General features: G+C 39.1%; 46 protein-coding genes, 3 tRNA genes, 1 pseudogene and 1 riboswitch. Of the genes and pseudogenes, 37 read left to right on the top strand and 13 right to left on the bottom strand.

Going from position 1 to position 57,671, the window contains the following annotated elements:
- Positions 1 to 21: 21 nt before the first annotated feature.
- Positions 22 to 885, bottom strand: coding sequence for an NADH-quinone oxidoreductase subunit H (locus QME45_04720; GenBank protein ID MDI6617965.1), 864 nt, complete (start codon positions 883 to 885; stop codon positions 22 to 24).
- The gene (locus QME45_04715; GenBank protein ID MDI6617964.1) at positions 882 to 2,798 is read right to left on the bottom strand and encodes a proton-conducting transporter membrane subunit; all 1,917 of its coding nucleotides are present in this window, start codon (positions 2,796 to 2,798) and stop codon (positions 882 to 884) included. The genes QME45_04720 and QME45_04715 overlap by 4 nt, the downstream gene beginning before the upstream one ends.
- A 303-nt stretch (positions 2,799 to 3,101) precedes the next feature.
- Here QME45_04715 and tsaB point away from each other — a divergent pair, with 303 nt between their 5' ends.
- The 12 genes from tsaB (at position 3,102) to QME45_04655 (ending at position 13,990) form a co-directional block, all read left to right on the top strand.
- Complete coding sequence (gene tsaB / locus QME45_04710) at positions 3,102 to 3,836, top strand: tRNA (adenosine(37)-N6)-threonylcarbamoyltransferase complex dimerization subunit type 1 TsaB (GenBank protein ID MDI6617963.1); 735 nt, start codon at positions 3,102 to 3,104, stop codon at positions 3,834 to 3,836.
- Positions 3,814 to 4,263: a ribosomal protein S18-alanine N-acetyltransferase gene (rimI, locus tag QME45_04705; GenBank protein MDI6617962.1), complete on the top strand. Its 450-nt coding sequence runs from the start codon at positions 3,814 to 3,816 to the stop codon at positions 4,261 to 4,263. The genes tsaB and rimI overlap by 23 nt, the downstream gene beginning before the upstream one ends.
- A 189-nt stretch (positions 4,264 to 4,452) precedes the next feature.
- Positions 4,453 to 5,028: a sigma-70 family RNA polymerase sigma factor gene (locus QME45_04700; GenBank protein MDI6617961.1), complete on the top strand. Its 576-nt coding sequence runs from the start codon at positions 4,453 to 4,455 to the stop codon at positions 5,026 to 5,028.
- Complete coding sequence (locus QME45_04695; GenBank protein MDI6617960.1) at positions 5,006 to 5,584, top strand: zf-HC2 domain-containing protein; 579 nt, start codon at positions 5,006 to 5,008, stop codon at positions 5,582 to 5,584. The genes QME45_04700 and QME45_04695 overlap by 23 nt, the downstream gene beginning before the upstream one ends.
- 4 nt (positions 5,585 to 5,588) lie before the next feature.
- Positions 5,589 to 6,641 (top strand): hypothetical protein, encoded by a 1,053-nt coding sequence (locus QME45_04690; protein MDI6617959.1) that lies wholly within the window; start codon positions 5,589 to 5,591, stop codon positions 6,639 to 6,641.
- A 103-nt stretch (positions 6,642 to 6,744) separates the two neighbouring features.
- A tRNA-Trp gene (locus QME45_04685) sits at positions 6,745 to 6,820 on the top strand.
- 305 nt (positions 6,821 to 7,125) lie between these two features.
- Complete coding sequence (locus QME45_04680; protein ID MDI6617958.1) at positions 7,126 to 7,947, top strand: peptidase MA family metallohydrolase; 822 nt, start codon at positions 7,126 to 7,128, stop codon at positions 7,945 to 7,947.
- 449 nt (positions 7,948 to 8,396) lie between these two features.
- Positions 8,397 to 8,498, top strand: a riboswitch (purine riboswitch).
- Positions 8,499 to 8,573: 75 nt separating this feature from the next.
- Positions 8,574 to 9,143, top strand: coding sequence for a xanthine phosphoribosyltransferase (locus tag QME45_04675; GenBank protein ID MDI6617957.1), 570 nt, complete (start codon positions 8,574 to 8,576; stop codon positions 9,141 to 9,143).
- Between the two features lie 92 nt (positions 9,144 to 9,235).
- Positions 9,236 to 10,342: a BMP family ABC transporter substrate-binding protein gene (locus QME45_04670; GenBank protein ID MDI6617956.1), complete on the top strand. Its 1,107-nt coding sequence runs from the start codon at positions 9,236 to 9,238 to the stop codon at positions 10,340 to 10,342.
- Positions 10,343 to 10,423: 81 nt separating this feature from the next.
- Complete coding sequence (locus QME45_04665) at positions 10,424 to 11,947, top strand: ABC transporter ATP-binding protein (protein ID MDI6617955.1); 1,524 nt, start codon at positions 10,424 to 10,426, stop codon at positions 11,945 to 11,947.
- Positions 11,934 to 13,061: an ABC transporter permease gene (locus tag QME45_04660; GenBank protein ID MDI6617954.1), complete on the top strand. Its 1,128-nt coding sequence runs from the start codon at positions 11,934 to 11,936 to the stop codon at positions 13,059 to 13,061. The genes QME45_04665 and QME45_04660 overlap by 14 nt, the downstream gene beginning before the upstream one ends.
- Entirely contained in the window at positions 13,061 to 13,990 is a 930-nt protein-coding gene (locus QME45_04655) for an ABC transporter permease (GenBank protein ID MDI6617953.1), read from the top strand. Before QME45_04660 ends, QME45_04655 begins: the two co-directional genes overlap by 1 nt.
- Here QME45_04655 and QME45_04650 read toward each other — a convergent pair.
- The 3 genes from QME45_04650 to QME45_04640 are packed head-to-tail and all read right to left on the bottom strand — an operon-like array spanning position 13,974 to position 18,109.
- Positions 13,974 to 15,977, bottom strand: coding sequence for an FAD-binding protein (locus QME45_04650; GenBank protein ID MDI6617952.1), 2,004 nt, complete (start codon positions 15,975 to 15,977; stop codon positions 13,974 to 13,976). The two genes, QME45_04655 and QME45_04650, sit on opposite strands and share 17 nt — an antisense overlap.
- A 3-nt stretch (positions 15,978 to 15,980) precedes the next feature.
- Positions 15,981 to 16,757 carry a 3-ketoacyl-ACP reductase gene (locus tag QME45_04645; GenBank protein ID MDI6617951.1) on the bottom strand — a complete coding sequence of 259 codons (777 nt, stop codon included), beginning with the start codon at positions 16,755 to 16,757 and terminating at the stop codon, positions 15,981 to 15,983.
- 20 nt (positions 16,758 to 16,777) lie between these two features.
- Complete coding sequence (locus QME45_04640; protein MDI6617950.1) at positions 16,778 to 18,109, bottom strand: flavin oxidoreductase/NADH oxidase; 1,332 nt, start codon at positions 18,107 to 18,109, stop codon at positions 16,778 to 16,780.
- A gap of 122 nt (positions 18,110 to 18,231) precedes the next feature.
- Between QME45_04640 and QME45_04635 the strand changes: the two genes are divergently transcribed.
- Positions 18,232 to 19,062 carry an AraC family transcriptional regulator gene (locus tag QME45_04635; GenBank protein MDI6617949.1) on the top strand — a complete coding sequence of 277 codons (831 nt, stop codon included), beginning with the start codon at positions 18,232 to 18,234 and terminating at the stop codon, positions 19,060 to 19,062.
- 74 nt (positions 19,063 to 19,136) lie between these two features.
- Here QME45_04635 and QME45_04630 read toward each other — a convergent pair whose 3' ends face one another.
- Positions 19,137 to 20,579 carry a carbon starvation protein A gene (locus QME45_04630; GenBank protein MDI6617948.1) on the bottom strand — a complete coding sequence of 481 codons (1,443 nt, stop codon included), beginning with the start codon at positions 20,577 to 20,579 and terminating at the stop codon, positions 19,137 to 19,139.
- Positions 20,580 to 20,989: 410 nt separating this feature from the next.
- Between QME45_04630 and tsaD the strand changes: the two genes are divergently transcribed.
- On the top strand, positions 20,990 to 22,015 hold the full coding sequence (gene tsaD / locus QME45_04625; GenBank protein MDI6617947.1) for a tRNA (adenosine(37)-N6)-threonylcarbamoyltransferase complex transferase subunit TsaD: 1,026 nt from the start codon (positions 20,990 to 20,992) through the stop codon (positions 22,013 to 22,015).
- A gap of 367 nt (positions 22,016 to 22,382) precedes the next feature.
- Here tsaD and QME45_04620 read toward each other — a convergent pair whose 3' ends face one another.
- Positions 22,383 to 24,305 carry an ABC-F family ATP-binding cassette domain-containing protein gene (locus QME45_04620; GenBank protein MDI6617946.1) on the bottom strand — a complete coding sequence of 641 codons (1,923 nt, stop codon included), beginning with the start codon at positions 24,303 to 24,305 and terminating at the stop codon, positions 22,383 to 22,385.
- A 360-nt stretch (positions 24,306 to 24,665) separates the two neighbouring features.
- Here QME45_04620 and QME45_04615 point away from each other — a divergent pair, with 360 nt between their 5' ends.
- The 3 genes from QME45_04615 (at position 24,666) to QME45_04605 (ending at position 27,306) form a co-directional block, all read left to right on the top strand.
- On the top strand, positions 24,666 to 25,337 hold the full coding sequence (locus tag QME45_04615; protein ID MDI6617945.1) for a redox-sensing transcriptional repressor Rex: 672 nt from the start codon (positions 24,666 to 24,668) through the stop codon (positions 25,335 to 25,337).
- Positions 25,338 to 25,364: 27 nt separating this feature from the next.
- On the top strand, positions 25,365 to 26,192 hold the full coding sequence (locus QME45_04610; GenBank protein MDI6617944.1) for an Asp23/Gls24 family envelope stress response protein: 828 nt from the start codon (positions 25,365 to 25,367) through the stop codon (positions 26,190 to 26,192).
- Positions 26,193 to 26,337: 145 nt separating this feature from the next.
- Positions 26,338 to 27,306 carry a hypothetical protein gene (locus QME45_04605; GenBank protein MDI6617943.1) on the top strand — a complete coding sequence of 323 codons (969 nt, stop codon included), beginning with the start codon at positions 26,338 to 26,340 and terminating at the stop codon, positions 27,304 to 27,306.
- A gap of 52 nt (positions 27,307 to 27,358) precedes the next feature.
- Here the strand turns inward: QME45_04605 and QME45_04600 are convergent, their stop codons facing one another.
- The gene (locus QME45_04600; protein ID MDI6617942.1) at positions 27,359 to 28,447 is read right to left on the bottom strand and encodes a lactonase family protein; all 1,089 of its coding nucleotides are present in this window, start codon (positions 28,445 to 28,447) and stop codon (positions 27,359 to 27,361) included.
- 167 nt (positions 28,448 to 28,614) lie between these two features.
- Here QME45_04600 and QME45_04595 point away from each other — a divergent pair, with 167 nt between their 5' ends.
- Genes QME45_04595 through QME45_04585 form a run of 3 tightly spaced genes read left to right on the top strand, consistent with a single transcriptional unit; the run spans position 28,615 to position 31,607 of the window.
- On the top strand, positions 28,615 to 29,634 hold the full coding sequence (locus tag QME45_04595) for a zinc-dependent alcohol dehydrogenase family protein (GenBank protein MDI6617941.1): 1,020 nt from the start codon (positions 28,615 to 28,617) through the stop codon (positions 29,632 to 29,634).
- A gap of 37 nt (positions 29,635 to 29,671) precedes the next feature.
- Positions 29,672 to 30,640, top strand: a complete 969-nt coding sequence (locus tag QME45_04590; GenBank protein ID MDI6617940.1) for a PfkB family carbohydrate kinase — start codon at positions 29,672 to 29,674, stop codon at positions 30,638 to 30,640.
- Between the two features lie 43 nt (positions 30,641 to 30,683).
- Positions 30,684 to 31,607: an AEC family transporter gene (locus QME45_04585; GenBank protein MDI6617939.1), complete on the top strand. Its 924-nt coding sequence runs from the start codon at positions 30,684 to 30,686 to the stop codon at positions 31,605 to 31,607.
- A gap of 128 nt (positions 31,608 to 31,735) precedes the next feature.
- Here the strand turns inward: QME45_04585 and QME45_04580 are convergent, their stop codons facing one another.
- A complete protein-coding gene (locus QME45_04580) occupies positions 31,736 to 32,875 on the bottom strand; it encodes a glycosyltransferase (protein MDI6617938.1) in 1,140 nt (379 codons plus the stop codon).
- Between the two features lie 224 nt (positions 32,876 to 33,099).
- On the opposite strand from QME45_04580, the gene QME45_04575 reads away from it, so the two are divergent.
- Entirely contained in the window at positions 33,100 to 33,768 is a 669-nt protein-coding gene (locus tag QME45_04575; protein ID MDI6617937.1) for a helix-turn-helix transcriptional regulator, read from the top strand.
- A 22-nt stretch (positions 33,769 to 33,790) separates the two neighbouring features.
- Here the strand turns inward: QME45_04575 and QME45_04570 are convergent, their stop codons facing one another.
- Positions 33,791 to 35,506 carry an FAD-dependent oxidoreductase gene (locus tag QME45_04570; GenBank protein ID MDI6617936.1) on the bottom strand — a complete coding sequence of 572 codons (1,716 nt, stop codon included), beginning with the start codon at positions 35,504 to 35,506 and terminating at the stop codon, positions 33,791 to 33,793.
- 209 nt (positions 35,507 to 35,715) lie between these two features.
- Between QME45_04570 and QME45_04565 the strand changes: the two genes are divergently transcribed.
- The 12 genes from QME45_04565 to nifJ all read left to right on the top strand — a co-directional run bounded on the left by QME45_04565 (position 35,716) and on the right by nifJ (position 53,961).
- Entirely contained in the window at positions 35,716 to 36,468 is a 753-nt protein-coding gene (locus QME45_04565; protein MDI6617935.1) for an IS630 family transposase, read from the top strand.
- A 345-nt stretch (positions 36,469 to 36,813) separates the two neighbouring features.
- The gene (locus tag QME45_04560) at positions 36,814 to 37,935 is read left to right on the top strand and encodes an ABC transporter substrate-binding protein (protein ID MDI6617934.1); all 1,122 of its coding nucleotides are present in this window, start codon (positions 36,814 to 36,816) and stop codon (positions 37,933 to 37,935) included.
- Positions 37,936 to 38,390: 455 nt separating this feature from the next.
- Complete coding sequence (locus QME45_04555) at positions 38,391 to 40,127, top strand: ABC transporter ATP-binding protein (GenBank protein MDI6617933.1); 1,737 nt, start codon at positions 38,391 to 38,393, stop codon at positions 40,125 to 40,127.
- Entirely contained in the window at positions 40,127 to 41,914 is a 1,788-nt protein-coding gene (locus QME45_04550) for an ABC transporter ATP-binding protein (GenBank protein ID MDI6617932.1), read from the top strand. The genes QME45_04555 and QME45_04550 overlap by 1 nt, the downstream gene beginning before the upstream one ends.
- A gap of 273 nt (positions 41,915 to 42,187) precedes the next feature.
- Positions 42,188 to 43,615, top strand: coding sequence for a TldD/PmbA family protein (locus QME45_04545; GenBank protein MDI6617931.1), 1,428 nt, complete (start codon positions 42,188 to 42,190; stop codon positions 43,613 to 43,615).
- Entirely contained in the window at positions 43,615 to 44,907 is a 1,293-nt protein-coding gene (locus QME45_04540; GenBank protein MDI6617930.1) for a metallopeptidase TldD-related protein, read from the top strand. Before QME45_04545 ends, QME45_04540 begins: the two co-directional genes overlap by 1 nt.
- An 87-nt stretch (positions 44,908 to 44,994) precedes the next feature.
- Positions 44,995 to 46,230 carry a pitrilysin family protein gene (locus QME45_04535; protein MDI6617929.1) on the top strand — a complete coding sequence of 412 codons (1,236 nt, stop codon included), beginning with the start codon at positions 44,995 to 44,997 and terminating at the stop codon, positions 46,228 to 46,230.
- Positions 46,231 to 46,269: 39 nt separating this feature from the next.
- The gene (locus QME45_04530) at positions 46,270 to 46,926 is read left to right on the top strand and encodes a PilZ domain-containing protein (GenBank protein ID MDI6617928.1); all 657 of its coding nucleotides are present in this window, start codon (positions 46,270 to 46,272) and stop codon (positions 46,924 to 46,926) included.
- A gap of 218 nt (positions 46,927 to 47,144) precedes the next feature.
- On the top strand, positions 47,145 to 47,786 hold the full coding sequence (locus tag QME45_04525; protein MDI6617927.1) for a TetR/AcrR family transcriptional regulator: 642 nt from the start codon (positions 47,145 to 47,147) through the stop codon (positions 47,784 to 47,786).
- 199 nt (positions 47,787 to 47,985) lie between these two features.
- Positions 47,986 to 49,374 carry a radical SAM protein gene (locus QME45_04520; GenBank protein MDI6617926.1) on the top strand — a complete coding sequence of 463 codons (1,389 nt, stop codon included), beginning with the start codon at positions 47,986 to 47,988 and terminating at the stop codon, positions 49,372 to 49,374.
- 298 nt (positions 49,375 to 49,672) lie between these two features.
- The gene (locus QME45_04515) at positions 49,673 to 50,299 is read left to right on the top strand and encodes a DUF624 domain-containing protein (GenBank protein ID MDI6617925.1); all 627 of its coding nucleotides are present in this window, start codon (positions 49,673 to 49,675) and stop codon (positions 50,297 to 50,299) included.
- A 137-nt stretch (positions 50,300 to 50,436) separates the two neighbouring features.
- Positions 50,437 to 53,961 carry a pyruvate:ferredoxin (flavodoxin) oxidoreductase gene (gene nifJ, locus QME45_04510; GenBank protein ID MDI6617924.1) on the top strand — a complete coding sequence of 1,175 codons (3,525 nt, stop codon included), beginning with the start codon at positions 50,437 to 50,439 and terminating at the stop codon, positions 53,959 to 53,961.
- A gap of 95 nt (positions 53,962 to 54,056) precedes the next feature.
- Here the strand turns inward: nifJ and QME45_04505 are convergent, their stop codons facing one another.
- Positions 54,057 to 54,221 (bottom strand): DUF3787 domain-containing protein, encoded by a 165-nt coding sequence (locus QME45_04505; protein MDI6617923.1) that lies wholly within the window; start codon positions 54,219 to 54,221, stop codon positions 54,057 to 54,059.
- Positions 54,222 to 54,523: 302 nt separating this feature from the next.
- Between QME45_04505 and QME45_04500 the strand changes: the two genes are divergently transcribed.
- The 4 genes and pseudogenes from QME45_04500 to QME45_04485 all read left to right on the top strand — a co-directional run bounded on the left by QME45_04500 (position 54,524) and on the right by QME45_04485 (position 56,299).
- Positions 54,524 to 54,599 (top strand) — tRNA-Val (locus tag QME45_04500).
- Positions 54,600 to 54,622: 23 nt separating this feature from the next.
- Positions 54,623 to 54,699: transfer RNA gene (locus QME45_04495), tRNA-Ala, on the top strand.
- Positions 54,700 to 55,153: 454 nt separating this feature from the next.
- Positions 55,154 to 55,978 (top strand): annotated as a pseudogene (gene vanW, locus QME45_04490) (glycopeptide resistance accessory protein VanW).
- Positions 55,979 to 55,984: 6 nt separating this feature from the next.
- Complete coding sequence (locus tag QME45_04485; protein MDI6617922.1) at positions 55,985 to 56,299, top strand: hypothetical protein; 315 nt, start codon at positions 55,985 to 55,987, stop codon at positions 56,297 to 56,299.
- 129 nt (positions 56,300 to 56,428) lie between these two features.
- On the opposite strand, the gene QME45_04480 is transcribed toward QME45_04485, so the two are convergent.
- Together QME45_04480 and QME45_04475 are read right to left on the bottom strand one after the other, a co-directional pair.
- On the bottom strand, positions 56,429 to 57,313 hold the full coding sequence (locus QME45_04480) for an IS3 family transposase (GenBank protein ID MDI6617921.1): 885 nt from the start codon (positions 57,311 to 57,313) through the stop codon (positions 56,429 to 56,431).
- Positions 57,314 to 57,324: 11 nt separating this feature from the next.
- Positions 57,325 to 57,603, bottom strand: a complete 279-nt coding sequence (locus tag QME45_04475) for a transposase (GenBank protein MDI6617920.1) — start codon at positions 57,601 to 57,603, stop codon at positions 57,325 to 57,327.
- Between the last annotated feature and the right edge of the window lie 68 nt (positions 57,604 to 57,671).

Raw genomic sequence — 57,671 nt, 5'->3', positions numbered from 1 at the left:
TAGCACCCCATTTAAAATGATTTATAATGCCTTTAAATTTAGAAAATATATCTCGAGCAAATTGACAATCGTCAGTTCTATAACGACTGTCCATGTGAATTTCAGCATCCACTGCCATGTCAACCTTGCGCTTATGTTATCGATTATGATCGCGAAAATATAGGTAAATGCTGCAATAGCAAGTCCGAGCAATGTATATTGCTTTGCAAAAATAAACATAAGCCCCAATAAAAATATTGCCTCATACCAGTGCGTAAGTTCAATAACTGCAAGCGCCGGCCCTGAAAACTCGGTCATTATGCCCTTTACAAGCTCCTGGTGTGCATGATGCGATGACGACAGGTCAAAGGGCGATTTTTTAAACTTAATCAGCATTATATAAAGCATCGATAAAAATGCCAGCGGCATATAAAAAATCAGTGGCTTATCAAGATGATCTATGGAGCTTATTCTGAATGATCCGGTAAGCATATACATCTCGACAATAAAGAATACAAGCACAGGTTCATAACATAGCATGGATATTATTTCCCTTTCGCTTCCTACTTTGCTGTACGGGGAACCCGTACTCATTCCAGCCGTAATAAGGGCAACATTCGATATCGTAAATACACATATGATCATAAGCAGGTCCATTTGAAAGAACATCATCAAAAGGCTGGCAGCCGCGAACATAAAATAAATCAATACAAATATATTCTGATACTTGCTTACAGCTATGTTTTCCTTAGAAATAAGCTTTAAAAAGTCGTAAAAGGGCTGCAAAATCGGAGGACCTTCCCTGTGCTGAAGCCTTGCGGTTATTTTTCTATCTAGACCTTTAAGCAGACAGCCTGCAACCGGGGATAATATCATGACCAGCAATATTTTTAAAATGTATATCATATTATTCCTCCCGTGACCATAAATGCGATTATCGCCAAAGATGCAGCAAAACCTGCTATTGTAAGGCCCTTTTCGCTCAATATATTATTAAAATATAAGTTCGATACTACAGGGTCCTGCAATGCGCCTCCACCTTCCCTGAATTTTAAATCAGCGTTATTTTTTGTATTGTTTTCACCGCACAGATAGACTTTCTTTATGTCAGGTGATAATATCAGCTTCTTTATAAAAAGATATATGATAAACATGGCTATTATTATAAGGAAAATAACCGTTACATTGAATGAACCCAAATAGGAATAAACTTTTCCGAAACTTCCTGAAAGCTGATTCCTTGACTTCAAGAGTTCTATTACCTCAGGTGAAACAAATTTATTGAATATAGGCGTAATCATTAAGCTTGTGCCAAGTATTATAAGCCCCAGTATTCCAAGAGGAAAATAGGTTGTAAAGTTAACAGGCAGTTTCGGCCTTAAATCGTTGACAGGGTACGAAAGTATCGTACCGAGCCATTTTATCCAGAACGCACTTGTAAAGGCGCTGCCCAGTATTAAAAATATCGTCACAAAAGGATTGCTTGCGGATGCTTCTATAGAAACCCATTTTGTAATCAGCACTCCAAACGGCGGAAGTATCATTGATAGCATCCCGAAGGCTGCAAGTATTGTAATCACCGGAGCCCTTCGTATGAGTCCTGACATATCCTCGATATCCCTGCTTCCTATAACCTGCTCGATCTGGCCTGTGCACAGGAATAACAGAGCCTTTGAAACAGAATGGAATATAATAAGCATGATTGCTGCCGAAACAGCGATGGAAGACCCGATTCCGGCGCTTGATATTATAAGTCCTAAATTTGAGATAGTGGAATATGCAAGAACCCTTTTTGCATTTCTCTGTGTAATCGCAATTGCCGAGCATATTAAAAATGTCAGTCCGCCATATATCGCTATCGCTTCTCCCAGGGGTGTTTTTGCATAAGCTGGAGATAGCTTTACGATTAGATATACGCCGGCTTTTACCATGGTGCTTGAATGCAGCAGCGCGGAAACCGGAGTAGGTGCGACCATGGCACCTAAAAGCCAGCTTTGAAACGGCAGCTGGGCTGATTTGGTAAAACCTGCTATGCAAAGTAATGCCACAGGCAGCATGAAGAGTGGACCTGCAGCTCTTGCATCGATTATCTGGGAAAGCGTTACTATATGCATTGTATTTTTAAATAATAGTATGCCTGTTAAAAAACATATGCCGCCTGCTAAATTAATAACAAGAGCCCTGAAACCGCTATTTATGGCGGCGCCGTTATTGTTATACGATATAAGCACAAAAGAGCAAACCGTAGTGACTTCCCAGAAGAAATATATCCAGAGGAGGGAATCGCTTAAAACCAGTCCGTTCATGGCGGATAAAAATATGCATATCATGAAATAGTAAAGCTTTTGCCTGCTTTTGATATTGTTGTGCTGTTCATAACGGGGCATGTATTCTATTGAGAACATCACTATCAATGTACCTACTATATTTATGATCAAAACCATGACGATGGATAATTTATCTATATTTAATATGGCATTTTCGGCTTTAGGCGTAAAAAATGACGTATAGATACTTAATAGTGCCATTATAACTGTAAGAAATAGGGCAAACCACTTTCTGCTTTTTATGCTTGAATAAAACAGGTAAATTACTATGGTAGCTTCAAATATAAATATCAGGCTTTCAGATAAATCAAACAGATTACCGGATATTGTAAGATGCTGCTCTCCGCTTATAGCAAGAGCGATGGAAAGAACAGCCGATACTGAACATAATAATATCGATAAAACTTTATAGTATTTTTTATCTGTTTTAATTAAGAACAGCAGTGAAAATATGATTGGTACAGCTATCAGTAAAGATATATTGGCTCCCATGTTAACCCACCCCTTATAATGTTTATAGTCGGCTTTATACCTTATATATCGATTAAATCATTATCAAATTATTTAGCTATTTTTTAACTGTATGTTAAATATATAACAGACGATAAAAAAATATAAACAGCTCTTTACTCTATAATTTTAGCATTTAATTTTATTTATTCAATATAATTTGTCGATAATTTAATGGATTTTTGTTATCATTAAAATTAGAATAAATATATTTGGATAGAATAAATATATAAATCAAGCGAACAGCTTTTATGGAAGTGGACTTTAAGGGAGGAGAATCAGTTAATGACGAAAATATTAGCATTGGAGACGTCTTCGATGGCAGCATCTGTGGCTGTTATAGATGACGATAAAATACTCGGGGAAATTATTTTAAACCACAAAAAACAGCATTCGATAATATTGATGCCCATGATCGATAAACTGCTTAAATCCCTTGAGATGGATATAAGCGAGATGGATTGCATGGCATGCTCGAGCGGGCCCGGATCTTTTACAGGGCTCAGGATAGGAGCTTCAACATGCAAGGGACTGTGCCACGGGGCAGGGAAACCGATAATAGGCATACCCACCCTTGACGCTATTGCTTACAACACCGTGGATGTAAATGGCATCGTATGCCCCATGATAGATGCTCTTCGGAATAATGTGTATACCGCTTTTTACAGGTGGGAAAGGGACAGCCTCACAAAAATAGAGGATTATATGATCGTTTCGGTGGATGAGCTTATTAAAAAGCTTTTATTATATAATGAAAATATTGTATTCTCAGGAGATGGAATGCTGATTCATAAAGAAAAACTTGCCGGCGCGTTTAAGAATACCGCTATGTTTGCCCTGCCTCATGTTTCCATGCCGAGGGCTTCCTCCGTTGCAGCCCTTGCCCTTAAAAGGTTTAAAATGGGAAGTATCGATAATTATCTTAACTTTGCTCCATTTTATTTGAGGAAATCCCAGGCTGAGAGGGATCTGGAAAAAAGAACCGGAGGTGTAAGCGATGGAACAGGTATGCGTTCATAATATGACCTGTTATGATATACCGGAGGTTTTAGAAATAGAGAAGATGTCCTTTAAAACCCCATGGTCCGAGGAAGCTTTCAAGAGTGAAATCGGCAGAAATTTGGCTGCAAGGTATATTACGGCAAGATATGACGGAAAGCTCGTAGGCTATGGAGGCATGTGGGTCATATCGGGAGAGGCACATATAACAAATATAGCGGTGCATCCCGATTACAGAGGGATACATATAGGTGATCTCATTCTCAAAACGCTTGTTAAAATAGCCGCATTGGAAAACGCACACGATATGACGCTTGAAGTCAGAAAATCCAACTACATTGCCCAGAACCTCTATAAAAAGTATGGGTTTTTAAAAGAAGGAATAAGGCGCAGATATTATACTGATACAGGTGAAGATGCGATAATAATGTGGAGAAGAGATGCATAAATAAAAAATATTTAAACGGTTAGAGCAGATAAAATATAGTTTTGCTGCCAATAATTGCAGCTATTGCATTATACCAAAGCTTAGAGGCAATTACAGGAGCCGTTCTATCGAAAGCATACAAAAATCGTTCAGACAAATCATGGCAGGCAACGTATATAGCATTGAGAGAGATGAAAGAAGTGATGGCATTTGGATGAGGGGTTAATCATAAAAAGAGCTCAGGAAGGTGATTTGGACGCCTTTGAAGAGATAATCGGGCGCTATAAAAAATCCGTTTATAATCTTTGCCTGAGGATGCTGTATAACAGAAATGAAGCGGAAGACGTGGCACAGGAAGCATTTATAAAAATATATAAAGGGCTTCGGTCATATAATGGTAAAAGCAAATTTTCCACCTGGGTGCTCAAGATTACATCAAATGCCTGCATCGATTTTATGAGAAAGAGAAAAATGAACACCGTACCGATTGAAGATTACAGGACTTCTTATGGAGGCATTGAGGATACGTCGAATTCTCCCGAAAGCAGTTACATGGCATATGAGCTCAAAAAAGAGGTTGAAGTGGCTGTAAAGTCGCTTCCGGAAAAATACAGGATGATGATTATATACTATCACTTTATGAATCTTTCTTATAAGGAAATCTCGGACATATTAAATGAACCTATGACCATAGTAAAAAACAGGCTGTACAGGGCAAGGTTCATGCTGCGCAATAAATTGATGGACAGAGAGAAGGGTTATAATGGATTGCAGAGCAACATATGAATTGATTATGAAATATTTCGACAGGGATTTATCAAAAGAGCAGGAAGTCAAACTCTATAAACATTTGGATACGTGCGATTCATGCAGCGCAGAATTTAGGGTGCTGAAAGATGCGCTATCTGCAGTTGAGGAATCCGAGATGGAAGATCCTCCTTCTGGCTTTGAAGAAAGAGTCTTAAGCAGCATAAGAGAAAATAATAGAGAGAAAGAGAAGATAAAAATATTTATTCTAAGATTGTTAATCCTTTCGACTATAGTCGTAGGATGGATAGGTTTGGCGGCGTTTATACTGTATACGCCTGTAATCGATACGATATTTGCAAGTTTGGATGTTTTTGATTCAATGGCATCAGATGCATTTATATTTCTCTCGAAATTATGGTATGCAGGTTTGATTTTATCTGTCAGGATTTTTTCATTAGGAAGAACCATAGAAGTGGTGATCAGAGCGTTTATAGAGTCGTACAGCGTATTTATGCTTATATTAATGATATTCATGTCGGCTTTACTTAAATTGTATGGGTATTTATCTAAAACAGCAGGAAATGGGAGGTAATAAAATGAAATCTATATCAAAGGCAGTTTTTTCCCTGATTTTGGCGGCTTTGCTCCTTATTCCGGCAGGTTATGCTTTCGCGGCGACTCCGCAAGGCCAAAGCAGTGATGTTGTCAAAATGACCGGGAATATATATGTAAATGAAGGCACTAAGGTTGATGGAGATGTGGTAGCTTTTTCAGGTAATATATATGTCAACGGTACAGTTACGGGAAATACCGTAGCACTTTTTGGAAATATTTACGTGAATGGGACAGTTGATGGAGATGCGACAACTATAACAGGAAAGATAAACATCGGGCAAAATGGAAAGGTTTTTGGAAGGGTCGTTGAGGCAATAGGTCAGGACGGAGGTACGTTTTACAAAGTAAACCCCGGATTTCGTGTATTTCTGCCATGGAGTGGGACCAGCTTATTTTCAAGTGCTGGAAGCATGTTTATCTCATTCTTATTTACGGTTGCATTTTTCCTTTTAATGTCGCTTATCTATGTGATAATGCCGGATAAGGTACAAAAAATGGCGGATACGATAGAAAACAGGATAGGAAAAAGGGCTGGCATAGGGCTTCTGGTACTTTTAGGTTCTCCTGTCGCGATGATTTTAATTACGATTTTGCTGGCGATAACGATAGTAGGTATGATTTTGGTACCGTTCATATGGCTTGCATATTTGGTTGCAGCATTGATAGCTTTAGTTCCGGTATATATCTGCATCGGTCAAAAAACAGGGCAGATTGTTGCCAAAAGCAGCATAAAGGGATTTGGGGCCCTTGCGGTAGGAGTATTTACGATCTGGATAATTAATGTCATATTGAGATTCGGTGGATGGTATACTCAATGGTTTAACATTGTTATAGGCATTGCCATATTTGTTATAGGTATGGGAACACTGATAGATTATATTGCTTCAAATAGAAAATCCAAGGCTGCATATGCAAAGTATCCTCCTCAGGGGGGAGATGCAGGGCAGAACGATAATGCCTCATATGGTAGCGGACCCGCAAATTATGGGAAGGGGCAGAACGATAATGGCCCAAAAGATAACAACGGACAGTAAATATGCCTGTATACTGAAATGACATGGGAAAACAGTTTTCATAATGGAAACTGTTTTTCTATTGCAAACTAAAATTATTTATGTTATATTAATTATTGTTTAAAGGGGTATAGCTCAACTGGTAGAGTGGCGGTCTCCAAAACCGAAGGTTGAGGGTTCGATCCCTTCTACCCCTGCCAAAAGCCTGCGATAATATTAATTGCAGGCTTTTTAAATGTTTTTTGTGGCTGTTCTATAGTATCAAAATTTTCTCGATATCAGTTATATTCTTTCCAGTCCAATTTGAAGATCATATGCATATTTGAAGTACTTGAATTCATATAATTAATATTTTTACCATGTCATGTATAAATATAAAAATATATTAAAACATTGTTAATTTTCAGAAAAAAGGTGTAATTCTTGCAGGAAAAAGCATATAATTATAGAAGAAGATATAATATGCAAGAAAAATATTATATTTATATGTGACGGGGTGATTGCAGTGAGGCTAACAAAGAGTATCAATAGAAAAACTTTATTGATTTTTGCTGTTTTACTTTGCTTTACCATCATCTGGTCTAAATGTTTCCCACGATTTTATAAAACCATATTTTACCCTGTATACAGGAAGATGACTAAAGAGCGTTTTGTCAAAGAATTTAAGGGCTCAGAGATGCTCTATGATAAAAATTTTAAGATTTATTATAAAAATGATGGCTCTGACTGCGCCGAAGTTATAAAGGAAAGTGCAGAGGAAAGTTTAAACAACTTGGTATCAGATTTTGATTATAGACCTAAAAGCAGTATCAATATAATAATATATCCCAAATATGGAGAGATGGAAAAGATGATGGCCCTTGGTACGGGAAGTCCTGCAACAGGGGCGTATTATTGCGGAACTGTCGGTGTAATGGAATCCCGCAATAATTCAGATAAGAAGAAAAGCCTTTTGGTCCATGAACTTACCCATTATGTTCTCGATTATAAAAGCAATGGAAATATGCCGGCATGGTTTACGGAAGGCACGGCGCTCTATGAAGAATATAAGGTTTGTCGGAATGAATGGGCAAAGGGAAAAGACTACGAAGATTATTATACGATAAAGGAACTTGAGGGAAACTTCTACGGATTGGATGAGATAAAAGCTTATAAACAGTCGTTCCTGATAGTAAAATACATCGGTGAACATTATGGAATGAATGGTATAAACAGAATAATACAGGAACTAAGCAAGGGCAAATCGACTTCCCAGTCTATAAAAACCGCTACAGGTTTAAATGCCGTGGAACTTTTTGATCATAGTTTGGCATACGGTAGGAATTAATTTGAATAACATATGGTAAAAAAACGTTATGTTGCATACTTTGTAATATAGTATTATTTTACGGTGAGTGTATGCTGCATCTTAAAATAGCAGGTATTATTGTAATTGTATTTATCATTATTGTGCTTATTTACATGGGATTGATGTATATTTTTACGATGATACACAATATATACAGAAGACATAAATAATTTTAAGTTACCGGTATAGTAATGACCGGTACTTTTTTGTTTATAGTTTTAGACAAAAAAAATATGGAATATTTCAAAATAGCGAACAATATATATTATATATCATAAATAATTCGTATATTAGTAATAAATTTTTAGTTTTAGTTTTAAATTGTACTTGATTTTTATCAGCTTATATAATAAAATATAAACATCAAATAAAATATCGAACATTTTATTTTCCGGGACGCCAAAAACTTTGTATTTGATACCTAGCGGAAGGCGTGCTCGTTAGATACCTGTATATGCTCGGGGATAAGGCCTGAGTGTTTCTACCGGACTGCCGTAAATGGTCTGACTATGGGTGTTTATGAGTTATTTTTTGTATACTTGTAAACTCTCCATGTCACGTGGAGGGTTTTTTTATTATATTATTTCATCAAAAAGGAGTTTGTCATGGAATTACTTAAACAAAGGATATTAAAGGATGGAAGTGTAAAAGAAGGCGGCATATTAAAAGTAGATAGCTTTTTGAATCATCAGATAGATATCAAATTGTTGAATGAGATAGGGAAAGAATTTAAAAAGAGATTTGATGGCAAAAAGATAGAGAAAATACTTACGATAGAATCTTCAGGGATTGCAATTGCATGTATAACCGCTCAATATTTCAATGTACCGGTTGTATTCGCGAAAAAGTCCATGTCGCTCAATCTGGGTAAAGATGTCTACACATCTAAGGTTGTTTCATTTACAAAGAATAAAACTTATAACATATACGTCTGCAAAAAATATATAAAAAAAGATGAAAAGATACTTATAATAGATGATTTCCTTGCAAGAGGACAGGCTGCGTTGGGGCTTTTGGATATCATAAACCAGGCCGGGGCAGTCTTAAGCGGTATAGGAATTGTAATAGAAAAGGAGTTCCAAAAGGGAAGAAGGGTCCTTGAAGAAAAGGGCGCACATATCGAATCCCTTGCAATAGTGAAGTCCATGGAGGACGGTCAAGTGGTTTTTAGATAAACCGCTTTAAATAAATGAGATGCAGAACTTTAGAGGATCCGGACCTCTGGAGATTTGCGCGGCCGGTCAAAAAATAAAATGGAGGATCAATGATGAAAAAAATTATCAGCGTATTTTTATGTTTAACTTTATTGATTGGAGTATTGCTTACAGGTTGCAGTTCAAACAAGAAACCGTCTGAAACAAATGATAATGCTCAAAAGGAACCTCTTAAAGTAGGCTTTATATATATAGGGCCTATAAATGACGGCGGGTATTCGCAAGCACATGATGAAGGGAGAAAAGCACTTGAAAAGGAGCTTGGAGACAAGGTTAAGGTATTATATAAGGAAAACGTGCCGGAGGGGCCTGAATGCGAAAAAGCCCTTCGCGATCTTGTGGATGAAGGTGCAAAGGTTATTTTCTCTACAAGTTTTGGATATATGGACTATACCGAAAAGGTCGCAAAGGATAACCCGGATGTAATATTTTTGCACTGCTCGGGTTATAAGACTCTTAAAAATATGGGGACGTATTTTGGAAAAATGATAGAACCAAGATATCTTTCAGGTATCGTCGCAGGAATGAAGACAAAATCGAATAAGATAGGATATGTGGCGGCATTTCCGATTCCTGAGGTTATAAGGGGAATAAATGCATTTACGTTAGGTGTAAAATCGGTAAACAAGGACGCTACGGTTGAAGTAAAGTGGACAAATACATGGTATGATCCTGCCAAGGAAAAAGAAGCTGCGAAAGCTCTCCTCGACAAGGGCGCAGACGTGCTGGCACAGCATCAGGATTCCACCGCGACACAGATTGCAGCCTCCGAAAAGGGCGTAGCATCCATAGGTTATGATCTCGATCACGCAGACAAAGTAAGCGGCTATATGACAGCACCTGTATTCAATTGGGGCGCATACTATATCAAGACTGTAAAGTCGGTGCTCGATGGGACATGGAAGAGCGAAAGCTACTGGGGACCCATGTCCGACGGCATAGTCGATCTTGCACCTCTTACGAAGGACGCGCCTGAAGGAGCGCAGGCAAAAGTTGACGAGGCAAAAAAGGCCATAATGGACGGTTCTCTCAAGATTTTCAAGGGTCCTATAGTTGACCAGACGGGAACGGTTAAGATTAAAGACGGCGAAGTCATGGCTGACAAGGATATATGGAATATGGACTGGTTTGTTCAAGGCGTTATAGGTAAAACGAAATAATAACGGGAGTATATAGAGTATTCCTCAAATATAAAATATATATCATGATAATAACGGGTGATAATGGTGGAAAGCATGAATATGGTATCTGCCATAAAGATGGAAAACATATCGAAGTCCTTTGGCAAGGTACTTGCAAATAAGAATATAAACTTTGAAGCAAGAGGCGGGGAAATTCATGCTTTGCTTGGAGAAAATGGCGCCGGTAAAAGCACTCTTATGAATATGCTGTCAGGGATTTATAGCCCTGACAGCGGTTCTATTTATGTAAAGGGAAACAGGGTGAATTTTCGTTCCCCCAGGGATTCTATCCAGGCAGGCATAGGAATGATACACCAGCATTTCAAGCTTATAGATGCTTTATCAGCCAGGGAAAGCATCATACTGGGAGAAAGGGGTGGATTATTCCTCAATGTGAAGAAAAATAATGAAAAGATAGATGAATTGTTTGAAAAATACGGACTTGATATAAATCTTGATAAAAAAATATATGAGATGTCCGTAGGTGAAAAGCAGAATGTCGAGATAATCAAGGTGCTTTATAAAGGAGCGGACATACTTATAATGGACGAACCTACGGCCGTCCTTACCCCGCAGGAGATTGACAGGCTGTTTGAAATAATGAACAACATGAAAAAGCATGGCTGCTGCATCATTATAATCACTCATAAAATGAATGAAGTGATGGAAATCGCCGACAGGGTTACTGTTTTGCATAAAGGCAGGACTATAAGCACTGTGGACAAGGATAAAACAACCCCTGAAAAGCTTACCGAACTTATGGTGGGAAGACCTATGGATTTATCGGTTAAAAGAGCAGTTACAGTAAAGGGGAAGAAAGTGCTCGATGTAAAGAATCTGTCTGTTCTCAATGAGGATAACGTAAAGGTCATCAATAATATATGCTTTGATATTAAAGAAGGCGAGATACTTGGCGTTGCAGGCGTGGCTGGAAGCGGGCAAAAGGAGCTCTGTGAATCCATCGCCGGGCTCATACCACCGGACAGCGGAGAAATATTATATTTTAATGAAAATATTATCGGCAGGACACCAGGTGAGATAATTGAAAAGGGAATAAGCATGAGCTTTGTACCTGAGGATAGGCTCGGTATGGGGCTTGTTGCGTCGATGGATATAGTCGATAATATGATTTTAAAGGATTACCGAATCCAAAAGGGGCTTTTAATAGACAGGGAACCTGCTAAAAGGAAGGCTGGGGAAGTCGTTGAAAAGCTCAATATACAGACGCCTGGAATCAACTTTCCCGTTAAAAAACTTTCGGGAGGCAATATACAAAAAGTGCTTTTGGGAAGAGAGATGATGTCCAATCCTAAACTTCTGATAACCGCATATCCTGTAAGGGGTTTGGATGTCGGTGCGGCACATACCATTTATAATCTTTTAAATAAGCAGAAGAAAAGGGGAGTCGCTGTCTTATATATCGGGGAAGATCTGGATGTATTAATAGAACTTTGCGACAGGATAATGGTGCTGTATGATGGAAGGATAAGCGGCATAATGGATGCAAAAGATGCAACCCGTGAAAAATTGGGGCTTTTGATGACAGGCGGCAGAAGGGAGGATAGCGCCGATGAAATTAATTAAAAGATCTGAAATCTCGAGCATAAAATCGACGGCGATAAGGATATTCTCCATAGCCCTTGCTCTTTTAGTATCAGCTATATTTATATATATTTTTACAGGGCAAAATCCCTTGAGCGTTTATGGAAAAATGGTCCAGGGCGCATTCGGTTCAAGATACAGATTTAATGAAGTCGCAGTAAAGGCGGTGCCGTTGATCATAACCTCCCTTGGAATATCCCTCGCATTTAAAATGAAATTCTGGAATATAGGAGGGGAGGGGCAGATGTATATGGGCGCATTTGCGGCAAGCTTTATAGCGCTGAAATATCCTGGCATGCCGCGGCCTCTGCTTCTAATATTTATGACCATAGCCGGAATCGCAGGAGGAGGCTTATGGGCTCTTATACCGGCATTTTTTAAAGCAAGGTGGAGAACAAACGAGACCATTGTAACGCTAATGCTAAACTATGTGGCCTTAAAGTTTATAACATATCTTCAATTCGGTCCGTGGAGGGACCCTAAGGCAACGGGATTTCCAAAAATACCGGGCTTTTCTCAAAATGCGATACTTCCCAAATTTCTGGGTATCCATATGGGATGGATTATAGCGTTGGTACTCGCATTTTTGATGTATATTATAATGAACAGAAGCAAAATAGGATATGAAACCGCAGTTATCGGCGAAAGTGAAAAAACCGCCAGATACGCGGGGATCGATATCAAAGGGACTATTATGACGGTTCTTTTCATAAGCGGCGGGCTTTGCGGGCTTGCCGGAATGATAGAGGCTTCCGCAGTATGCAATACATTATCGGTCGATTTGACCGGCGGTGCCGGATATACAGCGATTATAATAACCTGGCTTTCGTCTCTCAAAGCCCCCTTTATAATTCTGGTTTCGATGCTGTTTGCAGCGCTTGTGCAGGGGGCTTCATATATACAGATAGCATTTAACATACCATCGTCGATAGCGCAGATGCTTCAAGGGATTATACTGTTTTTTGTGCTTGGAAGCGAACTTTTCATAAAGTACAGGTTTATTTCAAAGAGAAGGCTGGAGAAATATATAAAATACGAAATAGATGGCAAGAGCGATACGGTCGATAGAAAAATCGCTCAAAAGGAGGAAGCATAATGATCGAATTATTCCTGGCAAATGCTGTTGTCGCAGGTACCCCCCTTCTATTTGCAACCCTTGGTGAGATAATATGCGAAAGAGCGGGAAATCTGAATCTCGGGGTTGAAGGCATGATGCTCATGGGCTCAGTGATGGGCTTTTATGCTGGATACAGCACCGGCAGCCCGTTAATTGCGATATTTATGGGAGCATTCGGAGGATTGATGGGGTCTTTGATATATGCTTTTTTGACGGTACAACTTCGGGCGAATCAGGTGGTATGCGGGCTTACACTTTCCATATTCGGCTCGGGTTTTGCAAGCTTTGTCGGCAAAGGCCTTTCCGGAAAGTCCGTGCCCAATGCTATAAAGATGTTTTTTAAACCCGTCGCTTTACCGCTTTTATCCAGAATACCGTTTATAGGCAGGATATTTTTCATGCAGGATGTATATATTTATTTTGGATATATCATTGCGATATTACTTGGCATATATCTTTATTATACGAGGCCGGGTTTGAATTTGAGAGCTGTCGGGGAAAATCCTGCGTCCGCGGATGCAGCAGGCATAAACGTTGCTTTTTATAAATATTTTCATATTCTTTTGGGTGGAGCATTGTGCGGACTTGGGGGAGCTTATCTTTCCCTGGTATATGTTCCTGCATGGCAGGAGAATATTACCGCGGGCAGGGGATGGATTGCAGTGGCCCTGGTAATATTCGCGTCATGGAATCCGTTCAAGGCAATACTCGGGTCATTTTTATTCGGTGGTTTGGATATAATAGGCTTCAGGATACAAGGAACAAAAGTGGCGATCTCTCAGTATATAATCGACATGCTTCCTTATGTCGTTACCGTAGCCGTACTGGTCTTTGTGTCCATGAAAAAATCCAGGAAAAATGCGCCGCCAAACGGCCTTGGGAATCCTTATTTTAGAGAGGAACGATGATTTTATTGTTTCTGTAATCATTCCATATGTTTTCAAACCAGTTATCATATGATGGAATCGGGCGTACAGGTTTCCATCGAGATAAACAATCAATTTTATTCTCACTTACTTTAAGTCCGATTTCACAGATATATCTGGCCATATTTCCATTATCCAGGCCGTAACGGAAGCTTTCAGGGAGAGCCTTGCACGGGATGGATCCCTTATCATCATATATAAGGTACGAGCCTCTGCTTTTGCCTCCCTTTTCGATATATTCCTTTATGGCAAAAAGGTAAGCTATCTGTGTTATCAATATGTCCCTGTCCCTGAACGCATCGGGAAGTTCAACACATGACGCCGCTTTTGCAGAGGACGAAAAATTGCTGTAGTCGTCGATTGACTCATCCAATGCGCATACTACATTCTCAAGAGACCTTATATTTGAACCGTATTTAGACATCCTGTCCTGCATTTTCTTTCTGAATTCCATAATATTTGAGGTTCCCGACGGATTATCGATGAATTTTTTGGCCAGTTCTATTTTGTTGCATACATTTTCATTCGCTGCGCTTAAAAAATCGGATAAGGGCAGCGGGTTGTTTTTATAATTGGCGTATATATACTGGGCGGCTCTCAAACTTCCGACCTGCGTGGAGTTCAATGCCGTTCCTCCGGGCCTGTATACTCCGAATACGCCGTTTGCCTCCCCGACCGGAAACAGATGGGATATATTGCTCTCATACCATATGTTGCCGCAGAGCCCTCCGTTATTATGCTGTGCGCACACTGATATTTCGAGATATTCCTTATCGAGATCTATGCCGTTTTTCTTATACAGCTCATATGCAGGATAATTCATCTTCTTTAGTCTGTCTATGGGTTTGCCGAACAACACGCCGGATTTTTTCAAGTAATCATAAGCTTCTCTGCTTAAAATCGAAAAATCAAGTTCGCCGTTCCTTCCGGCGCATAAAGGATTGCGGGTATAGTCCAAATATACTTTTCTTCCCCTTATCTGTGTTTCATAATAAACAAGTATATCTATTAAAGATGAACCGCTGTTTGGTATCTTTCTGGGGTCGAATGGCCACTGATAGCCTTTCAGGAATATCGCATCGAGCATCTTGCCTTGTTCTTTAAAATATTCGTTCAAGAATTCCCTTTCATCTTTTCCTTTCTTATCCGTCGATACATATCTCGGGATCACCTGTTGATACGTACCTGAAAGATTCCATCTGAACTTGGTCGATGCGATGCCGTACTGGGACTCGGTTAAGTTGACCCCCCTGGCGCCGGCCTCAAAAGCCGCACCCATTGAGCCCGTCTGGCTTTTTGGGTAAACCGAGGATGAATACATCCCGGCAGGTCCGCCGGTGGCGTAAATGATGTTCGTGCAGTCAAACAGTGTAAAGCCCATGCAGTGTTCCCTAAGCCTGCTGCAATCCAGGGCTACGAGGCCTATGGCACTGCCCTTTAAAGTGAGAATGCCTACAACTAAAAAGCCGTCGAATATTTTTATATTTTTTTTCAAAACCTGTTTTTCAAGTTTCTCTGTCATGTATTTTGAAGTAAGAGGTCCTGCCGATGTAGCCCTCTGTTTGGGGTCGTGGTCCGTTTTGTATCCTACATATTCGCCGTAGCTGTTATGCGGGAAAGGCACTCCTGCTTCCACAAGTTTGAAAAAAGCCCTTACGGATGATGCGGCCTCGACTAAGGCGATATCGCCGTTCATAGAGCCTCCTTCAAATAACGTTTTCGCCATGTCCATTATGGAGTCGGGAGTATCCCCGGAAAGTGAAAGCTTGTAATATGTCTGTTTATCCGACCCGGTATTCCGCGATGTTCCCATATTAATGCCCTCTGTCAATATGGCAATATCCCTTTGGCCCATGGAATAAAGGGTATCCGCAGCATTAAACCCCGCACAGCCGCTTCCGACGATTACGGTATTTAAACTGTATACGTCGATATCGATTCCCTTGATGTTCACTTTTGCCTTTTCCATTTTTTAAAGTCTCCTTATATGGAATCCGCCGTCGACATTTATAATATCACCTGTTGAATAATTCAGCTTTCCGGAGCACAATACCGAAACAGCATTTGCAATATCTTCGGGATAGCCCCATCTTTTTATAGGCGTCAGCCCCTCTGCTATGAGCTTATCATATTTTTCTTTTACCACAGATGTCATGTCGGTCATTATGATGCCAGGCCTTATCTCATACACATGTATCCCGTATTCGGATAGCCTGTCTGCAAATAGCTTTGTTATCATGCTTATTCCTGCCTTTGATATGCAGTATTCGCCGCGTTGCACTGAGGAAGTATATGCAGACATTGAGGATATATTTACTATTATCGGGTTGATATCAGCAGTCGATTTAATCTCCCTGATCATCGTGTTTGCCACCAGCTGTGTCATGAAAAACGTACCCTTCAAGTTTATTCCGAGCACAAAATCTATGCTTTCTTCAGTTGTGCTCAATATATCCATCCTGATCTTTGGAGCGACTCCGGCATCATTTACGAGGACGTCGATCCTTCCGAAAGCATTCATTACTTTATCTACCGCTGCCTTTCTGTCGTCTGCCGATGTAATGTCTCCATTTATATACATGAAATGATGTCCTAAGGCTTTAATCCTGTCCAGATTTTCCTTAACCCTTCCGGCGTCTAATACATCCAGTATGGCGATAGCATAGCCTTCCTTTGCAAGTTCGAATGCTATGGCATTTCCTATTCCTCTTGCAGCTCCTGTTATAATTGCTGCTTTTTCATTAATCATGATTATCATCCTCCAAAATTTTATTTGATGCAATATTTTTTATAAAGGGGTGCATATATGCCTGAATCTCTAACTACGCATCCCGTCATGCTTTTAGCTCTCATAAGTTCCGTGCATTTGCTGCATGTGATGCAGCATTTTTTAGGATCCATTGAACCCTTATTAAATATGTCGTAGGGAAAATCCGGGTACGCAAAGGATTCCCTTCCGAAACCTGCTATATCGACATTCCCGTTTTCTATGTTGCCTGCCGCAAGATACGGCGAAAATTCCCTGAGATAGCTGTATCCCGACCCTATTATGACAATATCCGGAACTGCTTTTTTAACCTCTGCTATGCCACGTGACAGTCTTGCAACGCCAAAAAGAGGATGCTCCGAAGGTACATACGGTCCTTTATCGAATGGCCTGTTTATATGCGGATTGTAGTAAGGGTTTCCCATAGTCAGATTTATAATGGGCATACCTTTTTCATGAAGTATTTTTATAAGTTTTATTGGTTCTGTCATATCATATTTTTGAAAATTTTCCTTATCGACGCCAAAACCGTATGGATAAGGTATCGCGTCGTATATGTTCAGCCGTGAAGTTACTATGAAATCCTTCGGGAGCTTCTGTTTTATCTTGCCGACTACATCCGCTAGAAGTCTCGTACGGCCTTCAAAGCTTCCTCCATATCTGCCTTCCCTTGTGAATGACGATAAAAGCTCGGATGAAAGATATCTATGGCAGCTTTTTATATCTACCCCGTCGAATCCCGATTTATAAGCTAAAACCGCCGCGTCTACATAAATATCCTCCAATTTTTCGAGATAATCGTCTGTAACCTGCGGAACGTCCTTATCGATTCCCTGCGCTTTATCCAAATATGGGTTATGGCATGCGATAAGAGGTTCGCTGCTCCCGGACGGCCTGCTGTATCTTCCGGAATGCGTAAGCTGCAGTATGCATATGGGATGGATGGAACCTTTGAATCTATCATATGCCGTATCTATTATTTCATCATGAAGTCTTGAAAATTCTCCGGCATTTTTCTTGTTTATCATAAGCTGCCTTGGATTTGCTCTTCCTTCCGGCACAATAGCACAGGCTTCCATCCAGATAAGCCCGGCGCCGCCGGATGCAAATCTCCTGTATCTTCTGAAAGTAAGCTCGCCCGGCGTCCCATCTGAATTGCCATCACAGCCCTCCATAGGTTGTACGGCAATGGAATTGGAAATGGTTTTGTTTCCTACAGCGACTTTCCTGCGCAGGGCATCCAAGTTTTTGGATAAAGGAAGATTTAAATTCATATCTTTTAATTCTTCTTCGACATCCCCGATGCTCTTGTAATGAAATTGTTTAAAATCCATGATTATCACCTTCTTGTTATGCTATAATAAAATATACTTATATTGCTATTCTATAATACTGAGACTTTATTTAATACAGTTTATTTGCGCTATTATTAGCGTTGTTTGCTGAGGTGTATCATATGCATAATATCAAGAAAAGCATCGCTGCCTTTTATAATGAAACATATGAGGGCTTTAAAATGGAAGAGCATTTCCATAACTTTTTTGAGATAATCTATATAGTCGACGGTTCGGCGTTATTCAATATAAATGGTAAAGAGTACAGAGCATGCGATAATAATATCATATTTATAAATAACTTTGAGTCCCATAACGTTAAACTCATAAAATATCCATATAAAAGGTACTATATTTTGATAGATTCCGATTACCTATATTCGAGCATAAAAGATATGAGACTTGTTTCTATTTTAAAATGCCGGCCTCAGAATTTCAGGCATGTGCTTTGCATCAGCGAACAGAACAGTGCTGAAATATACGGAATGATAAAAAAACTTTACGAAGAGATAAATAACGAATATGATTTAAAGGATATAGCGTTGAAATCATATTTCAGCCTGCTGTTCACATTTATTTACAGGGAATTCAAGCCTTATTTCATGCCGGATTCCTATGGAAGCCTTTCAAATGAAATACTTAAAATACAAAAATATATAGAGGATCATTATAACGAAGATATAACCTTGGGCAAGGCTGCGGGTTTATTTTATATGGACAGGTATTACCTTTCGCATATATTTAAAGAGGTAACAGGGTATACATTCAGAGAATATGTCATACGCCAGAGGTTATCGAAGGCTAAGGATATGCTATATTATACCGATGAAACGATTACGGATATCTGCACGGATTCGGGGTTCAACAATGTCAATAATTTTATAAGGACATTTAAAAACTATGAGGGAATAACACCTCACCGGTACAGAAAAAAATACAGGAAATTATACTGATACCCTCGATTTAACCTTTTTTACTAAAGAAAGCGGAGATGCTGCATAGGGCATCCCCGCTTTAACTTCTCTGCCTAAGCGTTCAAGCTGCTTGAATCGACCGGTATCTTCTTTGCATACTTTGTTCCGTATACTAAGAAGCAGACAAGGCATACTACCATCGTAATAAATCCAAGTATGATGCCCAGGGTTGTTGGAAGATTGAAACCGATCTTTTGAGTATATATATACGAAGATGTCAAAACCGTCATAAACATCGCAGGTATAGTAGTAATCCAGTGATAATTACCTTTATGCTTGTAAACAAATACCGAGCATGCCCAGAGAGTCACCATAGCGAGGGTCTGGTTCGCCCACCCGAAATATCTCCAGAGCACATCAAAGTTTATCTGTGACAGGAGAATACCTACGGCAAATAGAGGAATAGCTATAAAAAGCCTCTTTAAAATAGGTTTCTGGTCTATCTTAAATGTATCGGCAGCTATAAGTCTTGCCCCTCTGAATGCAGTATCCCCTGATGTTATAGGGCATACCACAACTCCCAGTACCGCAATTACTCCGCCTATACCCCCCATTATTGCCATCGATGAATTGTAAACAACAGCGCTTGGCCCGGATGTACTTAATACATTTGCAAGTTCAGGAAGTCCTCCTTTATAAAATGCCAGACCGACTGTTGCCCATATCATAGCTATAATGCCCTCGGCAATCATGGCTCCATAGAATACTTTTCTTCCATCCTTTTCCGTTTTCAAACATCTTGCCATCAAGGGAGATTGAGTACCATGAAAACCGGATATTGCGCCGCATGCTATAGTAATGAAAAGCCCCGGCCACATCGATACTTTGCCCGGATGCATATTTGCAAGAGTTATTGCAGGGATCTTATATCCCTCAAGCAGCATTCCACCTCCAACACCTACTGCCATTATGACAAGTATTGCACCGAATATAGGATACAATCTTCCTATAAGGACATCGATAGGAAGTATAGTTGCCAAGAAGAAATATAAAAACACAATAGCGACCCAGATGCCGTAGGTGAAAAAGGAATTTTTAGTGAGCATTGAAAGAAGAAGTGCCGGGCCTGCCACAAATACTACTCCCACAAGTACGAGCATGACTACGGTAAATACTCGCATTATCTGATGCAGCGACTTTCCGAGATATATACCATGGATTTCCGCTATTGTCCCTCCATCATGTCTTACGCTCATCATGCCTGATACGAAATCATGTACTGCTCCTGCAAAAATACAGCCAAATACGATCCATAGATATGCAGCCGGTCCCCAGAGTGCTCCCTGGATTGCTCCGTAAATCGGCCCTATTCCGGCTATATTTAAAAGTTGAATCAGAAATACTTTCCATGTGGGCATCGGTACAAAGTCTACCCCGTCGGCTTTAGTATATGCAGGAGTTTTCCTGCCGGGATCAATGCCTATAACTTTCTCCATGAATTTTCCATATGTGAAATAGCCTAATATAAGCAAAATTATGCCTATAACCAATGTCATAATAGAATACCTCCAATTATTTTTTTTTGGCAACACATGATGAAAAATTTCACATGAATACTATGATCGGCCGATAGAAATACTTCACTGTTTTGAAAAAAAGAGTTTTATCACAGAACGCGCGCACCAAAATTTTAGCTTGTACAAGCTACTTACTGAATAATAGATGATTTAGCACCAGTAAATATAATATGCATAATTTTCAATTTTATTATAATATTCTTTACTGTTATTTTCAAGGATAAATAGATAAAAAATGTTATTAATTTGAAACCAGCATAATTCTTTATTACAAATTGAAGTTCGATAATAAACATGCTTGACAACGCATCGGCCCGTGTGACATTATGTACTATGATAAATGGATACAATAATATTGGATGACTTGTATTATAAACGGAGGATTAAACATGGATAATAATAGCAAAAAGCATTTTACCATACTTGGGATTGAATCGAGCTGCGATGAAACGTCGGCCGCCGTCGTTGTCGATGGAAGGAAAGTTCTTTCAAATATAATATCTTCGCAAATAGATTTGCATAAAAAGTTTGGCGGAGTTGTCCCTGAGGTCGCATCGAGAAAACATGTTGAGATAATAGATGCAGTCATACAGGAGGCCCTGGATGAAGCAGGCGTAACTTTGAATGATATAGATGCGGTAGGCGCCACATACGGGCCGGGACTTGTCGGAGCGCTTCTTGTGGGGCTTTCTGCGGGCAAGGCTATCGCATATGCTGCCAAAAAGATATTCATCGGCGTGAACCACATAGAGGGGCATATATGTGCGGACTTTATTGCCCATAAGGAGCTTGAACCGCCGCTGGTATGCCTTGTAGTGTCTGGAGGGCATACGTATATAGTATATATTTCCGACTATGGTAAGTTCGAAATAATGGGAAGAACGAGGGACGATGCTGCCGGGGAGGCATTCGATAAAATATCCAGGGCAATAGGTCTTGGGTATCCGGGGGGACCGCTTATAGACAATCTTGCCAAGAAAGGGAAAAGTGATGCCATAAGGTTTCCAAGAGCTTCCTTTGATAACAGTTTCGATTTTAGCTTCAGCGGTGTTAAGACATCAGTTCTCAATTATTTGAATAAGATGAAAATGGAGGGCGTTGAAGTAAATAAGGCGGATGTTGCGGCATCCTTTCAGGAGGCTGTAGTTGATGTTCTTGTGGATAAAACGCTGCAGGTTTTAAAGATAAAGGGTTCAAACATACTGGCTGTCGCGGGAGGAGTTGCAGCAAACTCGAGGCTCAGGGATAAATTGGCGAAAGAATGCTCAAAGAGAGGCATAAAAGTATATTTTCCCCCCATCATACTCTGTACCGACAACGCCGCCATGATCGCTTCCGCAGCATATTTTGAGTATTTGAAGGGCAATACCTCGGATTTAAGCTTAAATGCCGTACCGTATCTGGATTTGGGTTAAGTAGTTTATACAAAGATGAGTATAATTGCATACGATATAAATATTATACATGATACTTAACTATGTATACCAAATACGGTATATTTATTAATGTAACTTATGTAAACATTGTTTACATTTTAATTAAATTATAATTGTTATTAAATTTTATGTGGACAATGTGAGAAATAAGGCGAAAATAGTCAGTATTCCTATGAATATCTGTGGATAAGTCTGTGCATATTGTGGATTATTTTTAACAGATTAAAATTCTAATTTACAGTACATGTTTTTTATGTGTACTTCACAAATTAATACTAATTACAAAAATATAAAATCGATGTATATAAATTAAAAATACCCGGGTATAATTTTTTACCGGGTATTTTTAATTTATTTTTTCTTCCCACTTTTTGTAAAGTTCATCGAGCCTTATTTTTATGGTTTTCATTTCATCGTGTACTTTTTGGGACTTTTCAGGGTCTCTATACACTTCGCTTTGGCACATGAGAGCCTTAAGCTCTGCAGTCTTTTTTTCCTTCTCTGCAATTTCCTGCTCTATGGCATTTATAATCTCCTTTTTATTTTTTTCCTTCTCTGCAATTTCCTTTTTCTTTCTCCTCTCTTCCCTTATGGCTGTTTTCGTCAGTCCTACGCTTGCTTCCTGCTCCGGTTCATAGAAACGCGTCGGCCTTTCTTTCTTTTCAATATAATATGAATAATTTCCGGGATATTCTGTAATACCTTTTTCGTTGTCCAGGTATATGATGCGTGTTGCAACTTTATTTAGAAAATATCTGTCATGGGATATTGTAAATATAGTTCCGTCATAATTCAGGATAGCCTTTTCAAGGGCTTCTTTCGATATAATGTCGAGGTTGTTTGTCGGTTCATCCAAAAGCAGAAAATTTGACTCCGAAAGCATCAATTTTATTAATGCCACCCTGCTTTTTTCTCCTCCGCTCAAAAGTTTTATATCCTTGAATACATCCTCACCGAAAAATAAAAATGCGCCGAGTATCGTGCGAAGCCTCGTCTGTGTGAGATCGGGATATGCATCCCATACCTCGTCTATTATCTTCTTGCTTTCATCGAGATTTGCCTGTTCCTGGTCATAATAGCCTATATTTACATTATGTCCTAATATGATTTCGCCTTCATCCTGCTTTGCAATCCCAAGTATGATTTTAAATAGTGTTGTTTTCCCAACGCCGTTGGGCCCTATCAATGCCACTCTTTCGCCGCGTTTTATCTCAAAATTCAGTCCGGAAAATAATTTTTTGTTATACGATTTTGAAAGGTTGCAGACATTAAGCACATCATTTCCGCTTTTTACCCTTGTTGTGAAGCTTATCCTTGCAACTGCGTGGTCTTTATCGGGTCTTTCTATTTTTTCCATCCTTTCAAGGGCCTTTTCACGGCTTTCAGCCTGTTTTATGCTTTTTTCCCTGTTATAAGAGCGGAATCTTTCAATTATCGCTTCCTGCCTTTGTATCTCTTTTTGTTGAAGGCCGTATTGCTTGATTAAATTTTCCTTTCTTATTTCTCGCTGCTTTATATAACTTGAATAATTTCCTCCATATTCATCAAGCTTATGGCTGTCGAGCTCGAATATCTTATTTGTAACCATATCGAGAAAATATCTGTCATGGGATATTATAAAAAGGCATCCCTTATATGCCTTTAAAAAGTTTTCAAGCCATTCAACGGCTTCCAAATCCAGATGGTTTGTGGGTTCATCGAGAAGAAGTATATCAGGTTTTTTAAGGAGCAGCTTACATAGTGCAGCTCTTGTTTTCTGGCCGCCGCTGAAATTATTTATTTTCTTATCGAAATCCGTTTCGGAAAATCCAAGTCCGAAAAGCACGGCTTTTACAGAGCTCATGTATGAGTAGCCATCCAGCATCTCAAATTTGTCGATGAGATCGGAATATTCTCCAAGCAGGCTTTCGTGATACTCTTTATCCATCATGTTTTCCTTACTGGATATGAGAACCTCAAGTTTCCGTATCTTCTTTTCCATATTGATAAGATTCTGATAAACCTTTAACATTTCTTCCATCAACGTGCTTGATGAATCCAGAGTCATACCCTGTGAAAGGTAACCTATAGATTTATTTTTCTGTATATATATCTCACCGCTATCATGCGTTATCTCGTTTGTTAACATTTTAAACAACGTAGATTTTCCGGCGCCGTTTATACCTACAAGTCCTGCCTTATCGCCTTCCAGAAGATTGAAGGATATATTGTCTATCACTATATTGGTACCGAAAGATTTGCATAAATTGTTGCAAGATAGTACTACCATATTCAAAACCTCCACTTGATGTCACATAAAAATATCTAAGATAAATTTTATCAGATATCGTGTCAAAATAAAATATTTATTTACCTTCGGCTTCAATTCGTAATTTGAACTTATGTTATTTTGAACACTTATGCGGCAGCAGGCCAAGAACTTATCAAAACTTTCATAATGCTCATTCGTCGCTCAAAATAACATAATCCTATTTATGCCTGATTTCATATTGCGAATCTAAGTACCTTCGAATAATATATACCGCCATCTGTATACGCCCCGTTAGAACTTTTGTTGTAAGCTTGACACTTTAATAACAAAAGTAATATTATAAAATTATCGTTTGTTATATAGGGAGATGAAAGAATCGTGGAACACGGAAGAACGATATCCATGGCGGTTGTAAGGAGACTGCCGAAATATCAAAGATACCTGTCGGAGCTTATAAAAAACGGTGTTCAAAAAATATCATCTAGAGAGTTAAGCCAGAAGATAGGGTTTACAGCGTCTCAGATAAGGCAGGACCTTAATAACTTCGGAGATTTTGGTCAGCAGGGTTATGGATATAATGTAAATGAATTATATAAGGAGATAAACAATATACTAGGATTAAAGAGAACATATAAAATTGTGATCGTCGGCGCAGGCAACATAGGTCAGGCTATCGCCAATTATACTAATTTTGAAAAGTTGGGATTTAAACTTTGCGCGTTGTTTGACATAAATCCGAAACTCATAGGGCTTAAGATAAGGGATATTGAGATAATGGATATTGATAAGTTAGGACCATTTATAAAACAGAATAGTATAGATATATGCGTAATCTGCACGCCCAGCAGCCAGGCACAAAAAAATGCCGATATAGTTTCAGAATCAGGTGTGAAAGCAATATGGAACTTTGCTCCAAGAGATCTCGATGTGCCTGACTACGTTCTGGTAGAGAATGTCCATTTGAGTGAGAGCCTTTTAACGCTGACATACAGGATGAATGAACCGGAACTGTTAAAAAATAATGTGATGTTTGACAGAAAGAATTTATGACCATAGTTGACCGGAGGGATTTTTAGTTTGGATGTCTATGCATTGATAGGCAAGAGCGGCAGCGGAAAAAGCTATAAGGCCCAGAATGTTGCAAGGGATTACGGCATAGAGTATATAATAGATGACGGGCTCTTGATCAAAGGCAACAAGGTCATCGCAGGTATATCCGCGAAAAAGGAGGAGACAAAGTTTGCTGCTGTAAGAAGAGCTGTGTTCTTTGATCCTGCGCATAAAAAAGAGATGACCGATGCCATAAATCTTTATAAGCCTGCGTCTATACTGATAATCGGAACATCTGCACACATGATCGATAGAATAGTAAAAAACTTAAACCTGCCGGCGACATATAGGAAGATATATATACGGGATATTTCAACTCCTGCAGAGATAAATACCGCATTGAAGACGAGGAGGGAACAGGGAAAACATGCAATACCGGTTCCTACATTTGCAATAAAGAGGGATTTTTCAGGATACTTTATCGATTCGATCAAAAATTTTACGAGAAGAGGGAATAGGGTAGATATGGAAGATATCGAAAAGACTGTAGTAAGACCGACTTATAGCTATCTTGGCAAATACACAATATCTAATAATGCCATAAAATCAATTGTTATACATGCGGGTATGGATGCAGAGAATTCGTACAGGGTAAATAAAGTTAATGTGCAAAATACTGATAATGGCCTAAAAATAGATATGGACATTTCTGTCACATATGGCATTATAATACCCGATATAGTGAAACGCATCAGAGAGAGGATAAAGCTTGAGGTTGAACATATGACCGCCTTTAACGTTCTGGCGATCAATATCTTTGTTAAAAATATCGATATGAAAAGCTCAGACAGATAAAAATCCGGGTGAATTAACCCGGATTTTTATCTGTCTGAAACTCATGCAAAGTTTAATGATCACGTCCCTTGTATATCTTTTATGAATATTTATCGGAAATAGAATATATTATCTTATAGGATCACATTTATCCGCAGGAGCTAATATGAAATATACAAGATATACAAGAAAAACTAAGTTATCGGGAATTATAATCGTATGTGTCATAGTACTAGTCGTAAACAGTGCCATAATTAAAATAATGCCGACATTTAAATTATACAATGAAAAAAATTTTGCCGGAGCCGTGTTAACCGAGGAGGACTATAGTGAATATGCGGGCATTGAAGATCAAGGTATAAAACCGGATGACGATTATATCGAAAGATTTTTGAGACCGTCCGCCTCGGCTCCGCTTGAAAAAAAGTATTATATTGAAAACGTAAAATACAATATACCTCAGAAATTTCAATCACCGGATGAAATCGTAAGGGCATATTTTGACATACTGGGCGATGCTTCTTATATGGGAGACAAAAAGGGCGGATGCGGAAGCATAGGCCTCGGCAATACGCCATATCCAAAAGCATATGAGCTTTTAAGCGACGATTTTAAAAAAAATATGCCATATGATAAATTCTTTAAGTCATTTAAAGGCATCGGCCATATAAATTTGCTTAAACTTATCGATGCTCCGGCTATTAAAATCGATAACCGGATAGGGGCGCAGACATTTGTCGAGATAGAAACGATAGAAGGTACGGATTCCGCCGGCAAGACGAGTTTTTGCTATTACTATGGCTTTATAACGGCTCTGGATGATAAAAGCAAGGGCTGGAAGATAAACAGCATACAACTGAAAAGCGAAGACTTTCTCTGTCATGCATATCATGGCTGGAATCATGAAGCGAGCGCCATAGTCAGTATAATATACGGAAAGCAGCTTGGCATAATAAGCACCATAACGGGCATTGAGGAAAACGGATATTTCAGAAATGTTTCAGCCAGAAGTAAAGATGGAAAACAGTACAGATTCCAGTTTGTCAGGATTACAAACGGTGCGGATATCGAACTTCGGCAAAGTGTCATGCAGGATGGTAAATGGAAGGATATCGAGATATCAAAAAAGCAGTGAAAAGGAGGAGGTGCTCCTCCTCCCTGCATATTTCCAGGTTTAAGGCCGGATGTTATCTGGAAAGAAATTTGATGCATACGGGGGCGGGTACGTTAATAATATCATTTGTCGGCATAAGCGCTCCAGTTTGCTTGTCTATATTAAAAGAAACTATTGTATCCGACGACTGATTCAGAGCATAAAGATAATTGCCGTCAGGTGATATTCCAAAATCACGAGGACATTTACCTCGGGTAGAATAATGCGATATCAATTCTATCTTGCCGGAAGTTTCATGGATTTTAAAGGCCGCGATGCTGTCATGCCCCCTATTTGAGGCATACAGGAATTTCCCGTCTTTTGATATATGTATGGCAGCGCAAGTGCTTTTACCTGTATATCCTTCGGGCAGAGCGGAAATAGTCTGTATATTATGTAATTTATAATCAGCGGGATCATACTTAAAAGCAAAAATTTCCGAGCTCAATTCCGAAATAATATAAACAAAGTTGGCTTCCGGATGGAATGCCAAATGCCTCGGGCCTTTGCCTGCAGGTAAACTAATGGAAATATTTCTGTTAAATACCAATTCACCGTTTTCGTGATTGAATTCAAAAAAGTAAATCCTGTCCAGCCCCAAATCTACAGAACATAAATAGCGCTCATCGGGGGTAAAGGTAACAAAATGCGCGTGTGGACTGCCTGAAGGTTTTGTCCCGAAGTCGTAGTCATAATCATTCACAGTGAATAACAGAGGCCCTATTTTACCGTCGGACTCGATAGGAAATTCTGAAAGTGTTCCTTCAGCATAATTTGCGGTAAAAAGAAATCTTCTTTTACTGTCAGTCAGTATATGGCAGGGCCCCTTTCCTCTTGTGGACTGAGTGTTTAAAAGGTTCAGCCGATCAGTATTTTTGCCGATGGAAAACGATGCCACAGCTCCCCCATAAGCATTTTCAAATTCGTTCGTTTCAATTACTGAATAAAGAAAATTATTGTCCTTTGTTATAGTCAAATAAGAGGGATTATCAATTTTTGGGGAAATACCGATTTGCTTCAACATGCCTGTCTGTAAATCTACATTATAAATATAGATGCCTTTGCTATTTCCAGTGGTAAAAGTTCCGATAAATGCTGTGCAATTATTATTTTTACCTTGCATGGTATATTCACCTCAAATATTTTATAAATTTTTTTTACATACATTATATCATAAATTTTTTTATCTTTTCTTTTTTGTGATAAAATTAGCTTATAATGATTTTATTTCCTGTTTTAGCTTATAATCAGGATATATATTATTTATTTAAAATAAGGGGTGCGATGATTATGAAGGCTGCCGTGTTTTGTGGGAAGTCAAAGATAAAAGTGATGGAAGTTGAAAAGCCACAGCCGGCTTTGGACGAGGTAGTTATACAGGTTAAGGCATGCGGAGTATGCGGTACGGATATGCACATATATGAAGGTTCCGAAGGGGCGGCAAAAACCGTTCCGCCGATAATACTGGGTCATGAGTTCAGCGGTATAATATCAGAAACGGGAAATGGCGTAAAATCTGTAAAAGTCGGAGACAGGGTCTGCGTTGACCCCAATGATATGTGCGGTAAATGCTATTATTGCAGGATCGGCAGGGAACATTTCTGTGAAGACATGATAGGAATAGGGACAACCATAAACGGCGGATTTGCTCAATATTGCAAGGTCAGGGAAAAGCAGGTATATAAGATATCCGATGGCATATCATTTGAAGAAGCCGCCATGGGAGAGCCTGTATCATGCTGCCTGCATGGCATGGATCTGGCAGGAGTCAAGGCCGGAGATACAGTCATGATAATAGGCGGTGGCGCTATAGGGCAGATCATGCTTCAGCTTGCAAAAATTTCGGGAGCCTCGACTATAATCCTGATAGAGCCTGTCAAGTGGAAAAGAGAATTAGGGTACAAGTTTGGTGCTGATATCGCTATAGATCCGATTGGGGAAAATGTGGAGGATAAGCTGCGAAAACTTGAAATAGAGCATGTAGATGTTGCCATAGAATGTGTCGGCTTAAAAAATACGATGGAAGACGCCATCAAGTATGTAAGCCGCGGGGGCACAGTAATGATGTTTGGGCTTACGGATTCTGAGTGCACCATTCCTTTGAAGCCTTTTGACATTTTCAAAAGAGAGATAACCATAAAGGCATCGTATATCAACCCGTACACAATGAAAAGGGCGATATCGCTCATAGAATCAAGGAAGATAGATGTTAAGGATATCATCACGGATAAAGTTGATATAGATGATATAAATGACGTTTTTGAAAAGGGTATGTATAAGGGAAGAGGCAAGATAATAGTAAAGCCTTGAAAAATATATCAAATTAATTATCGGGGTTGGTGAATATATGTTTGACGTAACAGCACTGGGGGAATTATTGATAGATTTTGCCCCGGCAGGATATTCAAAAGACAAAAATCTGTTATTTGAAAGGAATCCCGGAGGCGCGCCTGCGAACGTGCTTGTCGCTATATCTAGATTGGGAGGGCGCGATGCATTTATAGGAAAGGTGGGGAGAGATCAATTCGGCTACTTTTTAAAAAATGTGCTGGATCAAAACGGCATAAATACCGAAGGTATCAGATTTTCCGGAGAGGCTAATACGACTCTTACATTTGTGCAGCTGGATGAAAAGGGCGACAGGGTTTTTGATTTTTACAGGAAACCCGGAGCAGATACAATGCTTAAAGAGGAGGAAATCGACTACGATATTATAAAAAATTCAAAGATATTTCATTTCGGTTCCCTGTCGATGACCGATGAGCCATCTAAAAGCGCTACACTAAAAGCAGTCGAATATGCAAAAGAAGCAGGGCTTACTGTGTCCTATGACCCTAATTTGAGGCTTTCCCTCTGGAAGGATGAAACTCATGCGAAAAAAGAAATATCACGCGGATTAAAATATACCGATATTTTGAAGGTGTCGGAAGATGAATTGAGTTTTTTAACTGATAAGGAAGACCCTGAAGAGGGCAGCATGGAGCTTTATGAAATGGGGATAAAGCTGATTGCTGTAACATTGGGCAGCAGGGGATGCTATTATAGATGCAAAAACGGTTCGGGATATATAGGCTCTTATGATGTCCATGCAGTCGATACAACCGGAGCAGGCGATGCATTTATGGGTGCATTGCTTTATCGGCTGTGCAGGTTGGGCAAAAATCCGGATGACATAGGCAAAGACGAGATCGAAGGGATCGCGGATTTTTGCTGCGCAGTTGCAGCCCTTAGTACGACTAAAAAGGGTGGCATTCCTTCAATGCCTTACATGGAAAAAGTTAAATCTTTCATGGACAAGTTTGCGGAGAAAAGATAAACAGTACGGATGGATTTTTATGCTTGCATAGGGGGATTGGCCGGTGATCACAGGCAGCGTTTTCAATCAAATAATTGCTCTTTTTTTGATAATATTAACAGGATATGCCATCAGAAAGTTAAATGCCGTAGAAAGGCAATTTGAAAAGGGATTGGTTGATTTTATCATGAATATTGCCATTCCGGCGCTTACCATAAGTTCGATGGCATATAAGTTTTCTTTTGATACTTTGAAAAACTGTGGAATAGTTATTATAGTTTGTATTATTCTATCTGCTGTTCTGGTTATAATTGCATACGCTGTAACATTTTTTTTGAAGGCGGGCGATGCCACAAAAGATGTGTACAGGTTCATGCTCATTTTTGCCAATACTGGTTTCGTTGGCTTTCCGATAATCAATGCCGCTTATGGAAAGGTTGGAGTTTTTTATACCGCTGTATATAATTTGCCGTATAATATTTTGATGTGGACTGTCGGGCTTATAATATTGAATTCCCGGAAAATGAAGATGTCTGCAAAAAGCATGATAAATCCGGGCACTGTTTCAGTCCTGGCAGGATTTGTTATTTTCATATTATCCATAAAAATCCCGTCACCTATAGCTTCGGCTATAAAAATGACGGGTGATCTTGCGACACCCCTGTCGATGATATACATAGGTTTTAATTTGGCAGATGCGGATATAAAAAATATTTTTACCGATATTACGGCTTTTTTTATGTGTATTCTAAGGCTTATAATAATCCCTCTGCTATTTTTTATGATGTTGAAACCATTTATTAAAGATCCGTTGATACTTAACATAATTACCATATTATCCGCAATGCCCGCTGCGGCGAATACCGCAATATTTGCAGGAAAGCTTGGCAGCGACAAGCACACGGCATCATGGGTCGTATGCCTTTCAACGATTATGTCCATTGCCACCCTGCCGTTTATAATATACATAATAAACCTCGGCTCATAATTTGAAATAAGCTGCAGGACTTAGAACTTACAGAATTTGAATATGCGAATGAGTATTCAATAAACATAAGGCATATATTATGAATCGAAGATGATAAATATGGCCTGAAGTAAAAGGATGCCCTGTAATCAGGACATCTTACTTGAATTTTCGTTTTTATCTATAAGGCTTAACACTAATTTGGCAGTTTTATCTGCACAGTCGGGTTTGCGCTTCTTTTCCATCCTTTCAATAATTTCCTGTTTCCTTTCGGGATTATCCATCAGCATTTCGATGCACAGCGGCAGCGAATAATTAGTGGATGTTTTAATCGCCAGCCCGTTGTTAAGCAAATAATCGATATTTTCTTCTTCCTGCCCGGGAATATAATATGGTATTACCATGGGGATTCCCTTTAACATGGCTTCGGTAGTCGTAAGCCCTCCGGGTTTTGTCACCAAAACATCTCCTATTGTCAAAAGTTCCGGCATTTCCTTCGTGAAACCAAGGATCCTTATGGGTTTATTTGAGTTTATATTTGATACCAGTTTATTAAGTTTTTCTTTTAATGAGTAGTCGTGACCTGTTATGACTATTATCTGGAAATCATAATCACTGCTTATAAGGTCTAAAAGGCAATCTCTCATATTGCCTGCTCCAAAACTTCCTCCCATCAGTATCACGGTAAATTTGTCTTCAAGCTGAAACTCCTCTTTGACTAATTCAACATTGCTCCTTTGTATAAAATTCCGGCTTACGGGGATGCCAAAGGGATAAACCTTATCCATGCTTACGCCGAATTCCCGGAGGAGGTATGCAACATCGGTATCACCTACGATATATGCATCCACGTTATTCTGTACATAAGCAGGATGGGCAGTATAATCGGTCAGCACGGATATAACGGGTACATCTATTCTGCCGACTTCTTTATATTTCATAAGAGCCATTGTCGGGAAAGGGTGCGTACCTATGATGGCATCAGGTTTTTTGCTCAGTACCAGATTGAGTATTTTCTTACCCATGACCTGCTTTAAGAGGGTATCAAAATTATTTTTTTTCATCATGCCGGCGGATAACTTGTAGAATGATCCATATGTTTGAGGTATGTATTTTGCCGATTTTTCATAACCTCTCGAAACTATCCTGTCGAGCATAGGGCTTACGAATTTTAAGGAATCCACTATCGCGCATTCGCAGTCTTCTATATCAAAGGCTTCCTTTAAGGCTTTCGCAGCAGAATTATGTCCTCCGCCTGCTGAAGCAGTCAATATAAGTATCTTTTTCATCAAAATCACCTCTGTTTTTTTACATGAAACATTGTATTTTAAGTAAAATATATATTTACATCAAAGCAATATTTCTTATAAATATAATTATACATATTATTGGAGTAAAATTCACTTTTTTGTGCTTCCAATTTGTCGAACTTAAAAAACATAAGTTTTACAAGTAGATTATTTTGGTTAAATATATTAAAATACAATTGCAAATAAAATTACGGGGTGGTAATATGAGCAGAATCGGAGAAAAAATAAAAATAGAAATACAAAAGAAGGGCATTACGGCAAAGCAAATTGCAAAAAAGTGCGGAGTATCCGAATCATACATACTTGATGTTGAATCGGGGAAAAAGGTTATAAACGAGAAAATGATAAAAAAGATATCGGATATAATCGGCGTAAACTTAAATGAGCCGATGCTCGAAGACGAAATGGAATATGATGAACCCGTGGAGGATACGGTTCAGGGAACAAAGACTGAAAAGGCATCCGGCATATGGCAGTCGGCATTTTCAAATATAGTTAAAGATATACCCGTTTACGATATCGACATGAAGATAATAAAAGGATACAGGCATCTGCCGGTAATAGACAACAAAATAGAGGGCCATAATCCTGAAAAGCTCATATATATTTTAGTTCAGGATGATTCTATGGGCGGATTCAGGATAAAAAAGGGAGACCTGTGCCTCGCATATCTTAACAATGAACCGCTAAACAACCAGATTTGCCTTATACAAAATGGTGAAAGAAACATTATAAGGCAGATTAAAAGGCTGGATTCAAATAAAATGCTTTTAATATGGCATGATGAAAGGTTAAGGACCGAGACTGTAAACATAAAAGATATAAAGGTTTTAGCTCACCTCATTAAAGCCGAGATAGATCTTAGAAGTTAAGCCGGACAATTTTTGCACCGGCTTAACTTCTTGAATCTTTAATCCTTTCGGCTATGTGGTTGGCGCACAGCATGCCTGTTTGCAGGGCTCCCTGCTGCCACGCATGCTTCTGCGATATATGTTCTCCTGCGAAGAATATTCTGCCGTTCATCTCGGGCAATGTTACATTATATGAAAAAAGCGTTTTATCCTGCGGCTTCGTAAGGCATGCCGCCCCCCATTCATATTGCACATGGGACCAGGTTATTGTTTTATACGATAAAACCTTTTTGTCTATGGACCCCCATGGAAGCCCGTGTACCTTTTCCAGATACTTGAATACATCGTAAAGTTTAAGGCATTCATATTCATTGCCAAGTCTTTCAGACTCCATCGGCCAGCTGTAGGATGCCAAGATTACCCCAGGTTCGTCGGGCGATGCGTTCGGCCTTAATGTCCAGCCGTTAAGCACGCCTGGTATCGGCATGGCATGGTCTGAAGGATAATATATGGATATCAAGGGCAAGTCCGTGGAACTGCTTCCGCCGACTATTCTCCTGTCAGGATTTCCCTTTTCCCAGAATCTGTCTTTTAAAAGCAGCAATATCTTATGAGCGCTCTCATAATTCAGTTCGTTTACAGCCTGGGATTTTATTACGCTGAAAGGGGGGTCGACAATATTTCTTCTTAAACTTGAAAAAGGTATTGCGCATATGACATAGTCAAACCTTTCAAAATTATAATTATAGGTATTTTCATCTCTGTATTCGAGAATTATTTCCTTCCCGTTAAAATGCTGATATATGCCATCTATGGCACAATTCATTCTGATTGAGACGTTTCCCAGATCTTCTTTACTGATATTGTAAGCATCGTCATATTTTATTGCATGGAAGAGCGCCAGCGGAAGATTTGCCATTCCACCGTCTATATAATAGGTAAATATAAAATCTGACGTATAGATTTCCTGAAGGATTTCCGTAAGGCTGAGCCTGAAAAAGGTTTTATCGAAAGTGGAAACATATCCGAGCATGGATATGGCATTCTGGCTGAGGCCGGCGTTTTCATAAGCCCTTCGGTAATTATATTTATCGATATCTATAATCTGATCGGAATACTCGCGGTAAATCCCGACCAGTTCTTTTCTTATTTCAGGTGAAAGGGGTGAAAAATATTTTTCCGTTATGGAATCTGCAAGCTTTTGCCATTGTATATTTCTTTCGGACTGAGGCATGTTAAATCTTGGATATATATTTCGCATCACGCTGTAACCGGCAGGATCGTTAACAGCCCGACCTTTTCTCACATAAAAAAGTCCGTTTATGTTGTTTGTCGCAAAAGGCATCGTCCTGAGCCTGAACAGGTTTATATAATGCCAGGTTGTTTCATGTGAAACAGGTACCCTCATAGGTCCCAAATCTCCGAAATACTTCTTCCCCGGGTCAAAATAATGGGTTTTAGCCCGTCCTCCTATACTATCAGTTGCCTCAAACAAAGTTATGTCGCATCCTATTTTTTTAAGTTCAAATGCGGCAGAAAGGCCTGCTTCTCCGCAGCCTATGATTCCGACTTTTACATTTTTGCCGCAATTCTTTGGGCAGATTGTAAGTATATCCTTCGGAGGCGACATAAGCCCGATAATATTATCATAGTCCTCTAACCTTTTATTAGCGGATAAATAATACTTGAGCATTGCATGCCTTTGCTCATCTGTAGGATTGTCAAACTGGTATGGAACAGAAAAATTATAAGCCATCATCTACTCCCGTATTGATTATGATTATGGAATAGCATACTTTTGCACACAATTGTTATATTAATAAAATATGCGGCGGTGTTTTAATAAATGCAGCCATATGGCGGTAATCTATATAGTTTAGGACTTAATAATACTTATTGCTATTAATTGTATACATCATATAACTGCACATGCACATCATAATATCAAAAATAAAAAGGATTGATATTATGAGCAGAAGAAAACTTGAGATATCTCATAGATACTACAGTTATAGAAAACTTAAAGATATATATGACCATATTGATGATGCAGCAATGAAGATTAAACTCTTAGCGATTCTGCAAACATGGGATGGATTAACAAGCTGTGAAGTTGCAGAAAATCTGCACAAGTCAGACCGCTATGTCCGTAAATGGATTCATAGATATAATGAGAGTGGTCTCCCTGGCTTGGAAGATACACGAGGTGGATATTTTGCAGGTTACCTTACAGATGAGCAAAAACAACTTGTAAAAGAAGTCCTGCAAAAATCTCCTATGGACTGCGGTTTTAACCATAGTAACTGGACAATTCCATTGCTAAAACTGTGGATCGATAAAAAACTTCAGGTAGATTATAAAACAGCAAGTTTGTATGATGTTGTTCACAATCTTGGTTTTACTCTCCAGCGACCAAAGAAACAAAGCCGTAATGCTAATCCTAAGCTGCAAGAGCAGTTTAAAGAAGAACTTAAAGATTTAATAGAAACATCGGACAGTAATACGGTTATACTTTATGAAGATGAAGCTATTATTACAGATGAACCTACAACTACTCGTAAATGGGCACTTGAAGGTAATCAACCTGTTATTCCAACAGGTAGCCGCGGGCCACGCAAAAGAAAAGTAATGTTTGGTGCTGTTAATCCTTCAGATGGCCATGTATATTATTCTACCTATGATGTAGGCAACTCCGATACTTTCAAGAATTTTTTAAAATAAGCTATCAAAACGATACAAGAACAAAAAGGTAATTCTTTTGCTTGATAATGTAAGATATCATCATACCAATACTGTAAAAGAATACGCTGAAACCCTTGAAAATATTGAGTTTAAGTTTCTTCCACCTTATAGTTCTGACTTGAATGCAATTGAGCACCTTTGGAAGAACATAAGACACTGCTTTACACACAACCACTTATTTGAATCTATAAACCATATTGTAAATGCCATTAGAAAATATTTTATGAATATCCAAAGATGCCATGCTAAAGTTAAAAGGATGTGCGCCTACATTTACTAATCATTGTCAAATAATTAGTACTTTAAAAACCTAGTTTATATAAATTGAAAACAGCAATGCAAGGCAAAAATGGCCCTGATATAGTTCAGGTATATGACATAGGTACGAGGTTTATGGTAGACAGCGGATGGGTGGTACCGATGCAAAATCTTATAGATGCCGACAAGAGTTTTAATATAAAGACTCTCGAGCCCAACCTTTTAGGCTATTATACGGTTGACGGCAAGCTCTATTCGATGCCTTTCAACTCATCAACGCCTATTTTGTACTATAACAAGAACGCATTTAAAGAGGCGGGCCTTGATCCGGAAAAGGGACCTGTAAATTTCAAAGAAGTTGAACAATATGCGAAGGCGCTGACAAAGAAAGATTCTTCAGGAAAAGTTACCAGGTATGGTTATGCAATGGCCATATATGGATGGTTTTTTGAGCAGTTCCTTGCATACCAAGGGTATGATTACGTAGACAATTCTAACGGAAGGCAGGGAAAGGCTACGGTAGTAGTCTGGGACAAGGGGGACGCTAAGCAGGGTGCGTTAAACTTGTTAAATGAGTGGAAGAAACTTGTGGATTCAGGCAATGCTGGAAACTTCGGGAGAAAAACCGACGATACAAAAAATGCTTTTATAGCCGGAAGAACTGCCATGATAATAGAATCGACTGCAGCACTTGCAGGATTGCTTAAAGGATCCGGAAACAGGTTTGGAATTGGTACTGCATATCTGCCGAGTATTTCGGAGAGCAAGGATAAAGGCAGCGTAATTATAGGCGGTGCATCTTTATGGGCTATAAACAATGGAGATGAATCGAAACAGAAAGCGGTGTGGGAATTTATAAAATACATGATTTCGCCTGAACAACAAGTAATATGGAATAGCCAGTCGGGTTATTTTCCTGTGACTACAAAAGCCTATGATCTTCAGTCGATGCAGGATCATCTGAAACAGTTCCCGCAGTTTAAAACGGCCATAGACCAGCTTCATGGCACGGCTCTTACAGAGGCGACAAAGGGCGGCTGTGTCGGAGTATTCCAGGAGGCGAGGGCGACAGTTGAATCTGAAATAGAGAAAATGCTCCAGAACAAGGAGACGCCTGATCAGGCGATAGAAAATGCCGCAAAGACTATAAACAGCGCAATTGAAAACTATAATAGCAACAAGAAATAGCAGGGTAGCAGGGGACGGTTAATCAAAATTCCGTTCATTGCGCTGCTAAAAAAACATAAGTTTATATTGGCCGATAAAATTAATTTTTTTCTTATTGACATTGGCTTGTACTATAAAGTATAATAGTAAAAGGTTGCTAATTTTATTATTATTTATCAATAAATTGAAAGGGAGGCAGGAATATGTTAATAGTATCGATTAAGATGAGAACACAGGTATATACACACTACAGCCCTGCCTTTTTGCAAGCATTTATTTAGATCGTCAGATAAAAAAGGCCATGGGTTGTGTCCCATGGTCTTTATTTTTTTAGAATATGCCATGGGAGTCCATGGTTTTTTTATGCCTGTATTTTAAAAGGAATGTTTTGCTAAAGGATTAGCCGGGGTTTATGCAATCAGGAAAATGATCAATGAATATTCAGGAAGGGGATTTATTTATCAGGGGGTGTTTTAGTGAAGAGAGTTTTTAGATATATATGGAAGTATAAACTGTTTTTGATCATACCTTTCTGCGCCATGCTTTTAGGTGTGGTTCTGGACATGCTGAATCCATATATCGCAGGTACGTTTGTCGACAAGGTAATATTAAAAAAGCAATTGAATATACTGTGGATGGTTCTTGCGGGAGTAGGCGGTGTATCTGCCGGAAGGATGGTGCTCGGGTATGTCAAAGAATATATGTACGATATACTTTCCTCAAAGGTTGCGGTCGATTTGAGAAAGGATTTATTTGACCATATACAAGAGCTCCCGTTTAAGTTTTTTGATAACATGAGTACAGGGGAGCTTATGTCGAGGATGACGGGGGATATCGACAATATCTGGAGATCCATATCCTTTGGCATAGGACTGTTTGTTGAAAATGCCATATATTTTATAACTGCCGGAGCCATACTTTTTACATTGAATGTAAAATTGACATTGATAAGTTTGTTTACGATGCCTCTTATAGCGTATATTGCATTCAAGCTTGAAAAACGGGTCGACGAAGCATACCAGAAGCTAAGCGATCAAGGGGTTATTTTAAATACGACAGCGGAGGAAAATATAGCAGGGGTACGGCTTGTCAAGGCATTTGGCAGGGAAAAACATGAGATATGCAAATTTTTAAGGCATAACAAAAAAAATGCGGACCTGAGTATTGAGCAGGCCAGGATATGGGGAACATACCATCCCATGATAGAATTCCTCGGAAATTTTACGGTAATAGCCGTTGTATCCATAGGAGGGCTTTTGGTAATAAATGAAAATATATCCATAGGAACACTGGTGGCGTTCAACGGCTATATATGGATGCTCATATGGCCCATGAGAAATCTCGGATTTTTAACCAATGTCATAGCCCAGGCCAGCGCATCTTCAAAAAAAATATTTAAAATAATGGATGTCGAACCGGCGATAAAGGATCCTGAAAAACCCGTGCACGTCGATAGTATAAAGGGGGACGTTGCCTTTGAAAATGTATCGTTTAAATATAACGATTCGTATGTTCTAAAGAATATCGATATAAATGCAAAAAAAGGATCGACTATCGCGATAATGGGCGCTACGGGTTCCGGCAAAAGTTCCATTATTAACCTTATAGGAAGGTATTATGATGTTACGGAAGGCAGGATTACCATAGACGGTTTTGATGTAAGGGATATGCAGCTTAAGACTATAAGGGAGAATATGGCTGTGGTGATGCAGGATACTTTCCTGTTCTCAGATACTATAAATGAAAACATAAGGTTTGGATGTGAGAATGCATCGGACGAAGATGTATTGGAAGCCGCAAAGGATGCATCCGTCGATAAATTTGTATCGGAAATGGAAGACGGTTACGAAACGATAATTGGAGAGAGAGGAGTCGGCCTTTCAGGAGGACAGAAGCAGAGGGTATCGATTGCAAGAGCGCTTCTAAAGAATGCCAGGATATTGATACTGGATGATGCAACATCCGCTCTGGATATGGAAACGGAGTATGAGGTGCTCAAGGCCATAAAGCGCAGAAGAAGGGACTGCACGACGTTTATTATCGCCCACAGGATATCTGCCGTCAAAGATGCTGATGAGATACTTATTATAGATAACGGACAGATCGTAGAGCACGGCAGCCATAAGGAGTTGTTAAAAAAGCAGGGAAGGTACTACCAGATATTCAGCGAACAGTTTAAGGATATCGGATTTGACAATGAAGAGGTGATATAATGGCAAAAAATACATTTAGAGAAGATGAAGAGCTCAAAAAAAGCGTGAATATAAAGATTATAATAAGGCTTTTAAAATATATGAAAGATTATAAAATAGAGATTGCAAAGACCTTATTCTATATGGCAATAGTGGTAATATGTTCTCTTTTAAATCCGTATATTTTAAAAATCGCCATAGATAATAATATACGCTACCGTGATGTCAAGGGGCTTATCATAATCGGAATCATAATGATAATTATGAATATCCTGTCGATGATATGTTCAAGGCTGAGGATATTTACAATGTCGAAAGTGACCAATAATATACTTCTTACGATAAGGCAGGAACTTTATAACCACATACAGAAGCTGACATTTTCATTCTTTGACAGCAGGCCGGTCGGGAAAATACTTGCAAGGGTCATGGGGGATGTGAACTCACTGCAGGATTTATTTACAAGCAGCATAACAACCCTGATCCCCGAGACGGTTACTTTCTTATGCGTTATAATTATAATGCTTTCGCTGGATTACAGGCTGGCGCTTGTTTCATTTTCAATATTGCCATTTATGTTTGCGTTCATGTTTTATATACAGACCGTCAGCCGTAAAAGATGGCAGATTTTCAGGAAGAAGACGTCCAATTTAAATGCGTATATACATGAGGATTTTTCAGGTGTAAGGGTTACCCAATCGTTTGCGGCGGAGAAAAAAACGTCTTCAATGTTTTTCGACCTTGCTAAGACTCAAATGGCATCGTTTATCGATGCTGTAAGACTTAACGACATGTTCTGGCCTTTAGTCGAGATAAGCTCGGGTGCGGGTATGGTGCTTGTATACTGGTATAGTGCAAAGTTAATGGGCATAGGGAGCATAACAGTTGGCATAGTTGTCGCATTCGCAAATTATGTCTCCATGTTCTGGCGACCGATAATGAATATAAGCAATTTCTATAATATGCTTGTAACAAATCTCGCCGCCGCCGAAAGAATATTCGAGATAATGGATATAAAGCCTGATATAGAAGATGGCAAGGAAGCGGTGGATGCTCCCCTGATAAAAGGAGAAGTGGAATTTAAGAATGTGACATTTGGATATGAGGATGGAACAGTCGTCCTTGACGATGTAAGTTTCAAGGTAAGACCCGGTGAGACAATAGCGCTGGTAGGACCTACGGGCGCCGGCAAAACTACTATTGTAAACCTTATAAGCAGGTTTTATGATACCGTAGGCGGCAGCGTATTGATAGACGGCAGGGATGTCAGAGAACTTACAATAGAGTCATTGAGGTCCCAGATGGCCGTTATGATGCAGGATACTTTCCTTTTTTCAGCCACGATTAAGGAAAACATAAGATATGGGAAACTGGATGCAAGCGATGAAGAAGTCATAAATGCGGCGAAAGCCGTAGACGCCCATGGATTTATCATGAAGCTTGAAAAGGGTTATGATACGCAGGTGAATGAGAGGGGAACAAGGCTTTCGGTAGGCCAGAGGCAGCTTATTTCATTCGCCAGGGCTATACTTGCAGATCCAAGGATACTCATACTGGATGAAGCTACGGCAAGTATCGATACCCAGACCGAGAGGCTCGTACAACGCGGGATACAGAGGCTCCTGAAAAACAGAACGTCTTTTGTAATCGCGCACAGGCTATCCACCATAAGGGATGCAGACAGAATAATGATAGTTGATAACGGCAAGATAATTGAAGAGGGAAACCATGAGAGCCTCCTTAAAAGAAGGGGATTGTATTACGACCTTTATATGGCTCAATACAAGTTCCTCAATGAAGAGGCGTAAATATCGGATGCATATTTTTATTTGAAGAATATTATGAGAAAAATATCGAAATTTAATGATTAGAATAATATTCTTTAAATAATTTTGATATGCTCCTTTTTTTAAAAGGAATTGCAAAATAAATGGAGAAATTATATAATTATTATATTTTAAATATGGCTTGGCATCGATTTTATGCTAAAATTGGACTTAGATTATTAAACCTAAATGTTCGCCAAACTGATGGTTTGTAATATAAAATCTTGCATAAATAACAGGAGGTATGGATAAAACATGGATGTTTTGATGTCTAATTTTTTAAACAGACAAAAAGCTGCCGTCAAGGAGCTTGTACAAAAACTATCGAGGCGGTTTTCTTATGTGTCTGTGCTCGGAACAGACACTCTCGGGAAAAGGTATGATGTCAAAAAGACAGGGGTAAGTATAAAAGATTCGATGTGGACTGAAAGAGGATTTGTAGCGAGGATTTATAACGGCGTGAACTATTTCGAGTATTCATTCAACGATATATCGGGGGACAATGTTGATGAGATTGCAAAAAGGATAACTGAAATAGCTTTAGATTCCCTGAACAACATGAAGGGAAGGGTAAAAATATCTTCGTATCCTTTAATACAGGAGAAGGAAATAGAAAAATCGTATACCGGACAGGTGGGTATTGACCCCGCTGACGTAAGTGACAGCGATATTTTAAAAAAGTTAAACCTGGTTAAGGATGAAGGCTTAAATATGTCGGATATAGTAGTGGATATCAGAGCCACATATGAATGCGTTCATGTATCCAAAATATTTATATCCACAAAAAAAGACCTGCAGCAGTCATATATATGGAGCCAGGCATACATAGTGCCTTTTGTACGGGAAAACGGCAAACAAAAGTTTTTTTTCAAGGTCTTTTCGGGATTAAAGGGAGTAGAACTTATCAATGAAGTGGAGCCTTATTTAAGGGAAACAATCGAAACGGCGAAGGGATTATTAAATGCCGACAACATAGAACCCGGCGAATATGATGTGATATGTTCGCCTGAAATAACCGGGCTTATAGCGCATGAAGCCTTCGGTCACGGAGTGGAAATGGATATGTTCGTCAAAAGAAGGGCAAAAGCCACGGAGTATATTGGAAAGCCAGTCGCTTCGAAGTATGTAACAATGCATGACGGCGCTTCAGCTGCAAAAGAAGTTTCCTCATATATGTTTGATGATGAAGGCACCCTTGCCCATGATACCGTTATAATCGATAAAGGTATATTGAAAACAGGTATTTCCGATTTGCTTTCGTCTTTAAAGCTCAAAACGGAGCCTACAGGGAACGGCAAGAGGGAATCCTTCGAGAGAAAAGCCTATTCGAGGATGACAAATACATTCTTTTCCGGCGGAAATGATAAACTTGAAGACATGATATCTTCAATAAAGTACGGTTATTTTCTGGATGGGGCTGAAAGCGGAATGGAGGACCCCAAAAACTGGGGGATACAGTGCATGTTATTTATAGGAAGGGAAATAAAGGACGGAAAATTTACGGGCAGGATTGTTTCTCCGGTCATAATGACAGGATATGTTCCGGATCTTCTGAAATCCATATCGATGGTTTCAGAAAATGTAGTCTTGTTCGGTTCGGGCGCATGTGGAAAAGGCCACAAAGAATATGTAAAGGTGTCTGATGGCGGACCATATATTAAAACAAAAGCGAGGCTGGGGTAATGATAGAAAAAATAGAATCGGTGTTAGCGAATTTTAAAGATATAACGGGCTGGAAAATCGTTGAGAATCATATAAAGTCAAGGGAGCTTTTCTTTGTAAAAAAAGAACTGGATATGAGCCGTGCCAAAGAAGTTCAAAAATATAAAGTCACAGTTTACAAAGATTTCACTGAAGACGGCATAAAATACAAGGGGTCGTCGGAAGTGGCCGTTCATCCAACTATGGATGAAGCAGAAATAGAAAGTGTTATAAAAGGTGCTGCTTTTTCCGCAGGATATGTAAAAAGCAAATACTATCCGCTGGTAAAGGGACGCCCATCGGCTGGTAAAACAAAAGATGTCAACCTTCCCGAATTAAAGCAGATAGACGAGATGTCAGGGGCAGTATATAAAAACGATGTAAATAGCGATGGATGGATAAACTCATGTGAATTATTCCTGAACAATGATTATACAAGGATAGTCAACTCTGAAGGAGTCGATGTGTCATATACCGGTTCGGATGGGCTGCTTGAACTGGTCGTTGACTGGAAGGGCTTAAAAGAAGAAGTTGAGCTGTTTAAGTATGTCAACTTTGCCGGGGATGCCAAGGATATTTTAAGCGAAAATGTCAGGGAACTGCTGGATCTTGCTAAAAATAAGGCCGTGGCAAAACCAACTCCCTCTCTTAGGAAATCTACGGTGCTTTTGACAAGAGAGTCAGTCCCGACATTTTTTAAATATTATTTCGCACAATCAGGCGCCAGAGGGGTATATGATAATATATCGCAGTTCAAAGTGGGCGAAACAGTACAGGGGGAGAATGTACAGGGAGATTATGTTAATATGGTGCTCGATCCGTGTTTGAAGAATTCATCGGATTCAAGGCCTTATGATAATGACGGCATAGAGCTTAAACCGGTTCTTATAATAGAGAATGGAATACTTAAAAGATACTGGGGGGATGCGATGCATTCTTATTATTTAAATATTGAACCCACAGGTTCCATAAAAAATATTGTAGTAAAGGGCGGAAGTAAATCCATAGATGATATGAAAAAGGAACCGTATCTTGAGCTTTTGGCATTTTCGGACTTTCAGATGGATGAGTTCACGGGATATTTTGCCGGAGAGATAAGGTTTGGATGGTATTTTGACGGGAATAAAAAGATACCTGTGACCGGGGGTTCCATTTCAGGAAGCATTCAGGATGTTCAAAAAAATATGTTTTTATCAAAGGAGACATCACAGCAGAACAATTTTTATGGGCCTAAAACCATACAGCTTTTTAACGTATCTGTTGCAGGAAATTAACGGCTGGAAAGGGCGGCAATGGAATTGTTCTCTGCAATAGAAAAGAGAGCCATTCCATTGGATAGCTTAAAATTGAGGTATATATAAATGAAAGACATGGACATAAGTAAAACTGTGTTTGGCAATGGTTTAACGTTGATAACGGTTTGCAGGGAAAGCGATATTTTCTCCATAGGAGTAGGCATAAAGGCAGGCTCTTTGCTGGAAGACGAAAATAACAACGGCATTTCACATCTGGTTGAACATATGCTCTTTAAAGGTACTTCAAAGAGAGACATGGCAGCATTGAATTCTGATATTGAAAAACTCACCGGGGATATCGACATATACACGACATACCACCAGACGGTACTTAATGCCAGTGTAATGAAAAACCGCGCCGAGCAGATCATCGAGATAATTTCGGATATGCTTATGAATTCGGCATTTCCCCGAAGGGAATTCAATCTTGAAAAAAAAGTTATATCCGAAGAGATAAAAATGGAGAAGGATGACTGCGAGAATGCTGCATATTCGGGATTATACAAAACGGTGTTTAAGGAAAACTGGTATAAATACAACATAACAGGCACAAGAAAAACATTAATGCATCTAAAGAGGGATGCTGCGAAAAAGTTTTACAAAGAGAACTATGTCCCGGGCAATGTATGCATATGCACGGCAAGCTCATTTCCCCATGAACAAATGGCGGCAATGGTCTATAAATACTTTGGGGGGTGGCATGGAGAAAAAACAAAACAGATTGTGAGCATTCCACGCGATTTTAGCAATCGAAAAGTTTTGAGACATAAGAAAGGTATAACGCAGTCCCATATTGTATATGGATTCGATATAAACAGTTTGGATAAAAAAGAGAGGATCGCTCTTGCACTTTTAAATAAAAAATTTGGTTCAGGCCCTAACTCGGTCCTTTTCAGAGAGCTCAGGGATTTAAAAGGGTATGCTTATAATGTATACAGCGATATAGATTTTATCCCTGAGATACGGATGCTTTACATATATGCGGCTGTATCCTGTGAAAATTTAAAAAACTCCTTAAATATTATAGACAGCATCGTAGATAGATTTTCAGCCGGGAACATATATTTGAACGAAGGAAATCTCAGGATGATAAAGGACATGTTTATCACTGAAATTGAGATCGCCATGGAATCATCCGAGCAGATGATAGATTACCTGCTCGAGGGTCAATTGAATTATAACAATCCCAAAGAATATGAAAAGGATCTGTCGATAATGGAGGATGTCCATATTGAAGATTTAAAGAATACGGCAAAACAGGTTTTGCAAAAACCTGTAATATATATTCTAAACCGAAGTTGATATTACGGGTTAAAAGAAGTCAATAAGGAGTAAGAAAAATTGAAGCAGAAAAGAGAAATAAGCAGGGGAGAAAAAATTGAAGTTTGGTTGGACGCCGACGGCAGTTCAGAACGGTATTTAAGCAAAGTGGAAGATGTGCTCGATGAAAATACAATCATAATTACAAGGCCCGTAGCGCCAGGAAAGTTTACTTATTTGTCTCTGGATCAGGTTGTAAAGATTATATATTTTAGAAATGAAGAGGCGTATTATTTTGATGGCAAAGTGATAGACAGGATTAAGTATAAAAACAGCATTTCCATAAAAATATATGCCGTCTCAAAAATAAAAAAGCTGCAGCGAAGAGATTACTTCAGGCTTGGCATAACGGTACCTTTAAAGATAAGCTATAGTGTGGATGGTACGGACATCAAGAAGGAGACATATACGATAGACATAAGCGGCGGTGGGCTGAAGATAGGATGCGACAGCAGGTTCGATAAAGGTACGGGTCTGGAAATTCAGATAGAAATTCCCAACTTGAATGATAAAAAGTTGAAGGGCAGAGTGATAAGGTGCCGTCCGTCCCTTAAAAATAATAAAGTTTATGAGATAGGTATCGAATTTCAGGATTTAAAACCGAATATAAGGCAGGTATTGATAAAATACATATTTGCAAAACAAATAGAACTGATACGAAAAGGCATTATATATTGAACCGATTGATAAAAATATCCCTCATTTAAATTATATATGAGGGATATTTTTATTTTCTTCGATTCTTAATTTAAGATTATGTTATTTTGAACACTCATTCGCCAGATTCAAGTTTTATTTTGCTTTTTGTTGATATTTAGTATTTTTAATGTTATAATGACTATAAAGTCATATGACTGCACAGTCACATTCTGACAGAAGGATTGAGAGGTGGGGGTGTGCCGAAAGTTACTTTTTTTAATCTCGATGTGCGAAAGCAGGAAAAAGTTGTAAGGTCTGCAATAAGCGAATTCGTAAAGAACGGATTTGAAAAGGGAAACATGGAAAGCATCGCAAAAACGGCAGGTGTTGCAAAGGGCAGCATGTATCAGTATTTTGACAATAAAAAAGAACTCTTTCTATATTCCGTACAATGGGCTGCGGAATTGATAGTGAAAAAATATGAGAATTTTCTTGCCAGGGACAGCGATGTCAATATATTTGATTATTTTTATAATAATATAAATGATATATTGTTCTGGTTAAAAGATGAAAGGGAAATTATCATTTTTTTCGAAGATATATATGTGGGAAAATATGCAAACCTTACGGGTGAATCCGTTCAATCTATAATGAACATTACTGATGGATATGTTATCAGGCTGATTCATGAAGGCAAAGAGAAAGGTTATATAAGAAATGATATAGACGATGAGACGCTCTGTATATTTTTGACAGCTGCTTCATTCAGGTTTAAGCAATATATCATGAATAATGAGAGAAAAAAAGGAAAAGATATTTTAGACAAAGATATGAAATCAACCGAAAAGGGTATTAGGACTCTGATTGAACTTATGAAAAATGGAATGGCAGCCAGATAAAAATATTTATTAGATTTGATTGGCAGTTGGCGATTCGCCAGTGATAAATTGTGATGCTTTGAATAATATAGTGGATATTGTTTGAGGCAGGATGCATATTCCTGAAATTTGAATCTCATAGGTTTATAATCATAATAAGTAATATATAAACCTATCCGCAAATATAATATTATAAAATTCATGGGGAGGGGAATTATTAATGAAATCAGTTAAACAGTTGATAAGTTCAACATTAGTAAATGAAGCTTGCGGTTATCTGGATAAGGATCCAATGGCAAATTTTCCTAAATTACTCAATTGGGCAAAGAAGATTGTCACAAAGGAACAACACAAAAAAGATATTGAAATGTTTCGAAATATCGTAAATGATCCGAACAATAACTGGAATAAATTAATTCAGAGGTATTTTAAAGAATTAAATAAAAATACGCAGAAAAAATTTCTTATAAACTTCATGGTCAATGCGGGTATGGTTGGGAACCCGATAATTGATAAAAATAAGGCAAAATATAATATAAATATACCATGGGCCATATTAATGGACCCTACATCCTCCTGCAACCTTAAATGTACAGGATGCTGGGCTGCCGAATACAGCAAAACTTCTTCAATGGATTTCGAGACTCTGGACCGTATCATAAGACAGGGAAAAGAGCTTGGAATATATATGTATATATATTCAGGCGGAGAGCCTCTCATGCGCAAGAAGGATCTTTTAGAGCTTGCAAGGATTCATAACGACTGCATGTTCTTATCTTTCACTAATGCAACTTTGATAGACGAGGAATTCGCAGAGGAAGTTGAAAAGGTTGGAAACATGGGTTTTGCCATAAGCGTGGAAGGTTTCGAAAAGGAAACCGATATGAGGCGTGGAAAAGGAACATACCAAAAAGTCATGAAAGCAATGGATATTCTGCAGAAACACGGCATAATCTTCGGATTTTCGACTTGTTATCACAGTAAGAATACAGAAGTCGTGGGTTCTTATGAATATATCGATTTAATGGTCAAAAAGGGATGCAAATTCGGTTGGTACTTTACTTATATTCCAATAGGCAAGGATGCTGTGACGGATCTTATTGCAACTCCGGAACAGCGTGAGTTTATGTACCATCGTGTAAGGGAAATCAGAGAGACCAGACCGATATTTGCAATGGATTTCTGGAATGACGGTGAATATGTAAAAGGTTGTATCGCAGGAGGAAAAAATTATCTTCATATAAATGCAAACGGAGATGTGGAGCCCTGCGCGTTTATACATTATTCAAATGTGAACATAAAAGACGTAAGCTTGCTTGACGCCTTGAAGTCGCCTTTGTTCTTGGAGTATAAAAAGCATCAGCCTTTTAATACTAATCATTTAAGGCCATGCCCGATGTTTGATAATCCTGAGATTATAAGGCAAATGGTCCATGATTCCGGAGCACATTCAACTCAGCTTGTCGATGAGGAATCGGTGGATGATCTCGTGGAGAAGACGATGCCTGCGGCTAAAAGGTGGAAACCTACGGCGGATAAGCTCTGGGAGAAGACATTAAAGGAAAAAGAAGAAAAGGAAAAGAAGGATAAAGAAGAACAGCCTGCATAAGGCTGTTTTTCTTTATCCTGCACCTAAAGTTAACAGACACTAAGGACTTCCTGCTAATTGCTCTTTCCATAATATTCTTCAAATAACCTTTATATACCTTGTGGCGGTGGCTGATGTTTCAAAAAATATAGGTTCATATTGCATGAAAATTTTTCGAATATTTTGTTGAAACAAGCATCTATAATTATATATAATAAAGATAACGGTTTATAATACAGAGGGAAAAGAATTCAAGCCAGGGTAAAAATATCGATGCTGTATTATAAAGCTATAAGACAAAACTATAGGAGGATTTGCAATGAGTGGTTTTTTCAGGATAGATGGCCCGTTTTATAAATTTGGAATGATCGTATATTACTTGATGGTAACGAATTTTTTATGGGTCATATTCAGCATTCCGTTATTTACGATAGGTGCATCGACAACCGCATTGTTTTATGTGATGGGCAAAGTCGTAAGAGATGAGGATATAAGCACGTTCAAGGACTACTGGAAAAGTTTCAAAATGAACTTTAAGCAGGGTACTTTTATATGGCTGATAATGGTTGCTGTATTTTTTGTGCTGTATGTGAACATAAGAAATGTGAGCTTAATGGGTAATATGGCAAAGTTTATTTATCCAATGCAGATTGCCGTTTTGATCGAGCTTTTAATAATATCCGTGTATGTATTTCCACTGCTTTCAAGATATAATATGACCATCCGCAATATATTTAAAATGTCGTTCTTTTTAGGGAACAAGCATATTTTCAGTACGATAACCTGCGTCGCATCGCTGGTCGCAATATACTATTTATTTTCCAAGGTGCCGGGGTTATTCATATTGATATTTGTAAGCTCGTATGCTCTCGTTTCATATTATATAATAAACCGCGTATTCCAGAAATATTTTCCGGATAAAAAGAAGGAAGAGCTGGAGGAATAAGGACGAACGGCGGTTAAAATTTTAATGGTAAAGAGTTGTTAATTGCCCATTTCTATGCATGATAATTCATTAATTTCAAATACTATGGTTAGCTAAAATTTATATTCAGTAAAAATAACATCACAGGAGGAATTATCATGCCAGATAAAATGAAAACAATGGACGGAAATGGCGCTGCAGCGTATGTTTCATATGCCTTGACGGACGTTTCGGTCATATACCCCATAACACCTTCGTCTCCCATGGCTGAAGAAGTAGACGAATGGGCTTCAAAGGGCAGAAAAAATATTTTTGGACAGCCCGTAAAAGTTGTTGAGATGCAGTCCGAAGCAGGTGCTGCAGGCGCAATGCACGGCTCCCTTGCCGCAGGTGCACTTACGACTACATTCACAGCTTCACAGGGCCTTTTGCTTATGATACCTAATATTTATAAAATGGTCGGAGAGCTGCTTCCCGGAGTTTTAAACGTAAGCGCACGTGCCATTGCCACCCATGCACTTTCGATATTCGGAGACCATCAGGATGTCATGGCATGCAGGCAGACGGGAGCGCCTATGCTCGTTTCGTCAAGCGTACAGGAGGTTATGGATTTAGAGACAGTTGTACATTTGTCGGCAATTAAAGCCAGGTTGCCTTTCATACATTTCTTTGATGGCTTCAGGACATCCCACGAATATCAGAAGATAGAAGTAATCGACTATGAAGATATCAAAAAGCTTGTTGATTTTGATGCAATAAGGGATTTCAGGGAAAGGGCTTTAAATCCAGAACACCCGATGGTCAGGGGAACGGCCCAGAATCCTGATGTATATTTCCAGGGAAGAGAGGCTCAAAATCCATTTTTTGAGAGGACTCCCGATATTGTCAATGATTACATGAAGGAGATAAAAAGGATTACGGGCAGGGAGTATCATCCTTTCAATTATTATGGTTCCAATGATGCGGAGTATGTAATTGTTGCAATGGGTTCGGTCTGCGAGACCATAGAAGAGACGGTGGATTACCTCACAAAGAAAGGCGAGAAGGTCGGATGTGTAATTGTGCATTTATACAGGCCTTTCTCACAAAAATATTTTATGGATGTATTGCCAAGGACCGTTAAAAAAATAGCCGTACTTGACAGGACCAAGGAGCCAGGGGCATCGGGCGAACCTTTATACCTCGATGTGGTGGAAACTCTGTATAATAGCGGTATGAAGCCTGTGATAGTCGGCGGAAGGTATGGCCTGGGTTCAAAGGATACAAGACCGTCGCATATAATATCTGTGTTTGACAATTTAAAACAGGTGTACCCTAAAAATGGATTTACAATCGGTATAAATGATGATATATCGAAAACATCTTTAAAAGAAGGGGAAATGATAGATACCGCGCCTCAGGGGACTATAAGCTGCAAATTCTGGGGGCTCGGCTCGGACGGAACTGTCGGGGCCAATAAATCGGCGATAAAAATCATCGGAGACAAAACAAATTTATATGCTCAGGGATATTTCTCATATGACAGCAAAAAATCGGGAGGAACGACGGTCTCTCACTTGAGGTTTGGCAAAAATCCCATAAGGTCCTCTTATCTTGTCCATAATGCGGATTATATAGCATGCCATAACAAATCTTTCATATACAATTACGACATATTGAAGGGTCTTAAAAAGAACGGGAAATTTGTGCTCAATTGTCCGTGGAAGGCAGAAGAGCTTGACGGCAAACTGCCTGCATCGATAAAAAGATATATTGCGCTTAACAATATAGACTTCTATATTATAGACGCGATAGGTATTGCGGGGCAGATCGGCCTCGGCAACAGAATAAACATGATAATGCAGGCGGCTTTCTTTAAACTTGCCAATATAATACCTGTTGACGATGCGGTAAAATATCTTAAGGAATCCATTGAGGAGCTTTACGGAAGAAAGGGAGAGAAAATCGTCAACATGAATAAAATGGCCGTTGACCAGGGCTTGAATGCCTTGGTAAAGGTTAATGTGCCATACACATGGACCAAGGCGGAAAGCAAGGTTAATGTACCGGAGGATGAACCTGAGTTTGTCCGGAAGATACAGAAACCTATGGCAAAAATGGAGGGAGACGATCTTCCCGTCGGCGCATTTAAGGGTATGGAGGATGGAAGATTTCCCCTCGGAACAGCAGCATATGAAAAGCGCGGAATTGCCATCATGATCCCCGAATGGCAGATCGATAAGTGCATACAGTGCAACCAGTGTTCGTATATATGCCCTCATGCCACCATAAGGCCATTCCTGATGGATGAAGAAGAAATGAAAAATGCTCCTGCAACATTTTTAGCAAAAAATGCCACGGGCAAGGGGCTTGAAAGTCTTGCGTTCAGGATACAGGTGAGCCCTTTAGACTGCACAGGCTGCGGAAATTGCGCCGATATATGTCCTGCGCCGGGTAAAGCCTTGATAATGAGACCGGCGGAGCAGCAGATCGAAGCGCAGGCTGAAAATTGGGAATATGCCGTAACCGTGAAATCCAAGGAGGATTTGATGGACAGAAATACTTTAAAGGGCAGCCAGTTTGTAAAACCATTATTTGAGTTTAACGGTGCTTGCCCGGGATGCGGCGAAACTCCATATGTAAGGCTTTTGACGCAGCTTTTTGGAGAACGTATGATGATTGCAAACGCCACCGGATGCTCATCTATATACAGCGCAAGTGCCCCTTCGATACCTTACACCGTGAATGCCCAGGGGAAGGGGCCGGCATGGGGGAATTCGCTATTTGAAGACAATGCCGAATACGGGTATGGTATGTTTCTCGGCGTAAGGCAGATGAGGGAGAGGCTGGCAGATCTCATGAGAGAAGGGATACAACAGGCGTCGTTTAATGACATGATAAAGGATGCATTCAGGGAATGGCTGTCCGGAATGGATGATGCCGCATTATCAAAATCGGCTGCACAGAAGATCTTGGATGCATTGAAAGGACACAATTATTCGGGAAATAAGATTATCAAGGAAATACTTGAAAAAAAACAATATCTTATTAAAAAATCACAGTGGATGCTCGGCGGGGACGGCTGGGCGTATGATATAGGTTATGGCGGACTGGACCATGTTATGGCATCGGGCGACGATGTGAATATACTTGTGATGGATACGGAAGTTTATTCCAATACAGGCGGCCAATCATCAAAGGCTACGCCGACAGCCGCAGTAGCGAAATTTGCATCGGCGGGAAAGAAGTCCAAGAAAAAGGATTTAGGGCTTATGGCGATGAGCTATGGCTATGTATATGTCGCTCAGATAGCCATTGGCGCCAATATGGCCCAGACCATAAGGGCGATTTCGGAAGCTGAAGGGTATCATGGGCCATCGCTTATAATTGCTTATTCTCCATGCATAAACCACGGCATAAGAAGCGGCATGGGAACAAGCATAATGGAAGAGAAAAAGGCTGTGGAAACAGGATACTGGCAGCTTTACAGATATAACCCGGAGCTAAAGAGGGAAGGCAAAAATCCGTTTATACTCGACTCGAAAGAACCAAAAGCTCCTTTTAGAGATTTCTTAAACGGCGAGGTAAGATATACATCTCTCATGAAACTGTTCCCCGACAGGGCGGAAGAGATGTATAATCTTGCAGAGAATAATGCAAAGGAAAGATATGAAAAATACAAGGAACTTTCAGAACGGAAGTAAGAGACAATATAAACTATCGAGAATTGAATAGATAGCTTTTTTAAAACAAAAAGCCTGAGAATGAATTCATCATTTTCCGGCTTTTTTGCTATCGCCTACTTTTCGTTTGAATCTACGTGATCTTTAGCGTCCCTTACGCTCGATTCACTCGGCATGGAAACATTTGTGACGGGTTTTACTTTTTCTATATCAGCCCATGCTGCTGTTTCGTGCTTTTCTACAGGCTTCGAAATGTTGCGTTTGGATTTTTTTTTAGCCATGATCTTCACCATCCTATCCGGTAACATTTATATTATCAATAAATATTATTATCATACTTTAAAAAACTATGTGTTGTAGAGGCGAATTTTACCTGCTCTCCAATTCGCAATTTGAAATCAGGCATAAATAGGATTATGTTATTTTGAGCGACGAATGAGTGTTCAAAATAACATAGAGCTCATATTACGAATCGAATTTTACCTGTTTTTATATATTGCTTTTTATCATGATTTTGTATAAAATATTTATATAAATAATTTGTACTTTTCGTAAATATGCTTGATTATCGGAAAAGTTTTATGGGGCGTTAACTCAGCTGGCAGAGTGTCATCTTGACGTGGTGAAAGTCACAGGTTCGAGTCCTGTACGCCCCACCATTTGTTTTTATAGCACTAAATGTGGGGACGTAGCTCAGTTTGGGAGAGCACCACAATGGCATTGTGGGGGTCGAGAGTTCGAGCCTCTTCGTCTCCACCACATTTGAATGTGCCGTAAATTCAGCGGACTTCACAGTAATGCCCTTGTAAATAAGGCATCCTAAGCTCAAAGCTGACGTAAGCCTTTATAGTAATATATCCAATTTTGTTGGAAAATAAGAAAATTTTAAGAAGTCTATAATCTGGAATTCTAATATTGCTCCTTGCTCTGTGGCTGAATAATATCAGCACAGAATAAGGGGTTGTTTTTTATGGTACGAATTAAAGGATCATGCTATTTTAATGCAGAGAAATAGTGAAGATAAAATTTATCCGACTGCGAATAAGCACCCGATGCATTGGCAGTGTACAACAGTTTAAGAAAAGAATAAATACTTCGTAAGCACTTCTTAAGATTTTGATAAGCTGAAATTCCAATACCGCCTGTCTGATTTCGATAAGATGGAATTATCGAATCGGACAGGTTTTTATATTACTGAAAGGGGGTCCTGAATATGAGAAGAAAAAGAATTACTCAATTGTTTCCATTCTTACTGCCGGTCCGCAGGGCACAAAGAAAAATAATCTTCTATGCCAAGATGTACTTTGACCAAAATCGCTATGCGAAAACAAAGGATTCGAAGATTCTGCCTTTTTGCATATATGAAGCCAAATCAATGCTTTTAAATGAAAACACAGGTTTTGACATGAAATATCAGGAAAACAAGGTGTTTAATTTACGCCTTGCCGCAGAGCCTGTAAACGGCATATTGATCCGCCCTGGTGAAACATTTTCATTCTGGCAGCTCGTGAGATATGCCGAGAAAGATGAACGGTACAAGGACGGTCTGTGTGTGGTGAATGGCGAATTGGTCACGGTTCCGGGAGGCGGTTTGTGTCATCTCAGCAATTTGCTATTCTGGCTGTTCCTGCATACCCCCCTCACTATTGTAGAACGGCATCCTCATCAGATTAAGGATTTTCCTTCCCCTGATGAGGATGAGCCGGATGGTGTAGACGCTACAGTCAACGAAGGGTGGCTGGATCTAAAGGTCAAAAACAACACTGGTTTTACCTTCCAAGTTGAAATATCCATCGATGGAGATTATGTTTATGGCCGTATTTTTGTGGATAAGGCTGTAGGACAACGTTACGAGGTTATTAATCGTGACAAAAGTTTTTTCAAAAAAGGAGGTAAAACCTTTGAACAGGTTTCTGTCTGTCAGCAAAAGGTAGACATTAAATCTGAACAAGTTATCTCAGAAAATATTCTTTATACAGATGTATGTGAAATTGGGTATTTGATTCCGGAAGAGACTCTATCGCAGAAGAAAAGGGGTGAACGTATGAAAAGAAAAAGAGTTGCCGTTTTATTCGGCGGATGTTCTACAGAGTATGAGGTTTCTCTCCAATCCGCCTATTCTGTAATAACAAACCTAAATCCAAATAAGTATGAAACCATATTGATTGGAATCACTCGGCAGGGAACCTGGTTGAGATATTATGGCTCACTTGAAAAAATTCAGAATGACACGTGGATGGATAGCAACGATTGCGTTCCGGCAATCATTTCACCTGATCGGAATATTCACGGGCTGCTCGAATTTCGTGATAATAAAGTGACTGCAGCCCTTCCGCGTAAAATAGACACGGTTTCGTGATAATATCTCTTGATTTCATATGATTTCAATACGGTTGATATTATTTGATATTATGTAAAAATTTAACATGGCATAATTGCATTAACCAGACTATATTCAAAACTACTTTTGATATAGTTCAAAACAGTTTTATGCAGCTTCTTTTGCAGATAGTAATAGCATATGCTTGTACTTCTTTGGCGGAAGCCAACCGCATCCAGAATGTCTTCTCTGGCGATTATAATATACTTCTATGTACTCAAATATAACTTGCTTTGCCTCTGCTCTTGTTTTAAAATGATAAAAGTTAGTGCATTCACATTTCATGTTGCTAAAGAAATTTTCAGCTACTGCATTGTCATATGGATTCCCTTTACGACTCATGCTAGGGATGATCCCATTGCTTTTGAGTAATGACTGATAATCATTTGAGCAATATTGACTTCCTCGGTCTGAATGGTATATTAATCCTGGCCCCGGATTTTCAAGTTTTATTGCCATTTCCATTGCTTTTATTGCTAATTCTTTGGTTATATGGTCGCTCATTGCATAACCAACAATATCTTTGGTGCATAAATCCTTTACTATGGCTGTGTATAGCCAGCCTTCTTCAGTCCAATTATATGTAATATCCCCAACCCATACTGTATTTGGGGTTTTAATATCAAAATTCTGGTTTAATAAATTAGGAGCTATAGGTAAATCATGTTTAGAATTTGTTGTTTGCTTCCATTTTGGCTTGCGCTTTGACCTGATTCCATTTTCTTTCATAATACGGTAAACCGTACCCCTGCAGCATTGTATTTTTTCTAATACATCATGCCACAATGAATCAAGGCCAGCCATTGCATCCTTTTTATGAGCTTTTTCAAGTATTTCAAGAATGCGCTTATTTTTGATATTACGATTGGATTCTGGCCTTTTGACCCAGCTGTAATACCCACTCCGAGATACATTTAATATCTCGCACATTTTCTCAACAGAACACTCGGAACTATTAGCCTCTATGCATTCGTATTTTTCATTAACAGGCACTTTTTCTGTATCTATACAAAAATGGCGATTGATTTTTTTAGGACGTCTACCGTATCCTTTAGATCATCATTTTCATTTTTTAGCTTCCTAATTTCTTGCTCTAGTTCCTTGATCCTTGAATCTTCATTGTCAGCAGGCTCTTTAGCTGCATTTAGCCACCTTCTTAATGCTGGCTCAGATACATCTAAACTCCTGGCAACTTCACTTATTTTTCTACCCTTTTCGGTTATCATTTTAACGGCACTTGCTTTAAATTCTTCATCGTATCTCTTTTGCTTATTACTTCCCATTTTCTGTCCCCCTCCATGATTTTATTATATAATCACGAAGCTGTGTCCGTCAAAGTTGGTATACCTCA

Source organism: Clostridiales bacterium, assembly GCA_030016385.1.
Classification (GTDB): Bacteria; Bacillota; Clostridia; order Clostridiales; family Oxobacteraceae; genus JASEJN01.
The sequence above is the reverse complement of the archived record's forward strand: the minus strand, read 5'-3'. Positions and strand labels throughout refer to the sequence as shown.

Coding starts and splice junctions, on each gene's coding strand:
- QME45_04475 (MDI6617920.1), bottom strand. CDS start 57,603: ATGGGAAGTAATAAGCAAAAGAGATACGATGAAGAATTTAAAGCAAGT.
- QME45_04590 (MDI6617940.1), top strand. CDS start 29,672: ATGTTTGACGTAACAGCACTGGGGGAATTATTGATAGATTTTGCCCCG.
- QME45_04505 (MDI6617923.1), bottom strand. CDS start 54,221: ATGGCTAAAAAAAAATCCAAACGCAACATTTCGAAGCCTGTAGAAAAG.
- rimI (MDI6617962.1), top strand. CDS start 3,814: ATGGAACAGGTATGCGTTCATAATATGACCTGTTATGATATACCGGAG.
- QME45_04570 (MDI6617936.1), bottom strand. CDS start 35,506: ATGATGGCTTATAATTTTTCTGTTCCATACCAGTTTGACAATCCTACA.
- QME45_04515 (MDI6617925.1), top strand. CDS start 49,673: ATGAGTGGTTTTTTCAGGATAGATGGCCCGTTTTATAAATTTGGAATG.
- QME45_04675 (MDI6617957.1), top strand. CDS start 8,574: ATGGAATTACTTAAACAAAGGATATTAAAGGATGGAAGTGTAAAAGAA.
- QME45_04630 (MDI6617948.1), bottom strand. CDS start 20,579: ATGACATTGGTTATAGGCATAATTTTGCTTATATTAGGCTATTTCACA.
- QME45_04575 (MDI6617937.1), top strand. CDS start 33,100: ATGAGCAGAATCGGAGAAAAAATAAAAATAGAAATACAAAAGAAGGGC.
- QME45_04695 (MDI6617960.1), top strand. CDS start 5,006: ATGGATTGCAGAGCAACATATGAATTGATTATGAAATATTTCGACAGG.
- QME45_04620 (MDI6617946.1), bottom strand. CDS start 24,305: ATGGTAGTACTATCTTGCAACAATTTATGCAAATCTTTCGGTACCAAT.
- QME45_04665 (MDI6617955.1), top strand. CDS start 10,424: ATGGTATCTGCCATAAAGATGGAAAACATATCGAAGTCCTTTGGCAAG.
- QME45_04660 (MDI6617954.1), top strand. CDS start 11,934: ATGAAATTAATTAAAAGATCTGAAATCTCGAGCATAAAATCGACGGCG.
- QME45_04520 (MDI6617926.1), top strand. CDS start 47,986: ATGAAATCAGTTAAACAGTTGATAAGTTCAACATTAGTAAATGAAGCT.
- tsaD (MDI6617947.1), top strand. CDS start 20,990: ATGGATAATAATAGCAAAAAGCATTTTACCATACTTGGGATTGAATCG.
- QME45_04645 (MDI6617951.1), bottom strand. CDS start 16,757: ATGATTAATGAAAAAGCAGCAATTATAACAGGAGCTGCAAGAGGAATA.
- QME45_04635 (MDI6617949.1), top strand. CDS start 18,232: ATGCATAATATCAAGAAAAGCATCGCTGCCTTTTATAATGAAACATAT.
- tsaB (MDI6617963.1), top strand. CDS start 3,102: ATGACGAAAATATTAGCATTGGAGACGTCTTCGATGGCAGCATCTGTG.
- QME45_04565 (MDI6617935.1), top strand. CDS start 35,716: ATGAGCAGAAGAAAACTTGAGATATCTCATAGATACTACAGTTATAGA.
- QME45_04690 (MDI6617959.1), top strand. CDS start 5,589: ATGAAATCTATATCAAAGGCAGTTTTTTCCCTGATTTTGGCGGCTTTG.
- QME45_04605 (MDI6617943.1), top strand. CDS start 26,338: ATGAAATATACAAGATATACAAGAAAAACTAAGTTATCGGGAATTATA.
- QME45_04540 (MDI6617930.1), top strand. CDS start 43,615: ATGATAGAAAAAATAGAATCGGTGTTAGCGAATTTTAAAGATATAACG.
- QME45_04670 (MDI6617956.1), top strand. CDS start 9,236: ATGAAAAAAATTATCAGCGTATTTTTATGTTTAACTTTATTGATTGGA.
- QME45_04485 (MDI6617922.1), top strand. CDS start 55,985: ATGAAAAGAAAAAGAGTTGCCGTTTTATTCGGCGGATGTTCTACAGAG.
- QME45_04640 (MDI6617950.1), bottom strand. CDS start 18,109: ATGGATTTTAAACAATTTCATTACAAGAGCATCGGGGATGTCGAAGAA.
- QME45_04655 (MDI6617953.1), top strand. CDS start 13,061: ATGATCGAATTATTCCTGGCAAATGCTGTTGTCGCAGGTACCCCCCTT.
- QME45_04595 (MDI6617941.1), top strand. CDS start 28,615: ATGAAGGCTGCCGTGTTTTGTGGGAAGTCAAAGATAAAAGTGATGGAA.
- QME45_04720 (MDI6617965.1), bottom strand. CDS start 885: ATGATATACATTTTAAAAATATTGCTGGTCATGATATTATCCCCGGTT.
- QME45_04715 (MDI6617964.1), bottom strand. CDS start 2,798: ATGGGAGCCAATATATCTTTACTGATAGCTGTACCAATCATATTTTCA.
- QME45_04650 (MDI6617952.1), bottom strand. CDS start 15,977: ATGGAAAAGGCAAAAGTGAACATCAAGGGAATCGATATCGACGTATAC.
- QME45_04535 (MDI6617929.1), top strand. CDS start 44,995: ATGAAAGACATGGACATAAGTAAAACTGTGTTTGGCAATGGTTTAACG.
- nifJ (MDI6617924.1), top strand. CDS start 50,437: ATGCCAGATAAAATGAAAACAATGGACGGAAATGGCGCTGCAGCGTAT.
- QME45_04545 (MDI6617931.1), top strand. CDS start 42,188: ATGGATGTTTTGATGTCTAATTTTTTAAACAGACAAAAAGCTGCCGTC.
- QME45_04600 (MDI6617942.1), bottom strand. CDS start 28,447: ATGCAAGGTAAAAATAATAATTGCACAGCATTTATCGGAACTTTTACC.
- QME45_04580 (MDI6617938.1), bottom strand. CDS start 32,875: ATGAAAAAGATACTTATATTGACTGCTTCAGCAGGCGGAGGACATAAT.
- QME45_04550 (MDI6617932.1), top strand. CDS start 40,127: ATGGCAAAAAATACATTTAGAGAAGATGAAGAGCTCAAAAAAAGCGTG.